At 53.2% G+C, this 53,048-nt stretch carries 70 protein-coding genes, 1 pseudogene and 1 riboswitch (1 of these 72 running past the window's edge); of the genes and pseudogenes, 4 read left to right on the top strand and 67 right to left on the bottom strand.

Translation table 11 applies throughout. From position 1 onward, the window contains the following. The 4 genes from B5E84_RS06990 to B5E84_RS06975 all read right to left on the bottom strand — a co-directional run. Positions 1–511: the 5' portion of a phage replisome organizer N-terminal domain-containing protein gene (locus B5E84_RS06990; protein WP_072854084.1), read on the bottom strand. The gene continues 248 nt to the left of window position 1, outside the view; 511 of the gene's 759 nt are visible here — the first part of the coding sequence; its start codon is at positions 509–511; its stop codon lies beyond the left edge, outside the window. A gap of 112 nt (positions 512–623) precedes the next feature. Next, entirely contained in the window at positions 624–1,010 is a 387-nt protein-coding gene (locus B5E84_RS06985) for a cysteine-rich VLP domain-containing protein (protein WP_087221211.1), read from the bottom strand. Next, positions 1,000–2,616 carry a relaxase/mobilization nuclease domain-containing protein gene (locus B5E84_RS06980; protein WP_087221296.1) on the bottom strand — a complete coding sequence of 539 codons (1,617 nt, stop codon included), beginning with the start codon at positions 2,614–2,616 and terminating at the stop codon, positions 1,000–1,002. Before B5E84_RS06980 ends, B5E84_RS06985 begins: the two co-directional genes overlap by 11 nt. Continuing rightward, positions 2,588–2,986, bottom strand: a complete 399-nt coding sequence (locus B5E84_RS06975) for a plasmid mobilization protein (protein ID WP_087221209.1) — start codon at positions 2,984–2,986, stop codon at positions 2,588–2,590. Before B5E84_RS06975 ends, B5E84_RS06980 begins: the two co-directional genes overlap by 29 nt. 287 nt (positions 2,987–3,273) lie before the next feature. On the opposite strand from B5E84_RS06975, the gene B5E84_RS06970 reads away from it, so the two are divergent. Continuing rightward, a complete protein-coding gene (locus B5E84_RS06970; RefSeq protein ID WP_087221206.1) occupies positions 3,274–3,645 on the top strand; it encodes a hypothetical protein in 372 nt (123 codons plus the stop codon). Between the two features lie 27 nt (positions 3,646–3,672). On the opposite strand, the gene B5E84_RS06965 is transcribed toward B5E84_RS06970, so the two are convergent. The 4 genes from B5E84_RS06965 to B5E84_RS06950 form a co-directional block, all read right to left on the bottom strand. Continuing rightward, entirely contained in the window at positions 3,673–4,380 is a 708-nt protein-coding gene (locus B5E84_RS06965) for a hypothetical protein (RefSeq protein WP_087221203.1), read from the bottom strand. Between the two features lie 161 nt (positions 4,381–4,541). Next, positions 4,542–5,060, bottom strand: coding sequence for a hypothetical protein (locus tag B5E84_RS06960; protein WP_087221200.1), 519 nt, complete (start codon positions 5,058–5,060; stop codon positions 4,542–4,544). A gap of 39 nt (positions 5,061–5,099) precedes the next feature. Next, positions 5,100–5,756, bottom strand: coding sequence for an ankyrin repeat domain-containing protein (locus B5E84_RS06955; RefSeq protein WP_087221197.1), 657 nt, complete (start codon positions 5,754–5,756; stop codon positions 5,100–5,102). A 138-nt stretch (positions 5,757–5,894) separates the two neighbouring features. Next, positions 5,895–6,035 carry a Maff2 family mobile element protein gene (locus B5E84_RS06950; protein ID WP_087173337.1) on the bottom strand — a complete coding sequence of 47 codons (141 nt, stop codon included), beginning with the start codon at positions 6,033–6,035 and terminating at the stop codon, positions 5,895–5,897. Positions 6,036–6,506: 471 nt separating this feature from the next. Here B5E84_RS06950 and B5E84_RS06945 point away from each other — a divergent pair, with 471 nt between their 5' ends. After that, a complete protein-coding gene (locus tag B5E84_RS06945) occupies positions 6,507–7,715 on the top strand; it encodes an IS110-like element ISEnfa110 family transposase (RefSeq protein WP_002382856.1) in 1,209 nt (402 codons plus the stop codon). Positions 7,716–7,861: 146 nt separating this feature from the next. Here B5E84_RS06945 and B5E84_RS06940 read toward each other — a convergent pair whose 3' ends face one another. The 49 genes and pseudogenes from B5E84_RS06940 to B5E84_RS06700 all read right to left on the bottom strand — a co-directional run bounded on the left by B5E84_RS06940 (position 7,862) and on the right by B5E84_RS06700 (position 39,363). Continuing rightward, positions 7,862–9,691, bottom strand: coding sequence for a VirD4-like conjugal transfer protein, CD1115 family (locus tag B5E84_RS06940; RefSeq protein ID WP_026649524.1), 1,830 nt, complete (start codon positions 9,689–9,691; stop codon positions 7,862–7,864). Positions 9,692–9,693: 2 nt separating this feature from the next. Further along, a complete protein-coding gene (locus tag B5E84_RS06935) occupies positions 9,694–10,194 on the bottom strand; it encodes a PcfB family protein (RefSeq protein ID WP_002576352.1) in 501 nt (166 codons plus the stop codon). 101 nt (positions 10,195–10,295) lie between these two features. After that, entirely contained in the window at positions 10,296–10,607 is a 312-nt protein-coding gene (locus B5E84_RS06930; protein WP_002576353.1) for a DUF5720 family protein, read from the bottom strand. Continuing rightward, positions 10,600–10,962 (bottom strand): DUF7768 domain-containing protein, encoded by a 363-nt coding sequence (locus B5E84_RS06925; RefSeq protein ID WP_002578791.1) that lies wholly within the window; start codon positions 10,960–10,962, stop codon positions 10,600–10,602. Before B5E84_RS06925 ends, B5E84_RS06930 begins: the two co-directional genes overlap by 8 nt. A 48-nt stretch (positions 10,963–11,010) precedes the next feature. Continuing rightward, a complete protein-coding gene (locus tag B5E84_RS06920) occupies positions 11,011–11,904 on the bottom strand; it encodes a DUF6017 domain-containing protein (RefSeq protein ID WP_002576355.1) in 894 nt (297 codons plus the stop codon). Positions 11,905–11,973: 69 nt separating this feature from the next. Next, complete coding sequence (locus B5E84_RS06915) at positions 11,974–12,159, bottom strand: hypothetical protein (RefSeq protein WP_038270780.1); 186 nt, start codon at positions 12,157–12,159, stop codon at positions 11,974–11,976. Between the two features lie 33 nt (positions 12,160–12,192). Next, the gene (locus B5E84_RS06910; RefSeq protein WP_002576357.1) at positions 12,193–12,468 is read right to left on the bottom strand and encodes a DUF5720 family protein; all 276 of its coding nucleotides are present in this window, start codon (positions 12,466–12,468) and stop codon (positions 12,193–12,195) included. 12 nt (positions 12,469–12,480) lie between these two features. After that, positions 12,481–13,407 carry a ParB/RepB/Spo0J family partition protein gene (locus B5E84_RS06905; RefSeq protein ID WP_002576358.1) on the bottom strand — a complete coding sequence of 309 codons (927 nt, stop codon included), beginning with the start codon at positions 13,405–13,407 and terminating at the stop codon, positions 12,481–12,483. Beyond that, the gene (locus B5E84_RS06900) at positions 13,364–14,185 is read right to left on the bottom strand and encodes a ParA family protein (protein ID WP_087221194.1); all 822 of its coding nucleotides are present in this window, start codon (positions 14,183–14,185) and stop codon (positions 13,364–13,366) included. Before B5E84_RS06900 ends, B5E84_RS06905 begins: the two co-directional genes overlap by 44 nt. Positions 14,186–14,628: 443 nt before the next feature. Next, positions 14,629–15,021 (bottom strand): 30S ribosomal protein S9, encoded by a 393-nt coding sequence (gene rpsI / locus B5E84_RS06895; RefSeq protein ID WP_087221191.1) that lies wholly within the window; start codon positions 15,019–15,021, stop codon positions 14,629–14,631. Positions 15,022–15,048: 27 nt separating this feature from the next. Beyond that, positions 15,049–15,477, bottom strand: a complete 429-nt coding sequence (rplM, locus tag B5E84_RS06890; RefSeq protein WP_087221188.1) for a 50S ribosomal protein L13 — start codon at positions 15,475–15,477, stop codon at positions 15,049–15,051. 492 nt (positions 15,478–15,969) lie between these two features. After that, positions 15,970–16,707 (bottom strand): annotated as a pseudogene (gene truA, locus B5E84_RS06885) (tRNA pseudouridine(38-40) synthase TruA); the annotation flags it as partial. After that, positions 16,704–17,504, bottom strand: coding sequence for an energy-coupling factor transporter transmembrane component T family protein (locus B5E84_RS06880; RefSeq protein ID WP_087221182.1), 801 nt, complete (start codon positions 17,502–17,504; stop codon positions 16,704–16,706). The gene B5E84_RS06880 and the pseudogene truA, both read right to left, overlap by 4 nt. Further along, positions 17,498–18,376 (bottom strand): energy-coupling factor transporter ATPase, encoded by an 879-nt coding sequence (locus B5E84_RS06875; RefSeq protein ID WP_087221179.1) that lies wholly within the window; start codon positions 18,374–18,376, stop codon positions 17,498–17,500. The genes B5E84_RS06880 and B5E84_RS06875 overlap by 7 nt, the downstream gene beginning before the upstream one ends. After that, positions 18,367–19,239 carry an energy-coupling factor transporter ATPase gene (locus B5E84_RS06870; protein WP_087221177.1) on the bottom strand — a complete coding sequence of 291 codons (873 nt, stop codon included), beginning with the start codon at positions 19,237–19,239 and terminating at the stop codon, positions 18,367–18,369. Before B5E84_RS06870 ends, B5E84_RS06875 begins: the two co-directional genes overlap by 10 nt. 262 nt (positions 19,240–19,501) lie before the next feature. Next, positions 19,502–20,794 carry an N-acetylmuramoyl-L-alanine amidase family protein gene (locus B5E84_RS06865; protein ID WP_087221174.1) on the bottom strand — a complete coding sequence of 431 codons (1,293 nt, stop codon included), beginning with the start codon at positions 20,792–20,794 and terminating at the stop codon, positions 19,502–19,504. A 346-nt stretch (positions 20,795–21,140) separates the two neighbouring features. Continuing rightward, a complete protein-coding gene (locus B5E84_RS06860; protein WP_087221171.1) occupies positions 21,141–21,677 on the bottom strand; it encodes a bL17 family ribosomal protein in 537 nt (178 codons plus the stop codon). A 98-nt stretch (positions 21,678–21,775) separates the two neighbouring features. Continuing rightward, entirely contained in the window at positions 21,776–22,738 is a 963-nt protein-coding gene (locus tag B5E84_RS06855) for a DNA-directed RNA polymerase subunit alpha (protein ID WP_087221169.1), read from the bottom strand. A gap of 94 nt (positions 22,739–22,832) precedes the next feature. Beyond that, positions 22,833–23,426 (bottom strand): 30S ribosomal protein S4, encoded by a 594-nt coding sequence (gene rpsD / locus B5E84_RS06850; RefSeq protein ID WP_087221167.1) that lies wholly within the window; start codon positions 23,424–23,426, stop codon positions 22,833–22,835. Between the two features lie 15 nt (positions 23,427–23,441). Continuing rightward, the gene (gene rpsK / locus B5E84_RS06845; RefSeq protein ID WP_087221165.1) at positions 23,442–23,843 is read right to left on the bottom strand and encodes a 30S ribosomal protein S11; all 402 of its coding nucleotides are present in this window, start codon (positions 23,841–23,843) and stop codon (positions 23,442–23,444) included. Between the two features lie 90 nt (positions 23,844–23,933). Continuing rightward, entirely contained in the window at positions 23,934–24,302 is a 369-nt protein-coding gene (gene rpsM, locus B5E84_RS06840) for a 30S ribosomal protein S13 (RefSeq protein ID WP_087221163.1), read from the bottom strand. A 26-nt stretch (positions 24,303–24,328) separates the two neighbouring features. Continuing rightward, on the bottom strand, positions 24,329–24,442 hold the full coding sequence (gene rpmJ / locus B5E84_RS06835) for a 50S ribosomal protein L36 (protein ID WP_087221160.1): 114 nt from the start codon (positions 24,440–24,442) through the stop codon (positions 24,329–24,331). 221 nt (positions 24,443–24,663) lie between these two features. Further along, positions 24,664–24,882, bottom strand: a complete 219-nt coding sequence (gene infA, locus B5E84_RS06830) for a translation initiation factor IF-1 (protein ID WP_087221159.1) — start codon at positions 24,880–24,882, stop codon at positions 24,664–24,666. An 11-nt stretch (positions 24,883–24,893) separates the two neighbouring features. Next, on the bottom strand, positions 24,894–25,142 hold the full coding sequence (locus tag B5E84_RS06825) for a KOW domain-containing RNA-binding protein (RefSeq protein ID WP_087221156.1): 249 nt from the start codon (positions 25,140–25,142) through the stop codon (positions 24,894–24,896). A gap of 9 nt (positions 25,143–25,151) precedes the next feature. After that, positions 25,152–25,907 carry a type I methionyl aminopeptidase gene (gene map / locus B5E84_RS06820; protein WP_087221153.1) on the bottom strand — a complete coding sequence of 252 codons (756 nt, stop codon included), beginning with the start codon at positions 25,905–25,907 and terminating at the stop codon, positions 25,152–25,154. Between the two features lie 3 nt (positions 25,908–25,910). Beyond that, positions 25,911–26,555: an adenylate kinase gene (locus B5E84_RS06815; protein ID WP_087221150.1), complete on the bottom strand. Its 645-nt coding sequence runs from the start codon at positions 26,553–26,555 to the stop codon at positions 25,911–25,913. 85 nt (positions 26,556–26,640) lie between these two features. Then, on the bottom strand, positions 26,641–27,966 hold the full coding sequence (gene secY, locus B5E84_RS06810; RefSeq protein ID WP_087221147.1) for a preprotein translocase subunit SecY: 1,326 nt from the start codon (positions 27,964–27,966) through the stop codon (positions 26,641–26,643). 1 nt (position 27,967) lies between these two features. Beyond that, a complete protein-coding gene (gene rplO, locus B5E84_RS06805) occupies positions 27,968–28,408 on the bottom strand; it encodes a 50S ribosomal protein L15 (protein WP_087221144.1) in 441 nt (146 codons plus the stop codon). Between the two features lie 24 nt (positions 28,409–28,432). Continuing rightward, positions 28,433–28,615 (bottom strand): 50S ribosomal protein L30, encoded by a 183-nt coding sequence (gene rpmD / locus B5E84_RS06800; protein ID WP_087221141.1) that lies wholly within the window; start codon positions 28,613–28,615, stop codon positions 28,433–28,435. 14 nt (positions 28,616–28,629) lie between these two features. Beyond that, complete coding sequence (gene rpsE, locus B5E84_RS06795; RefSeq protein ID WP_087221138.1) at positions 28,630–29,139, bottom strand: 30S ribosomal protein S5; 510 nt, start codon at positions 29,137–29,139, stop codon at positions 28,630–28,632. A gap of 20 nt (positions 29,140–29,159) precedes the next feature. After that, positions 29,160–29,528 carry a 50S ribosomal protein L18 gene (gene rplR / locus B5E84_RS06790; RefSeq protein ID WP_087221135.1) on the bottom strand — a complete coding sequence of 123 codons (369 nt, stop codon included), beginning with the start codon at positions 29,526–29,528 and terminating at the stop codon, positions 29,160–29,162. A gap of 17 nt (positions 29,529–29,545) precedes the next feature. Then, complete coding sequence (gene rplF / locus B5E84_RS06785) at positions 29,546–30,088, bottom strand: 50S ribosomal protein L6 (RefSeq protein WP_087221132.1); 543 nt, start codon at positions 30,086–30,088, stop codon at positions 29,546–29,548. Positions 30,089–30,205: 117 nt separating this feature from the next. After that, a complete protein-coding gene (gene rpsH / locus B5E84_RS06780) occupies positions 30,206–30,607 on the bottom strand; it encodes a 30S ribosomal protein S8 (protein WP_087221129.1) in 402 nt (133 codons plus the stop codon). A gap of 80 nt (positions 30,608–30,687) precedes the next feature. Beyond that, the gene (locus tag B5E84_RS06775; RefSeq protein WP_087221126.1) at positions 30,688–30,873 is read right to left on the bottom strand and encodes a type Z 30S ribosomal protein S14; all 186 of its coding nucleotides are present in this window, start codon (positions 30,871–30,873) and stop codon (positions 30,688–30,690) included. A gap of 15 nt (positions 30,874–30,888) precedes the next feature. Beyond that, complete coding sequence (gene rplE / locus B5E84_RS06770; protein ID WP_087221122.1) at positions 30,889–31,428, bottom strand: 50S ribosomal protein L5; 540 nt, start codon at positions 31,426–31,428, stop codon at positions 30,889–30,891. A gap of 23 nt (positions 31,429–31,451) precedes the next feature. Continuing rightward, positions 31,452–31,757 carry a 50S ribosomal protein L24 gene (rplX, locus tag B5E84_RS06765; RefSeq protein ID WP_087221119.1) on the bottom strand — a complete coding sequence of 102 codons (306 nt, stop codon included), beginning with the start codon at positions 31,755–31,757 and terminating at the stop codon, positions 31,452–31,454. 13 nt (positions 31,758–31,770) lie between these two features. Next, positions 31,771–32,139, bottom strand: coding sequence for a 50S ribosomal protein L14 (gene rplN, locus B5E84_RS06760; RefSeq protein ID WP_087221116.1), 369 nt, complete (start codon positions 32,137–32,139; stop codon positions 31,771–31,773). Positions 32,140–32,163: 24 nt separating this feature from the next. Next, on the bottom strand, positions 32,164–32,418 hold the full coding sequence (gene rpsQ / locus B5E84_RS06755) for a 30S ribosomal protein S17 (protein ID WP_087221112.1): 255 nt from the start codon (positions 32,416–32,418) through the stop codon (positions 32,164–32,166). A gap of 40 nt (positions 32,419–32,458) precedes the next feature. Then, a complete protein-coding gene (rpmC, locus tag B5E84_RS06750; RefSeq protein WP_087221109.1) occupies positions 32,459–32,665 on the bottom strand; it encodes a 50S ribosomal protein L29 in 207 nt (68 codons plus the stop codon). Then, on the bottom strand, positions 32,655–33,092 hold the full coding sequence (rplP, locus tag B5E84_RS06745) for a 50S ribosomal protein L16 (RefSeq protein WP_087221106.1): 438 nt from the start codon (positions 33,090–33,092) through the stop codon (positions 32,655–32,657). The genes rpmC and rplP overlap by 11 nt, the downstream gene beginning before the upstream one ends. After that, complete coding sequence (gene rpsC, locus B5E84_RS06740; protein WP_087221103.1) at positions 33,092–33,748, bottom strand: 30S ribosomal protein S3; 657 nt, start codon at positions 33,746–33,748, stop codon at positions 33,092–33,094. Before rpsC ends, rplP begins: the two co-directional genes overlap by 1 nt. A 9-nt stretch (positions 33,749–33,757) precedes the next feature. Beyond that, on the bottom strand, positions 33,758–34,144 hold the full coding sequence (gene rplV / locus B5E84_RS06735; RefSeq protein WP_087221100.1) for a 50S ribosomal protein L22: 387 nt from the start codon (positions 34,142–34,144) through the stop codon (positions 33,758–33,760). 30 nt (positions 34,145–34,174) lie between these two features. Continuing rightward, positions 34,175–34,456, bottom strand: a complete 282-nt coding sequence (rpsS, locus tag B5E84_RS06730) for a 30S ribosomal protein S19 (protein WP_087221097.1) — start codon at positions 34,454–34,456, stop codon at positions 34,175–34,177. Between the two features lie 19 nt (positions 34,457–34,475). Further along, positions 34,476–35,321, bottom strand: coding sequence for a 50S ribosomal protein L2 (rplB, locus tag B5E84_RS06725; RefSeq protein WP_087221094.1), 846 nt, complete (start codon positions 35,319–35,321; stop codon positions 34,476–34,478). Between the two features lie 103 nt (positions 35,322–35,424). Continuing rightward, positions 35,425–35,724, bottom strand: a complete 300-nt coding sequence (gene rplW, locus B5E84_RS06720) for a 50S ribosomal protein L23 (RefSeq protein ID WP_087221091.1) — start codon at positions 35,722–35,724, stop codon at positions 35,425–35,427. Beyond that, complete coding sequence (gene rplD, locus B5E84_RS06715) at positions 35,724–36,344, bottom strand: 50S ribosomal protein L4 (protein WP_087221088.1); 621 nt, start codon at positions 36,342–36,344, stop codon at positions 35,724–35,726. Before rplD ends, rplW begins: the two co-directional genes overlap by 1 nt. A gap of 28 nt (positions 36,345–36,372) precedes the next feature. Next, positions 36,373–37,008, bottom strand: coding sequence for a 50S ribosomal protein L3 (rplC, locus tag B5E84_RS06710; protein WP_087221085.1), 636 nt, complete (start codon positions 37,006–37,008; stop codon positions 36,373–36,375). 141 nt (positions 37,009–37,149) lie between these two features. Further along, on the bottom strand, positions 37,150–37,461 hold the full coding sequence (gene rpsJ, locus B5E84_RS06705; RefSeq protein WP_087221082.1) for a 30S ribosomal protein S10: 312 nt from the start codon (positions 37,459–37,461) through the stop codon (positions 37,150–37,152). A gap of 516 nt (positions 37,462–37,977) precedes the next feature. Further along, entirely contained in the window at positions 37,978–39,363 is a 1,386-nt protein-coding gene (locus B5E84_RS06700) for a PspC-like choline-binding domain-containing protein (RefSeq protein ID WP_087221079.1), read from the bottom strand. A gap of 276 nt (positions 39,364–39,639) precedes the next feature. On the opposite strand from B5E84_RS06700, the gene B5E84_RS06695 reads away from it, so the two are divergent. Next, positions 39,640–40,500, top strand: coding sequence for a class I SAM-dependent methyltransferase (locus B5E84_RS06695; protein ID WP_087221076.1), 861 nt, complete (start codon positions 39,640–39,642; stop codon positions 40,498–40,500). A gap of 94 nt (positions 40,501–40,594) precedes the next feature. Here B5E84_RS06695 and B5E84_RS06690 read toward each other — a convergent pair whose 3' ends face one another. From B5E84_RS06690 to B5E84_RS06645, 10 genes are all read right to left on the bottom strand, one after another. Then, on the bottom strand, positions 40,595–41,206 hold the full coding sequence (locus B5E84_RS06690; protein ID WP_087221293.1) for an HAD family hydrolase: 612 nt from the start codon (positions 41,204–41,206) through the stop codon (positions 40,595–40,597). Between the two features lie 104 nt (positions 41,207–41,310). After that, the gene (gene thiD, locus B5E84_RS06685) at positions 41,311–42,099 is read right to left on the bottom strand and encodes a bifunctional hydroxymethylpyrimidine kinase/phosphomethylpyrimidine kinase (protein WP_087221073.1); all 789 of its coding nucleotides are present in this window, start codon (positions 42,097–42,099) and stop codon (positions 41,311–41,313) included. Beyond that, positions 42,096–42,749 (bottom strand): thiamine phosphate synthase, encoded by a 654-nt coding sequence (thiE, locus tag B5E84_RS06680; RefSeq protein WP_087221070.1) that lies wholly within the window; start codon positions 42,747–42,749, stop codon positions 42,096–42,098. The genes thiD and thiE overlap by 4 nt, the downstream gene beginning before the upstream one ends. After that, a complete protein-coding gene (gene thiM / locus B5E84_RS06675) occupies positions 42,730–43,623 on the bottom strand; it encodes a hydroxyethylthiazole kinase (protein ID WP_087221067.1) in 894 nt (297 codons plus the stop codon). Before thiM ends, thiE begins: the two co-directional genes overlap by 20 nt. Beyond that, positions 43,620–44,138: an energy coupling factor transporter S component ThiW gene (gene thiW, locus B5E84_RS06670; RefSeq protein WP_087221064.1), complete on the bottom strand. Its 519-nt coding sequence runs from the start codon at positions 44,136–44,138 to the stop codon at positions 43,620–43,622. The genes thiM and thiW overlap by 4 nt, the downstream gene beginning before the upstream one ends. 147 nt (positions 44,139–44,285) lie before the next feature. Further along, a riboswitch (TPP riboswitch) is annotated at positions 44,286–44,394 on the bottom strand. A gap of 151 nt (positions 44,395–44,545) precedes the next feature. Then, entirely contained in the window at positions 44,546–45,925 is a 1,380-nt protein-coding gene (locus tag B5E84_RS06665; protein ID WP_087221060.1) for a S1C family serine protease, read from the bottom strand. Between the two features lie 121 nt (positions 45,926–46,046). After that, complete coding sequence (gene leuB / locus B5E84_RS06660; RefSeq protein WP_087221057.1) at positions 46,047–47,117, bottom strand: 3-isopropylmalate dehydrogenase; 1,071 nt, start codon at positions 47,115–47,117, stop codon at positions 46,047–46,049. Positions 47,118–47,130: 13 nt separating this feature from the next. Next, positions 47,131–47,613 (bottom strand): 3-isopropylmalate dehydratase small subunit, encoded by a 483-nt coding sequence (gene leuD, locus B5E84_RS06655; protein WP_087221054.1) that lies wholly within the window; start codon positions 47,611–47,613, stop codon positions 47,131–47,133. Between the two features lie 37 nt (positions 47,614–47,650). Beyond that, positions 47,651–48,910 (bottom strand): 3-isopropylmalate dehydratase large subunit, encoded by a 1,260-nt coding sequence (gene leuC, locus B5E84_RS06650; RefSeq protein WP_087221051.1) that lies wholly within the window; start codon positions 48,908–48,910, stop codon positions 47,651–47,653. A 26-nt stretch (positions 48,911–48,936) separates the two neighbouring features. Then, positions 48,937–50,592, bottom strand: coding sequence for a 2-isopropylmalate synthase (locus tag B5E84_RS06645; protein ID WP_087221048.1), 1,656 nt, complete (start codon positions 50,590–50,592; stop codon positions 48,937–48,939). Between the two features lie 615 nt (positions 50,593–51,207). Between B5E84_RS06645 and B5E84_RS06640 the strand changes: the two genes are divergently transcribed. Continuing rightward, complete coding sequence (locus tag B5E84_RS06640) at positions 51,208–52,491, top strand: helix-turn-helix domain-containing protein (protein WP_087221046.1); 1,284 nt, start codon at positions 51,208–51,210, stop codon at positions 52,489–52,491. Positions 52,492–53,048: the final 557 nt, after the last annotated feature.

The following is a 53,048-nucleotide window of genomic DNA, read 5'->3' as shown; positions in this document are numbered from 1 at the left end:
CGGGTTGTCCCGTATCTAACTCTCGCTCTCTCTCTTTTTCTATCTCTATCTCTTTCTCTATCTCTATCTCTGGTGGACAAATGTCCGCTTGATATGGTGGACATTTGTCCGCCCCGGCCTTTGGCAAGGCTTTCTGCTCCTGCAAAGCCAGCCTTGCCCGCCGTTTCCGCTCCCCCTCGGTAGAGGATTGGCCGATCAGCAGTTCAATGTTGCTCATATACAGCGCGCCGTTCTGTAACGGCTCCACAAGCCCCAGCTTCATAAAAATCTGCAAGGCTCGCTCTACGGTGCCGACCTGCTGACGGGTAATGGTGGCAATCATCTGTGCGGTGTAGGGGATATTTTCATCAAGCTGCAACTTCCCGCCGTTTTTCAGCGATTTCAGGTACAGTTTCAAGAGAATGTTGGAATAGAGGATACCGTCCTGCATACTTTCCAGCAGCACGATAGCGTCCTCGTCAAAGTAATTCTCTTTCAGCTTGAGGTAGTAGTATTTTCGGTTGTCTGACATGGTTCCTCCTTTGGGTGGATTTGGGGCGTTTGTACGCATTTAGAACGCTGTTTCCGGGGGAAAAGGATAAATGTATCGCACACCCTTTGACACCCACGAAAAAAGCCTTGATTTATGCGGGTTTGAAAGGCTCTAAAGCGTGACATTTATGCCTTTGTTTCCGCTTTCGTTCGGCGGCCTTGAGTTTCTTCATGCGCCCGGCGCAGTCGGGGCAGTATTTCCCCCGGTTGGATTTGGGGACAAAGGCCGCGCCGCAGACGGCGCACCGTTTCCGGCTCCCCCGGTACAAGAGGGCTGCGGCCAGTTCCTCGTCAAGGGGCAGAACAGCCACACGGAACCAGCGGCACATGAGGGAAAAGGAAATGCTCTGGACGCACACGCAAGGCTCCCCGTCGTCTAACAGCAGGCAGTTCCCCTCGTCGTAGTTACAGCACTCATGCACCAGCCGCCGCGCCCGCCGGTGCTGGCGGTAGTCCATGCGGGGCAGCTTATCGCTCATGGCTCTGCTCCTTTCTGCGGCGGGGTTCCTCCCGGCGCAAAATCTGGTCGATATTCCGCTTGACGGTCTGCAACTCCGTGTACCGCTGTTTCTGTTCGTGGTAGGTGTTATACAGGCCGGATTTCTTGGAAACAAGCTGCTCGATCTCGTCCTGCAACGCTTTTCGGGCGGGCAGCTTGGTAATGCCATGCTCCCGGAAGTACCGGGCGGCTGCGTCGGCTATAATAAAGTCGCTCTCATGCGCCTGCCGGTATGCGGCGCGGGCTTTCTCGGATTTCTGCGCTTTCAGCCCGTCGCGGGCGGGCTTGGTCTTGGCGTAAGCAAGTACCTGTTGCTGCAACTCCTTTTTCCCTTGCAGCTTGGTTTCCAGTGCTTTCAGTTCGCTGCTGGTCTGGCGCATTTCCTGATAGGCGGTATCAACGGCGGCTTCTAACTGCTCCGGGGAAGTGAAGCCGTATTCCTGATACACATTCAGCGTCGCGGCCATTTGTTTGAGGTTGTGCATGGTCGCCCAGCGTTCATAGCCCCGGCCTTTGCCCTCGGCTTTCTTCTGCTCAATGTCCACAAGCCGCTGTACATTCGGAGCGGTTTGAGGGGCTTTTGTGGGCTGTATGTCGGTTTTCCCATGCCGGGGATATTCGGGTATAGCCGCGGCCTTTTCTGCGGCTCTGGCGGCGTTCCGCTCCAAAACGGCAAGGACAGCGGCGCGGTCAAAATCGTCGCCCAGCTTGCGGGCGGTAATGGGCTTTGTCCTGTCCGGCGTGAGATAGGATAGCCGCCCCCGGCTCTCCTTAACGGTCACACCCTCCCGCAGCAGCAGAGAAGAAAACTCGTCAAAGCCGGTGGCGGTGGCAAGGGCTTCCCGTATGGTCTGCCGCAGCTTCTCCTTGTTCGTTTCAAACTTGGTCTGCCGGGGCGTGATACCGCCTGCAATCATGGGGGCGTTCTGCTTGTCCAGCGCGGCCTGTCCCTTTTTCTGCGCCCAATACTCCCGGTCTGTGACGCGGTTCTTGCTGCCGTTCAAGAGGTCGATTTGGTAAAGCCCCTCCCGGTGGCACATCTCCATGACTTCGGACTTGAAGTAGCGCAAGGCCGCGTCAGTACAGCGGTGCTTGCAACCGGCTTTCGTGTCGGCTGGCCTGTCCATGTAGGGCAGGAACGGCACTTCCTCTATCCGCAGGCTGTTAATGACGATATGCACATGAATGTTTCCGCTGTGGTTATGCCCGTCCGGGTGGGTGCATACAAGGGCTTGGTGGCCGGGGAAATGCTCGGCGCAAAACTTCTCGCCCAATGCCTGCGCCCGGTCTACGGTCAAGCCGTTGTCCGGGCCGTCCCGTGGGTCAAAGCTGATGATATAGTGGTGGCTTTTCACATCTTCCCGCCGCTGGTTCTTCCCGTAGCGGAGATTTGCCCGCATACACGCAACGGCAAAATCCTCCCCGCCGCAGTTCAGCGTGGACAGCCGGTAGTCCTCGCGGGGAATAAGCCTGCCGGTTTCATCAAGGACGGGCTTCATGGTAAACTCGTCATGCTCAAAAAGCAGGTATTGTTCGGCGGCTCCGTAGTCGGCATTTTTAGAGTTGATATGCTTGAGTGTTGCCAACCGCATCACCTACTTTCTGTAAGACTTCATACTTGAGGGCGGCAAGGTCGGCTATGGCGGCGCGTACCTCGCCGGACAACGCATTGTAGGGTGCGCCGTACTCGTTCAGATACCGGGCAATCTGGTTGAGGTTGCCGCCAATCCTGCCGTACTCGGCGGCCAGCTTCCCGACAGCGGAGAGCAGTTCGTCATTGACCGCCGACACATGGATAACGGGGCGTATGGCGGTGCGCCGTATCGCCTGCCGGAGAAATTCGGACTGGCTGATACCATAGGGCGCAAGCCGCGCAGTGAAGTCGGCGTATTCATCTTCGGACAGCCGGGTTTTCACAACACGGCTGCGGTGGGGCGTGTTGTATCGCTTCGGCATAGGCTATAAACCTCCTTTCACTTATCACAAAAAATAGGCTGGTCTGTTAGGTATTTCCGGGACAGTTCCCGCAAAAAAACGGCCTGCCGGACGGAAATATTTTTGCGGCGCAAGCCGCCATAGCAGGGTTTGGGGAAGGCACTCCCCAACAAGTTTCCCGCGAGGGGCAAAACCGCAGAATTGCGGATTTTGGCACCGTGGTAGAAACTTGCTCTGTAACTGCCGCAGACTGCCCCCGTCTGGTTCTTTCGCACATAGAACGGACAGGACAGGGCTTCCGACCCGCTATGGGCGGCTTTTTCCTTTCCGCTAAAGATACATTTCAAAGGCCGCCAGCTACCCGCTGGACTGGGATTTTTCAAAATTTCTTTTGCCTGAGTAATCCGGGAAACGGGATTTTGGCAACCGGCGGGGCAGAGAATTTTTCCTTTCACTCCCAACACCACCGCGTTTTGAAATTTGCCAAACGGGGCAGACAGCTTTTTTCCGGCTTCATCTACCTACTACGGGTGATTTTCGATTTTGCCAAATGGACAACAAAAAAAGCAGCAAATCTTTTCAGACTTACTGCTTTCGCTGGCCGCGCCGGTGGGCGGCTGGTATTCAGTTTTGAAAGTTCGGTTCAAGCTGGCCCGACAAATTACGGTTTTATCGCTTAGGCTTTGTAATGTTTTTAAGATATGATCTCACAAGGTAATTTCTTTCTTTAATTTCTTATATGAAGGTTTACTGGAGAAGAAATTCCTTCTGCGTTCAATCATATTGCACACCATTTTATATGCTGTTTCTTCGGATTCCAGTTCAGGACAAAGATGTTCAATACAATGATTGTACAATTCTTCATGCCATTCGATATACAGATCTCCTACATAAAAGGAGTCCTTGAGTATCTTTAAAAAACGATTAAAGTATTCTTTTCCTTCTTCAAAATCTCTTTTCAGAAAGCAAAGCATCGCCAATTCATATACTTCCCAAAAAACCCGATTTTCCGGTATGCTATTTAACTGACTTTTCATTTGTTCTTTTGCATAATCCATATTACGGAAAAGGCGGTACTCCCTCACTTTTTCCATAGCAGCCTCTGCAAAATCTTCCATCTTTTTCTCATAGGCAGCGTCATTGCCTCTATACGAAGCATATCCCGCTTTATCTACACGATAACCGATATTAAACGCCAGCGTTTCGTTTAAGCCTTTACTGGCTTCCCATAAGAAACTGATTCCGACATTCAGATATGAACCTCTGTCATATGCACTAGGCTGAAATTCTACCTGTATTACAAAATACCCATTATCATCAATCCACCTTCGTGAAGATCCCACTCTGAAAAGTCCTTCAGGGGCGAGTATTTTCTTAGCTGCTGCATTTATTATTTTATTATGCTGTTCTACCATCTTTCTCTCCCGTAATAATTCCCTCAAAAGTGGCAATTATATATAAGTTCCTTATCAAAATCCATTTAATTTGACCTCACCAATTTCAATTTGTCGTTTCATATATTCTCCCGTTTTACGGCGGATAACGTTTTCCATTCCCTGCAAGAAACCAAATTAGTTTACATTCCTTTGTGCCGTTTATAGAGCAGCAGCCCATTGACCGCAAGCCATACCAGCAGATAGGCCGCAGACACTCCGGCAATCGTCCAGTAGGTGCGCTTCTGTCGGGCTTCGTAGGTCTGCGCTGTTTCGTCTGCGTCGATGGTAATATAGTCGTCCTCGCCGGATATAGACAACACCCGCCGTTCTATCGGGTCGCCTGTTTTCAAAATATTCTGTGCGGTGCTTTCTACGGAGCCGGACTCATACTCGTATTGATAGCCGCTCCCGTCCTCTGACCGATAGCGCACGATGTAGACGGTCGTGGTGGGGTGGTTGCGCTTCTGCCGCCCGGTAGCGTGGTTCTCTCTCTGTACGGGATAAACTTCCTCCGGCACAAAAATGTGAACACCCATGTCCTCATAAGCTGACGCAGGCCGGATAGAGGACAGGTTCCGCAAGCTGAAATAAAGGCATAGCGCCGCCCCGATCAACAGCATGATCCCAACAGTAAAAGCGATAGGTTTTAGTTTTGCCATGCGCTTACCTCCGTTTCTTTTTCACTGATAAATCTTGAATTAGTGGAAGTACCCTTCAAGAACAATTCGAATAGGTTCTCTTATGTCAATATTATTTGTTCCGTACTGCTTTTCTTCAAAATAATGGACTTTATTTGATACACCCCAAAAATCTTGATCAAGCCATTCTTTCTTATCTGCACCATATTCGATAAGTAAATCAAGAATCTCTAATAATCTCTTTTGGGTTATTTCTTGTATATCTGGATACGCACTTTTGCGGCTTAAAATAAAATCTGCTTGGTTTACGGCCATACCGATTGGAAGTATTTCTGATGATGTTTTCCGATTAGGATTAGCTCCATATTCAAGCAATATTTTAATCAAATTCACATACTTTTCAGACTGCATGTATTGCTTATAACACAATGCAGAAAATGCGCCTATGATAGCATCGTGTAGGACAGGCATACAAACGCTATGAGGTGGAACAACTTCAGGGTTCTCCATGAAATCTGGGTCAGCCCCATTCTCAAGTAAAAACTCAATAATTTCGAATTCTCCACACTTAATTGCTACTTGTAGCGGTGATTGTCCAATATCTTTTTTGGGTGCTTTTCCAGTGTAGACCTCATTTACGGCTTTAATATTTTTTGATATTGTTGCCCGCACTGCGTTAAAATCGCTATGCCTTATATCCTTAAATAATTTATTCATTTTAATCTTCACCAATTCCCGTTTATTGCTTGTTATTTTATTTCATTTTAGCACTCTGAAAATAATATTTCTACCAGTCAATTATGAAATATTTTACGGAATAATGGGGTGGCTATCTGCTCTCTTGTTTGTGCTACTTTACGACACATGAGCATTCGCACCGGGGTTGTCGTTGCCGTAACCTTCCAGCAGGTTGATGACACCCCAGATGCCGAGACCAGCGCCCAGAGCGATAACGAGGGTCTGAAGAACGGTGATAGCCTGATTGAAAAATGCCATAAATTATAGTTAGCCGGAATCATTTGAAAAGTTTGATTTAGTCATTCATAGGCATACAAAAGCCGGAACAATCGGCACCCGGTTTCCGGGGCCTGATTCCGGCTGTCCTCCTTTTTTCATTATTTTTTGGTGATTGTCCGCTTTGTACGCCGATGGCCCCATCCGGGGCGGTTGAGGCGGGTAGATAAGATCACTCCTATTACAATAAATTTGGACAGGAAAGCCGGACAGCCAGTCCGGCTTTCCCTCCATCTCGTGCCTAAGCTACAATGAGAGGAGCAACTGGCTGACCAATCACTCCTTGGGCTTGTATGTCCGTGTGAAAGACTGTTAGCCATCCTCTCGTTGCAGCGTTCGATTTAAGCAGGTTGAACCACCGGATGTCGGAGAGTTCGTGTCACACAATAGATTGAATCGGCAGCGAGAAAAGATGGATTCCGGTTGCAGATTCTTTGTATTGGAGGAATGTGAATGAACTGCGTTGGCATCGATGTTTCCAAGGGTAAGAGCATGATTGCAGTCATGCGGCCCTTCGGAGAGGTAGTGGTTTCACCCTTTGAAGTACGTCACACCGCCAATGAACTGAGCGAGCTGGCAGGACTGCTCAAAAGCCTGGACGGCGAGACCCGTGTGGTGATGGAATCCACGGGTAATTACCATGCTCCGGTGGCCTGGCTGCTCCACGACGCGGGCCTTTATGTCTCGGTAGTCAATGCAATGCTGGTGCATGACTACGGAAACAACAGTTTAAGACGGGCCAAAACCGACAAAAAGGATGCCGTAAAGCTGGCCAACTACGGTCTTGACCACTGGCTCACATTGCCGAGATATATCCCGGAGGAGGATACCCGACTCATGCTGAAAATCTGCTACCGGCAGTACCAACAGTATTCCAAAGTTCAGACCATGCTGAAGAATAACCTGATCTCCCTGCTGGACACCACCTTCCCAGACGCAAATCGCTTGTTTACCAGTCCGCCCCGCGCCGATGGCAGCGAGAAGTGGGTGGACTTTGTCGCTACTTTTTGGCATTGCGAGTGCGTTTGTGGCCGGTCTGAGAAGGCCTTTACTACCCAATACCAGAAGTGGTGCAGAAAGCACGGCTACAATTTCAGCGAGGATAAGGCGCTGGATATTTATGCCTCTGCTTGCAGACACTTCGGTGTCATACCGAAAACGGATACGGCAAAACTTTTGGTAGAACAGGCCATTTCTCAACTCCAGACAACTTCTTCCGCGTTAGCTGCTCTCAAACAGGAGATGCAATCCCTGGCAGCTTCTCTGCCGGAGTATCCTGTAGTGATGGGGATGTTTGGTGTTGGCCCAACCCTCGGCCCTCAACTCCTGGCTGAAATTGGCGATGTACGCCGTTTTCATTCCAAAAAAGCGTTGGTTGCCTTTGCGGGTATTGACGCCCCGCCCTACCAATCCGGTCAAATAGATGTCCGTAGCCGTAGCATTTCCAAGCGAGGATCTGCCTCACTGCGCAGGACGCTCTTTCTGGTGATGAGCGTCATCCTGCAATGTGCTCCAATAGACGAGCCGGTGTACCAGTTCATGGACAAGAAACGCTCTGAAGGCAAGCCATATCGTGTCTACATGATGGCCTCTGCCAACAAGTTCCTGCGCATCTACTACGCTTCTGTGAAAGCCTACTTGGAATCCCTGGAGCACGACTGATTTTTACACTCTATACCATCTGGCTGGCCGCCGTTTTAATTTTGAGATGCTCAGCGGCTTGATTTTGTATTGCATTTTTTCGCCTCCCTAAAAATCTGAAATTTCTACTTGACTTTTATTAGCAGGTCTTTCACAGCGGAACAGATTTACACGCCCTCTGCGTCTACTTCATACACATCGTAGACCTCGTTGGGCTTGAGCTTGAGCCGGGTGGACAGGAACGCCTCGATGTCAAAGGCGTTCTTGGGGTCCGCGTCGGCGGTGTACGGGTAATTGGGGTGCTTGGTGATGTCGTACTTGTCCGAGAGGAAAGGCCGCACACCGCGCAGCTGGAGGATACACTTGCCGCCGTCCATGACGGCCAGTTCATCCTGGCTCATAAGCTCTTTGCCGAGCTTTTGGTAGTTAAGAGAATGGGATGTCTCGCGGCCCCGGCTCTCGCCGGTGTTGTAGGTGTCGATGGTCTCCTTGCCCAGCACGGCGGCCAGCTCCTTGAGGGTTGTCGGCTCTTTGCCGCCCAGGAAGATGGAGGTATCCATGTTGCCGATGATGGTATCGGCGTTGTCCTTGTAGATAGCTTTGAGCTGGGACTGTGCTTGCAGCACCAGGCAGGCGGAAATCTCACGGCTTCGGATGGTGGCAACCAGCTTTTCCAGCCGAGGGATCTGTCCAATATTGGCGGCCTCGTCAATGAGGCACCGCACATGGACCGGCAGCCGCCCGCCGTACACATCGTCCGCTTTTTCGCAGAGCAGATTGAACAGCTGGGTGTAGCACATGGAGATCAGGAAGTTAAAGCTATCGTCCGTGTCGCTCATAATCAAGAACAAGGCGGTTTTCCGGTCTCCCAGGGTATCCAGCTCCAGCTCGTCGTAGGCCGTGACCTCCCGCAGCTCCGCGATGTCGAACACGGCAAGGCGCGCACCGCAGGAAATCAGGATGGATTTTGCGGTTTTGCCCGCAGCCAGCTTGTACTTTTTGTACTGACGGACGGCGAAGTGGTTGGGCTTCTCTGCCTCCAGCGCGTCAAACATCAGGTCCACGGGGTTCTTGAACTCCTCGTCATCCTCCCGGACCTCCATCGCGTTGATGAACTCGATGAGGGTGGAGAAATTCTGTTCCTCCACCGGGGCCTCGTAGTGGATATACCCAATGAGGGCGCAGTACAAAAGCGTCTCGGCCTTAACCCAAAAATCGTCCCCGGCCTTGCCCTCGCCCTTGGTGTTGGCGATCAGCGTCGTGACCAGTTTCAAGATGTCCTTTTCGGAGTGGATGTAGGCAAAGGGATTATAGTGCATGGACTTCTTGAAGTTGATGGTATTGAGGACTTTGATCCGATAAGGCTCATAGATGTCCTTGCCGTGCTTATCCTTCATGGGCTTGCCGTCCTTGCCCAGCTTGGGTGTGCCGCGCTGAAGCATTTTGCCGCACTCCACCAGGATGGTGCCTTTTGGGTCTGTCACCACATAGGAGCTGTGCATCTGCATCAGGTTCGGTTTCAGCCAGAAGCGGGTCTTGCCGGAACCGGAGCCACCGATCACCAGCACATTTTTGTTTCTGGCGGTCTTGGGGTCCTTGGGGCGGCTGTTCATGGTCAGGCTCTCGGTTTTAGTCAGAATCACATTGTTCTGGAACACCGGGTCGATGTAGGGTGCGATGTCCTCATGGGTGCCCCAGCGGGCGCTGCCATACTCCATACCGTGCCGGTACTTCTTGGCGTTCTTGCTTTTGAGATACACGGCCAATCGCAGGCCAGCGCCGCAGCACAGCCCCACCAGCAGGTCCAAAGGGTGCAGGCTGGGCCACCAGCTGGCCAGCGCCACCGGCAGCGTGGAGAAGAACGAAAGCATTTTTGCCGAAGCGTCCGCACCCACGGCCATCCGCCATCCTTCACCGAAGTTGGTTGCGAACAGCCCCATCAGGATATAGGGCATATTCAGCAAAAGGAGCTTTTTGATGTCAAGTTGCTTTTTCATCTTCATCGTTCCAGCTCCTTCCGCTTGTTCCGGTCCACAACGGCGTGTTTCACCAGCTCTTTGAACTGGCTCAGCTTTGCCAGCACGGACGGACGCTCTGTTTTCTGCGCCTTTCTGACCTTCTTGCCGGTGTACTCGGTAAAGGCAGCGGTCAGGGCATCCGCATCGCGGCCTTTGAAAAAGATCAGGTACTTGGGCGGGGAGCTGCTGCGGTCCTTCTTCACCGCATAGTCAACGCCGTATTTCCGGGCGATCTTTTCAAACTCCTTGATGGAGGGGTCGGTGATCTCGATGTTGGAAACGCCCTGATTCTGGCCGATCAGCTGCTTCACCGTCTGTTTGCCGTGGGGAATCACGGGGGTATCCCGGCTTTTCTGCTTTTGCAGCTTCTTTTCCTTGCGGTGGGCAAGGTACTTGGTGATGGCGGCCTTAAACAGCCGCCCGGTAAACTTTGTTCCGCTGACTACCAGCGTCAAAGTCCTGTTTTCCACTTCCTCCTGCATAGGTCATCGCCTCCTTTCCACGGATTTTGCAGGGGTGGCGCTTGATACTAAGGCGGGACCACCAGCCGCCGCAGCAGGTATTTCATCATGGCAGGCTCCTTTCAACGCAGCTGATCGGAGCGGTCATAGTACAGATGTCCCTGGCGCACCTTGGCATGGCTGAGAATCTTGATGTGGCCCTTTTCCTGGTTCTCCAGGCTTTTCTGGTATCCGGCCTCCGTCAGAAACAGGCGGGTCCGTTCGCCTTTCCAGCCCACCGGCGAATCGTGGGTCAGCACATCGAAGATAATCATGTGCCGGGTGTCCTCGGCAAACCGCTCCAAATCCATGTACTCATGGCCGTGGTAGTTCTGCGCCCCGGCCTTGAGCCGCATTTCCTCCATCAGCTGGCCCACGGTCTTACGCTCAGGCATGGCGCGCACCTCCTTTCCCGCGTCCCTGGCCTTTCACAGTCAGGATACCGTCCAGGGTGGTAGCGGTGATCCGCAGGCGCTCAGCGGTGGCGATGTCATTCTTCACGGTCTCGTCGATGCCGTGGCCGCAGACCACCAGCACATGGGACCGGCGCAGATAGTCTCGCACCATATCCAGCCCGTCCTTGTGTTCCTGGGGAATCTCGTCCTTGAGGAAGGTGGACAAGAACAGAACCGGGCAGATGGGCGAATACCCGGCGTCGTACACCTGGCGGCAGTAGGTGGCAGCGTTCTCGGCGTTCTCATACTGGTTGTTGCTCCAGGGAGCCGTAATGTAGGCAAGAGGTCGTTTCATGGCAAAATCCTTTCTCCCGGTATTGCCGGGCAACAGAAAAGCGGCTGTTTACCAGCCGCCTGTGTTCATATCGTGATTGACTTGTACGGTGTAGTGATTGCTGATCGTGGTGGGCGCGTTGAACAGCACTGCAAGCAAATACTGTTTCATATTGCGGACCTCCGTGGTGTTTTTCTGCATACCGTCCATGACAAATCGGATATGCTCGCTATCCAGCTTCAAGAACCGGGAGCGCACGACTTCATGGGGAAAGTCGCTGCCAGCGATCCGAGTGGTTTTACGTTTGGCACAAACGGTCTCCACCATCAGCTCCACAATCTCGTCCAGGTCCTCACGGTAGGTCGAAAACTCTCTGCACAGATAGTCATACTCGATGTTCTCCAGAATCAATTCCCGATAATTTTCTATCTCTGAGACAGACATCGCATCCCTTCCTTTCCGTTCCGGCAGCTGTGCTGCCGCTGTTTCCCGGAAGGGAATGGAATCGGTACTTGCTCCATGAGTATTTTGTTTTTGAGTATTTGGTTTCTCTATATTTAATTCTGCGGGCTTTTCCGTATCCGGTTTATCCAGATACGGGTTTTCCGTATCTGGTGAAGCCGTATCTGGTACAGCCGTATCCGGCCTTGGCGTTTCTGGCTGCCTGGGCTGGGGTTTCTCATAAATCACATACTCGGTGTCGCTGATCCGGCCTTGTTGGTCCCGCAGCTGGTTCCGCACGATGTAACCGGCGGTTTCCAACTCCCGCAGCGCACTGCCGATGGCATCAACGCCCTCCTTGCAGATTTTCGCAAGTCCACGGGTAGTATAGTTCCAGTCATCAGGCAGGGATAACATCATGGAAAGAAGCCCCTTTGCCTTGAGGGATAGTTCGTGGTTCCGCAGGTGATGATTGCTCATCACGGTATAATCTTTGGTCCGTTCAATGCGAAAAACGGCCATTGACTTCACTCCTTTCTAATTTTAGGGCATGAAAAAAGCCACAATCCTTCGTGAAAAAGACTGTGGCTTTCAGCTGTTTTTGTTGTTCTGCCAGGGCCGGTAAGGACGCTTGTACTTCGGCGGATGACTGAACATCGGCTCATGCTCCGAAAACGGGAGGGTCTGCAAAACCCGGTCAATGTCGGTGGATTCCATATCATACTGGGACTGGCAACTTTCCCGGATGGCATCTTTGATGCTCTGGACAGTACACATATTCATTCCTTTCCTTTCGTAGTGATAATGAGTTTACGGGTGGCGGCGGCGCTTGTCCGGTTTGAAGTCGAGCACATGGCCCTCGATCACACGGGCATACCGCTTGATTTTGATTTCCCGACGCTTCTGGCTTACGAGGGCGGCCTGATACCCGTCCTCCGTAAGAAACAGCCGCATATCATCGCCGGGGCAGCCGTAGGAACAAGGGCGCTGAACGGAAAACTCGATCATCCAGCGGGTGCTGTCCTGAAAACGCTCTACGGCCAAGATATTGTGTCCTTTCAGCTCACGGGCTGAAATATCCCTCATAGGCGGCTCCTTTCATCGTTCCTGGTCTCTCTGGCGCTTCTTCTGCCACGCCTCCAGCAGTTTGATAATGGTTTCCTGCATCCGCTGGGGCGTATAGCTTTTGGGGAAATACTTCCGCAGGGTGTCGGAGGTGAAAGTCACTTTGTCGAGATCACTTTTCTTTTCCTCACCCATGATGACGCGCATCATATCGAGGGTCAGATGTCCCTCCTGGCTGTATTTCTTGAGTCGCTGAGCCTGGGAGAGAGAGGGGGTAGCCTGTTCGCTGTCCATCGCGTCCAGCAAATCCCGCTGTTCTTCTTTTTTGAGAAAGGACAGCTCATAAGCCGGATTGAGGGCGATTTTCTTTTCATCGACCATATCCAGCAGTTCGGGAATCAGCTCCGTCAGGCGGATATAGCGCTGCACCTGGTTCCTACTCGAACCAGCCTGCTGCGCCAACAATTCATCTGCACGCAACTTCGTCCCAAGTTGGGACGAAGTTAAGTCCCCCCGTGCGCCTTGGTGTTTCATAGCCTCCAGCTTCATCTTGTAAGCAAAGGCCCTTTCGCTGGGGAGCAGGCTTTCACGTTGTAAGTTGCTGTCCACCATGATGATAGTGGCAGCATCATCGTCCAGGTCTCGGACAATGACAGGCATGGTTTCTTTCTCGGCCAGCTCACTGGCCCGGTGCCGCCTGTGACCGGCAACCAGCTCATAGCCGCCCTCCGGGTCCGGGCGGGCGATCGCCGGAACCAGAACACCATACTGCCGAACGCTGTCGGCGGTCTCCATCATGGCCTCGTCATCCTTGACTTTGAAGGGATGCCCCTTAAATGGGTGCAGCTCAGACAGCGGAATTTCCTGTATCTTCTCCAGCTTGGCATCCTGGCGGCTTTCCTCGGTGGAAAACAAATCATCGTATGGAGCCAGCTCTACTTTTTTCGCGCTGCTTTTCAAGTTTTATCACCTCCTTGGTCAGATTCTTATAGCCCTCGGCCACCTTGCCATTAGGGTCATGGGCAAAAATGCTTTTGCCCTCGGCGCTGATCTCCTTTGCCCGGACAGAATGGGGAATCTCGGTGCCGAACACCTTGATTTTGCTGCCATAGGTCTCCCGCAGCAGGGCGGCAATCTCCTTGGCGAAGTTGGTGCGGTTGTCCACCATCGTCAGCAATATGCCGTCGATCTGGAGCTTGGGGTTGATCTGCCGCTTCACCTTGTTTACGGTCTGGAGCAGCTGTTCCAGGCCCTTGGCGGGCAGGTACTCCGCCTGAACGGGGATTATGACCCTGTTGGCGGCGGCCAGGGCGTTGACCGTGAGCATACCCAGGGATGGCTGGCAGTCAATCAGGATATGGGAATACTGTCCCTTGAGCGTGTCCAGATACTGCCGCAGGATGGTCTCTCGGCTCATGGCGTTCACCAGGGAGACCTCCATGCCGGAGAGCTGGATGTCTGCGGGCATCAGGTCAACGCCCTCCGGGTGGTGCAGGATACCCTCGCCGGGGCGCAGCGGCTCGTCCATCAGGATACGGCCCATCGCGTCGGACAGGGTAAAGGGCAGCTTGTCCGGCTGGGGGTGGCCCAGGCTGATGGTCAGGCTGCCTTGCGGGTCCCCGTCGATCAGCAGCACTTTCTTTCCGGCCTGCGCCAGCCCAATCCCCAGGTTCACGCAGGTGGTTGTCTTGCCAACGCCGCCTTTCTGGTTGGCGATGGCGATGATTTGCGTGTTCAATGACTTCACCTCATTTCTGAATTGTTCTATGGCTTCTGGAAATAGAAAAAGCCGCCACTTCAAAAATTGAAAGTGACGGCCTTTTCTTATCCCGGAATGAAATTCCCCGGAAACGCAAAAAGCGCCCAGTAGAAAATACTGAGCGCTTGGCGATTAGATTTATTCTCTTTTGTTCAAATTAGGTCAAATTCAGACAAACCGTTTTCACGAAAAAGGTCTCTTGGAGATGTATAAATAAACATCCCCTTGGCATCCCAAAATCGCGTCTCGGTTGTCCTATTTTTTAACCCATAAGCCCTCTTTTTGGGGTGGTTGTCCACCATTTAACCCATAGAAAACGGGTTAAAAGAGGCTTCGTTCTGTCAAATTGCGTCAAACCATTTGAAAAGGAAAAACCCCGGAAACCGCGTAGTTCCGGGGTTTTTGACCACTTTTGATAAAGTTTAGCGCTTGCTGAACTGCGGAGCGCGACGGGCAGCCTTGAGGCCGTACTTCTTTCTCTCTTTCATTCTCGGATCTCTGGTTAAGAAACCAGCTTTCTTGAGAACCGGTCTGTAGTCAGCGTCTGCCTGCAGCAGAGCTCTGGAAATACCGTGACGGATCGCACCAGCCTGGCCGGTGAAACCACCACCGCGTACGTTTACCAGAACGTCGAACTTGTCAACGGTCTCCGTAGCCACCAGGGGCTGACGAACAACCAGCTTTAAGGTCTCCAGTCCAAGATACTCATCAATATCTCTCTTGTTGATGGTGATCTTGCCGGTACCGGGTACCAGGTATACTCTAGCGATAGATTTTTTTCTTCTTCCAGTTCCATAGAATTTTGCGTTAGCCATTACGATTTCCTCCTTTCAAGACCTCAATTAAAATGTTAAAACTTCCGGTTTCTGCGCTGCGTGCTCATGCTCCGGTCCTGCGTAAACGTGAAGTTTTCCCATCATGCTTCTTCCTAAAGGTCCCTTCGGAAGCATTCCCTTAACTGCTAACTCGATTACCTTCTCCGGCTTTTTGGCCATCATCTCTCTGAGAGTGGTCTCTTTCATGCCGCCTACGTAATCAGAATGTCTGTAGTAGATCTTCTGATCCAGTTTCTTTCCAGTAACCTGGATCTTGTCAGCGTTTACTACGATCACGTAGTCGCCGCAATCCATGTGGGGCGTGAAGATCGGCTTATTCTTACCTCTTAAAACTGCGGCAACCTCGGAAGCTAAACGTCCCAGGGTGCATCCTGCAGCATCAACTACATACCATTTTCTATCAATCGTCGCTGGACTAGCCATAAAGCTTTTCATTGGTCATCCTCCTGTTATATTCCAATGTGATTAACTGTTTTACTTATATCAAAATGCTTATTCCGGGGCAGGGCTAAGCATTTTTTTCATAATGTCACATTTACGTATTATATAATATCCCCCCGGCGCTGTCAAGCTGTTTTTCCTCAAAAATACGGGAAAATGCAAGAAAAATCAAGGGTTTCCGGCACTTGAGAACGTGTCCCGTGCCACGAGCCGCCAGGGCGCATTGTCCGGGCCTTCCGCCGTCTCCAAAACGTAGCGGCCGTAGCTCTGTCCCGCCGCCAGCCATCCCTGCCGGTCTGCCACAAAAACGCGGGCCGCGCCGTTTCGCGACGCCTGGTGGATCACCCTGCTGAGCAGGGAGTATAAATATTCCTCCCGGCACCTCTCCACCGTCAAATAGGCGTTTCCAAGCTCTGCCGCCTGGCTCTGGTCCAGCACGTACTCCCAGTCCTCGTTGCTGCCGCGAATCTCCGGCCGCAGTTCCTTCTCATACTCCATGCCCACCAGGGTCAGCCCCTTAGCCGGCGCCGTAGGCCCGGCTGCCTGCCGGTCTCTGGCCGCCAGAATCGCCGGCATCTCCTCCGGGGCGCACATCCCCATTCCTACCTTCATCAGTGTCCCGGCGATGATCCGCACCATATTGTAGAGAAAACCGCTCCCGCTGATCCGGATGGTGATCACATCGTCCGGCGTCCGGTCCACCGTCAGGCTGTAAACCGTCCGCACCGTGTCCTCGTCCTGCTTTCTCAGCGTGCAAAAGCTGCGAAAATCATGTTCGCCCACCAGGTAGGCCGCCGCCTCCCGCATTTTCCCCTCATCCAGCTCAAAGTAGCAGAAATGCGTGTAAAGCCGCAGGGTGGGCACGTTGATTTTCCGGTTTAAAATGCGGTATTCATATGTTTTCACACAGTTTTGTTTCCGCGGATGCCAGCGGGCCGGCACCTCCTCCGAGGACTGGACTCTCACGTCCTCCGGCAGGCGCTGGTTTAAGGCAAAGCAGATCTTGTCCGCCGGCATCCTGTTTTCCGTGTCAAATACCGCCACATTTCCCAGGGAGTGAACGCCGGAGTCCGTGCGGCTGGCTCCGATCACCGCCACCGGCTCCTTCAAAAGCTCCGTGAGCGCTTTATTTAAAACCTCCTCGATGGTCACCCCGTTTGGCTGGAGCTGCCAGCCGCAGTAATTGGTGCCGTCGTAGGCCACCGTCAGTTTCACCCGCTTCATCTCACAAACCTCGTTCCGATCACAGCCGCCAGATAGATCACCAGCACCAGCTGGGCGATCCGGTCCCGTTTTTCATAGTGCAGAGGTTTCATCTTCGTTCTGCCTTCCCCGCCGCGGTAGCATCTGGCCTCCATGGCCATGGCCAGATCCGTGGCCCTACGGAAGGCGGAAATGAACAGAGGCACCAAGAGCGGCACCATGCTTTTCGCCCTCTGAATCAGGTTGCCGGACTCAAAATCGGCGCCTCTGGCCATCTGGGCCTTCATGATTTTATCCGCCTCCTCGATGAGAATGGGGATAAACCGCAGGGCAATGGACATCATCATAGCCACCTCGTGCACCGGCACCCCGACCTTATTTAAAAAGCCCAGGCCCTTTTCCAGGCCGTCCGTCAGCTCGTTGGGGGTGGTGGTCAGGGTCATCACAGAAGACCCAAGCACCAGAAAAATCAGCCGCAGCGCCATAAAGGCCGCCGTTCTCACGCCTTCCAGAGTGATCTTTAAAAAGCCCAGCCGGACAAGCACCTCTCCGTCGGTGAGAAACAGGTTAAAGCTGACGCTGATCAGCAGCAGTACCAGGATCGCCTTTAAGCCCCGCACCATAAATTTAAACGGCACCTTCGACAGCCGGATCACCGCCGCCAGAAACAGAACTGACACGCCATAGCCGAAAAAGCTGTCCGCGCAGAACAGGGAAATGATAAACAGCAGCGTTCCCATCAGCTTTGTCCGCGGATCCATGCGGTGCAGCACGGAATCCACCGGGTAATATTGTCCCAATGTAATTTCTCTTAACATCCTGTTTTCCCGTCCTTCCCGTTCTCCATCCCCACCATGCGCAGGATGGCGTCCCTGGCCTCCTCCACGGTGATCAGGCCGTCGTCAATGGGGATTCCTTCCTTTCGCAGCGCCTGCACCACGTAGGTCACCTGGGGGGCCGCCAGGCCGATGGCCTCCAGCTCCTTATAGTGGCGGAACACATTTCTGGGGGTGTCGTCAAACACCTTTTCCCCGTGGTTCATCACAATCAGCCGGTCCGCGTACCGGGCGATGTCCTCCATGCTGTGGGACACCAGGACTATGGTCATTCCCTTTTCCCGGTGAAGGGTCTCAATCTCCCCCAGGATCTCATCCCGGCCCTTGGGATCCAGACCGGCGGTAGGCTCGTCTAAAATCAGCACCTCCGGGTGCATGGCCAGCACGCCGGCGATGGCCACCCGCCGTTTCTGGCCGCCGGAAAGCTCAAAGGGGGACTGCCTGTAAAAGCTCTCGTCCAGTCCCACCAGAGAGAGGGCCTCTTTTGCCCGCTCCTCCACTTCCTCCTTCGGGAGCCCCTGGTTCTTCGGCCCGAAACACACATCGGAAAACACATCCACCTCAAACAGCTGATGCTCCGGATACTGGAACACCAGTCCCACCTTGCTGCGGAGCGCCTTCAAATCATAGCCGGGAGCGTAAATATTTTCCCCGTTATAGTAAAGCTCTCCTCTGGTGGCCTTCAAAAGTCCGTTCAAATGCTGGATCAGCGTGGATTTTCCCGAACCGGTATGGCCAATCAGGCCGATAAACTGGCCGTCCTCAATCTCAAAATTCACATCCTTCAGCGCGTACTGCTCAAACGCCGTCCCTTCCCCGTATACATGGGTCAGATTTACCGCTTTTATCGACATATGCTATGCTCCTTCATGTAAGGGACCAGCTGGGAAAGCAGCTCGTCCATGGTCAGCACTCCTCTGGAAATGGGAAGACCTGCCTCCGCCAGCTCGTCCGCCAGCTCCGTCACCTGAGGGACGTCCAGGCGGAAATGTTTTAATTCCCGCACTCTGGAGAAAATTTCCCGCGGCGTGCCGTCCATCACCATTTTTCCACCGTCCATCACGATCACCCGGTCAGCGTCCACCACTTCCTCCATGTAGTGGGTAATGAGCAGAACGGTGATCTTCTCCCTCCGGTTTAACTCGTGAACGGTGCGGATCACCTCCCGCCGGCCGTTGGGATCCAGCATGGCCGTAGGCTCGTCCAAAATAATGCACTGCGGTTTCATGGCCATTACACCGGCAATGGCCACCCGCTGTTTCTGGCCTCCGGAGAGCTTATTGGGCGACTTTAAACGGTAGGCTGTCATTCCCACTGCCTCCAGGCTCTCGTCCACCCGTTTCCAGATCTCCTCCGTGGGCACGCCCAGATTTTCCGGGCCAAATCCCACATCCTCCTCCACGATATTTCCGATGATCTGGTTGTCGGGATTCTGAAATACCATCCCCGCCGTCTTGCGGATGTCCCAAATGTGGCCCTCATCCCGCGTATCCATGCCAGAAATGAGCACCGTTCCCTCTGTGGGCACCAGGATGCCGTTCACCTGCTTGGCGAAGGTGGATTTTCCGGAGCCGTTGTGCCCTAAAATAGCCACAAAGCTCCCTTCCTCAATATCCAGGGAGAGCCCGTCAATGGCCCGGTCCACTCCCTCTATCTGTTCATCCTCGTCCCGTCTGATATAGTCAAAAATCAGATTGACCGCTTTTATGATTCCCATATTGAGCCTTTCTTCTATATTATAGATGCTGAGGCCCCAGAGCCAAAAAGCCCTACGCACACAAGCCTGCCTCTGCGTTCGCCTTTTGCCCCCGGTGTCTGTTATATAGATCCATTTCGTCGGTTTTTAGTTTAGTTTAAATCCCCCCAGCCGTCAAGTGGGAATTGCGCAAACGGCCGCTGCCTCCGCCGTTCCTCCGCGCAAAAAGGCCGCCGGGCCGGAAAATCACTCTCCCGTCCCAGCGGCCCTGTGACCGCGTGATCTATTTCTTCCATTTACCGTCCGCGTCCAGCTCAAACACGCCGATGGTGGTGCTGTACGCCTTTTCCCCTGTACCCGGGTGGAAATAGTAGTAGTCCTCTCCGATCTTTACCCAGCCCTCTACCATGGCGCCGGAGGCATCCAGGTAGTATTGCTTCCCGTTGACCGTCAGCCAGCCGGTGACCATGGCGCCGCCCGGCAGCTCCGGGAACATTCCCGTATTCAGGAAATACCACTTGTTATTGATATAATTCCAGCCGGTGGCCAGAGATCCCTGGGGGCCTCCCGTGTACGGTTTCAGATAGTACCATCTGCCGTCCAGATACTGCCAGCCGGTGAGCATATATCCGTTGGAATCAAACCAGTACCAGTAGTCCTGGATGGTCAGCCAGCCGTTTTTGTGGTAGCTCCCGTCCGGATAGCGGAAATACCAGCTGTTCCCGTCCTGGATCCAGCCCACCTGGTTGGCTGTGACACCGCCGCCGGAGGTGCCTGGAGAACCTCCTGGCTTGTTGTCATCCTCCTGGCCTCTGCCATCGGAAACGTGATCCTCGCTGATGTACATTTCCTCAGACTCGGTCCACTCGCTCTTTTTGCCGTATTTTTTCTCGTCTGCCGTGTATGGCACCGTGCGCACCTTAAAATAGTACGCCCCCTCCTTCGTCATGTAGGGGTAGAAATTGTAGGAGGTTCCCTTGTACTCGTTTAACCGTTTCACCTCGCTGCTGCCCCGGTAGAGCACGACCTCATAGGCCCCGCTGCTGGCCTCCTCGCTCTTTTTCCATCTGGCCTTTCCGTACCCGGAATCCGCCCAATAGGCGTCCTCCGGCGCTCCGTAGGTTCCTTTGATGGGATTGATCCGCAAAGTCACCACCAGGTCGTCTCCGTCTTTGCTGGAGGAAACGTAGCTGCCGCCGCTGATATTGATATTGCTGGAACCATAGCTCCCGCGGAAATAATAGTCTGTATCCGCGTCGCTGCCGGGGCTGATCCACACCTTCATCTTCGGCTCCTCGCCGATGGTCATGTCCTTCGACTCTGATGTGAGCCACTCCGCGTCGGAAATATCATACTTGTCGGTGGTCTCATAGATATAGACCCCGCCGCTCACTTCCCCTTCCTCCGTGCCGATGCTGATCTCTGGAAGGCGGTCGCCCACCTCCAGATCTGTAGCTTTCACCTTTATAGACACACTTTTAATCACACTGGAATCTGCGTATCCCATAACCGGCACAGACACCGTCATCGCCGCGGCCGCCAAAAGCAGCCCTGCGCCCTTCTTCCATCGTTTCATATATCATTCCTCCAATTCATATACACCTTTCTGTCTTTATTATAAGGGACAGAAAAGGAAAACGTCAACTTACAATATTCTGACGATTCTATCCTTTTTCTGTCAGCCGTGTCCGCAGCTGTTTTTTCGTGGGGAACCGGCCTGTGCCAGGGGCTTTTCGCCGTCGGGGACGCGGTTTTCTGCGAATTCAAAAGCGCGCGCGACTGTGTACTCCCGCCGGAAACCTTCATATCATATGCAATGTAGTTTCCTGTTAAATGAAAAAAGCGGAGACCGCCCCACCCGCATTTCCTGCAGGCAGAACGTCTCCGCTCTGAATCATCGCTTGAGCACATTTTACATCGAATTATACTAACTCGATCATAACCTCCATCGCGCCGTCGCCCTTTCTCTGGCCGATCTTCACGATTCTGGTGTAGCCGCCGTTGCGGGAAACGTACTTCGGTGCGATCTCGTCGAACAGCTTTGCTACCAGGTCAACCTTCTTGGTGTTCTTCTTGCGGCTAGCCAGCTCCTTCGGAACCTCGGTCACATCGTAGAGAACCTTTAACATCTGTCTTCTGGCATGAAGTCTGGAAGGATTGTCCTTCTTGATCTCCTTGTCAACCTCGTCGTAAACGGTCACTTTCTTGCCGTCCACTACCTCTTTTACCCTCTTGCCGTTGGCATCCTTGCGGGCTACCTTCGCCTTAACGGTAACGGTCTCGAAGTTGTCCTTCTCCTTGACAGCCAGGGCGATCAGGCCCTCAACCACCTTGCGGATTTCCTTAGCTCTCGCCTCGGTGGTAACGATCTTTCCGTTGTATAACAGAGCCGTCACCTGGTTTCTGATTAACGCTTTTCTCTGACTGGACGTCTTGCCCAGCTTTCTATATCCTGCCATGATTTTATTTCCTCCATTTGTGGAACACACCGTCACGCTTCTTCGGTCTTACTGGCGGTATGCTTTTTGCCCATAAATTAGTTTCCGGCGGAAACCGCTTACTGCTCCTCGCTCGGGTTCAGCTGCAGTCCCAGCTCTTTTAACTTCGCCAGCACTTCCTCTAAGGACTTGCGGCCAAGGTTGCGGACCTTCATCATATCCTCCGGAGTTCTGTTGCACAGCTCCTCCACGGTGTTGATTCCGGCGCGCTTTAAACAGTTGTAGGAACGAACGGATAACTCCAGCTCGTCGATGTTCATTTCCAGAACTTTCTCCTTCTCGTTGTCCTCCTTCTCCACCATAACCTCCGCGGTCTTGGCGTTCTCGGAAAGGTCAATGAAAAGGTTCAAGTGCTCGCTGAGCACCTTCGCGGCCAGGCTCACCGCCTCGTCGGGATCAATGGTGCCGTTGGTGTATACGTCCAATGTCAGCTTGTCATAGTCCGTAATCTGACCAACACGCGTATTTTCAACAGAAAGGTTCACTCTCTCTACAGGGGTGTAGATGGAATCCACAGCGATCACGCCGATGGGGAGATCCTCCTTCTTGTTTTTGTCGGCACTTACGTAGCCGCGGCCCTTGGTGATGGTAAGCTCCATGTAGAACTTGCTGTCTGCGCCGCCGCTTAAAGTAGCGATCACCTGGTCCGGATTCATGATCTCGATGTCGGCATCCGCCTGGATGTCGGCCGCGGTGATCACGCCCTCGCCCTCGAACTCAATGTAAGCGACCTTCGGGTCATTGCTCTCACTGTGGTTCTTGATCGCTAAGCTCTTGATGTTCATGATAATCTCAGTTACATCCTCCTTGACGCCGGGAATGGAACTGAACTCGTGCAAAACGCCGTCGATTTTCACTTGGCTGACTGCGGCACCGGGTAAAGAGGAAAGCATGATTCTTCTTAAAGAGTTTCCCAACGTGGTGCCATAGCCTCTCTCCAGAGGTTCCACCACAAACTTGCCGTATCTCTTGTCTTCTGAGATTTCCGCAATCTCAATGTTTGGTTTTTCAAAATCGAACACTATTTAGCCCCTCCTTCTGGGAATTATATCGAGGGTTTTCTTCGCAAGGGTCCATCCGGACCGCCAGATGGCGGCCAGGATGGTTGTCCCGCTATTATTTAGAATACAACTCGACGATAAGCACTTCGTTTACCGGAACATCAATCTCGTCTCTGGTCGGGTACTCCTTCACAGTCGCGCGAAGGTTCTCCTGATCAGCCTCAAGCCATGCCGGAACCATTCTGCCGGCGGTTACCTCCAGGACATCTTTGTATCTCTGGCAGGATTTGTACTTCTCTTTGATCTCGATCACATCGCCCGGTTTTACCTGGTAGGACGGGATGTTCACGCACTTGCCGTTTACCAGCACGTGCTTGTGATCTACGATCTGTCTGGTCTCTTTTCTGGTGCGGCCAAAGCCAAGACGGAACAGTACGTTGTCCAGTCTGCACTCTAAAAGGATCATCAGGTTCTCACCGCTCTGTCCGCTCATGCGGCAAGCCTTCTTGTAGTAGTTACGGAAGGGCTTTTCCAGAACGCCGTAGATGAATTTTGCTTTCTGCTTCTCTCTTAACTGAAGGCCATACTCGCTTACTTTTCTGTTAGCTCTCTTTAATTCTCTGTTTGATTTCTTGTCAATTCCTAAATAGATCGGATCAAGTCCAAGGGATCTGCATCTTTTAAGAACAGGAACTCTATCAACTGCCATTTTATTTCCTCCTAATTAGACTCTTCTACGTTTCGGCGGACGACATCCGTTATGCGGCACGGGGGTTACGTCCTTAATGCTGGTTACCTCTAATCCGCAAGCCTGCAGAGCGCGGATTGCTGCCTCACGACCGGAACCCGGTCCCTTTACCATAACGTCAACGGATTTCAAACCATGTACAAGAGCTGCCTTAGTAGCAGTTTCTGCCGCCATCTGAGCTGCATATGGAGTAGATTTCCTTGAACCTCTAAATCCCAGACCGCCCGCACTTGCCCAAGATAAGGCATTACCCTGCGTATCCGTCAAAGTAACGATGGTGTTATTGAAGGATGACTGGATGTGCGCCTGTCCGCGTTCAACGTTTTTCTTTACACGCTTTTTGGTCACTTTCTTTGCAGTGGACACTTTTTTAGCCATTTTAAACTAACCTACTTTCTTGAATACTTGAACCCAGTTTCCTGTTTTTAAAACATACAACGTGATTCATTTACTGCTTGTTACTTTCGATTATTTCTTCTTATTTGCTACAGTCTTTCTCGGACCTTTGCGGGTTCTTGCGTTGGTCTTGGTCTTCTGACCACGAACCGGAAGACTTCTTCTGTGACGGATTCCGCGATAGCAGCCGATCTCCTGAAGTCTCTTGATGTTCATAGCGATCTCTCTACGAAGATCACCCTCAACCACCTGAGTCTCAGCGATTACAGCTGAAATCTTCTTTACCTCGTCGTCAGTCAGATCCTTGACGCGGGTATCCGGATTTACGCCAGCCTCTGCAAGAATACGGTTTGCACTTGCACGGCCAATGCCGTAGATGTAAGTCAAGCCGATCTCAACACGTTTTTCCCTTGGTAAATCAACACCTGAAATACGAGCCATTTGTGTAGTACACCTCCATTAATAAATTAGCCTTGTCTTTGTTTGTGCTTCGGGTTTTCACAGATTACTCTGATACTGCCTTTACGCTTGATGATTTTGCATTTTTCGCAAATCGGTTTTACTGATGCTCTAACCTTCACAGCAATTCTCCTTTCCTCAGAACCTCCGGACAAGCCGGATCCTCAGGTATACCCCATGGAATCTATTTCCATTTGGGCAAACTTCACCCAGTATCTCAACAAAGTCGCTAGAGCATTATAGCACTAATTTTCCCATAATGCAAGCGGTTTTTTCAGATTTTCCCGGGCTTTTCCCGATTCCCTTCCCGCGGGGGTTCTCCGGCGCCTGTGCGCGCCGGTTCTTATTTGTCTCTCCAGATGATCCTGCCCTTGGAAAGATCATACGGGGATAACTCGATGGTGACACGGTCGCCGGGAAGGATTCTGATGTAGTTCATGCGCAGCTTTCCGCTGATATGAGCTAACACCTGATGGCCGTTCTCCAGCTCTACCTGGAACATGGCGTTGGGGAGTTTCTCCACAACCGTTCCCTCAATTTCAATTACATCTGCCTTAGACATCCGATTTCCTCCTATTTAAGATGATTTTCTCTCTCGTAAGCCCTGATGATGAGCCTTACGGCCTCATCCGTGGCGGGCATGGCGCCGGCGCGGCGGATAACCTGGATATGCTTCTTGTTCTTTCTCTTTGGCTTTTCCAGGGTTCGTGATGTTCCATCCGCCAGAATAACATATTCTCCGGCCTCTGCCAATATGATAAAGTGATTTCCTCTGTCATGCCCGGCCAGGGATCTGGCCAGATCTCCCACTCTGTACTCCATAGTGCTCACCTACAGACGGAGAGACAGGATTTCCGGCTCGCCCTCGGTGATGAGAACGGTGTTCTCATAGTGGGCGGAAAGAGAGCCGTCCTCCGTTTTTACTGTCCAGTCGTCATCCATCCAGATCACGTCGGGGCGTCCCGCGTTGATCATGGGCTCGATGGCCAGGGTCATGCCCGGCTCCAGCCGGATGCCCTTTCGCTTCTGGGCGAAATTCGGCACCTCCGGATCCTCGTGGAGATGGGTGCCGATGCCGTGGCCTACCAGGTCCCGCACCACCCCATAGCCGAATTTCTCCGCGTACGCCTGGATAGCGGAGGAAATATCATTTAGATGATTGCCAGCTTTTGCAAATTTAATCCCTTCAAAAAAGCACTGTCTCGTGACTTCCATGAGCTTTTCCGCCTCCGGGCTGACCGTCCCCACGGCGTGGGTCCGGGCCGCGTCGGAGTGATAGCCCTTGTAAATCACTCCCGCATCCAGGCTGACGATGTCGCCCTCCTCCAGATGCCGCCTTTTGTTAGGAATGCCGTGAACCACCTCGTCGTTCACGGACACGCAGATGGAGGCGGGATAGCCGTTGTAATTCTTGAAGGAAGGAATGCACCCGAATCCACGGATGATCTTCTCCCCAAGCCGGTCAATGTCCATGGTGGTCATGCCCGGACGGATCGCCGCCGCCAGCTCCTCATGAGTACGGGCGAGGATTTCCCCCGCCTTCCTCATGAGCTCAATTTCTCGTTCCGATTTAATCGTCACTGCCATTCCTTAAGCTCCTAAAATAGCTACGATGTCGTCAAATACCTTGTCCATGTCCTGGGTTCCGTCCACCTCGGCCAGCACACCCGCCTTCTTGTAATAATCAATCAGCGGCTGCGTCTGCTCGTGGTAAACAGCCAGTCTGTTCTGTACGGTCTCCGGCTTGTCGTCGTCCCTTAAGATCAGCTTGTCGCCGCAGGCGTCACATACGCCCTCCTGTTTCGGAGGATTGAACTCGATGTGATAGGTGGCGCCGCAGTTTACGCAGGCCCGTCTGCCGCCCATTCTGGATACGATGGCGGAATCGGGAACGTCCACATTCACCGCGTAGTCGATGGCCTCTCCCATGTCGCCTAAAGCCTTTGTCAGGCTCTCAGCCTGAGGAATGGTCCTCGGGAAACCGTCCAGCACATAACCCTTCTCACAGTCAGCCTCATGGATCCGGTCAAGCAGCATCCCGATGGTGATCTCATCCGGCACCAGCTTGCCCTGATCCATGTACTCCTTGGCCTTCATTCCCAGCTCCGTGCCCCCCTTGATATTGGCACGGAAAATGTCCCCCGTGGAAATGTGGGGAATGCCGTATTTGGCGGCAATCCTCTTGGCCTGAGTCCCTTTTCCTGCTCCTGGAGCTCCCAACATGATAATTTTCATTGCTTATACCCCCTTTTTTGGTATTTCCTTTAGTTTCCTTTATACCAGAAGAAACACGCGTAGTGTGCGTGTTTCCTCAAGTCTGTCAGTCATTCAAGAATCCCTTGTAATTGCGCACCAGCATCTGAGACTCAATAGCCTTGATGGTCTCCAGCGTTACGGACACGATAATAATGATGGACGTTCCGCCGAAGGATAAATGTCCGATGCCCGTAAGGCCGGACACGATGATCGGGAGCAGGCAGATCAGGATCAGCCCAACAGCCCCGATAAACACAAGGTAGTTCAGAATCTGGTTCAGATAGTCGGATGTGGGCTTTCCGGGACGGATGCCAGGAATAAACCCTCCGGCTTTCTTCATATTATTCGCCACTTCCAGCGGGTTGAAGGTGATGGAAGTGTAGAAATAGGCAAATACAACGATCAGCGCCACATAGATGACCACTCCGATGGAATATACCGGACGGGCCGGAACAAACCAGTTGGAGGAGTTTAACACTGCCAGAATGTGTCCGCCGATCCCTGTGGCCTGCACGCCGAGTAGCTGTGCGATCACCACCGGGAAGGACATAATGGAAGATGCGAAAATGACCGGGATCACGCCTGCGGTATTGACCTTTAACGGGATGTGAGTGGACTGGCCTCCCACCATCCGGCGTCCCTGCATTTTCTTGGAATACTGTACCGGAATCCTTCTCTCTCCGTCCTGGAGGACCACAACAAATACCACCACGCCAATGATGACCGCAATGATGATGATGGCGATCACCAGGGCAATGCCGATATTGCTGGCTGAGGCGACGAACATGGTGTACAGGGTCGTCACATCTCCAGGCAGACTGGAAATGATGTTGATCAGAAGAACGATGGAAATACCGTTTCCGATACCGTTCTGAGTGATCCGCTCACCAATCCACATTAACAGCGCGCTGCCTGCGGTCATGGCGGAAATCACGACGATCACACTCCAGAAATTGTACGTAGTCAGAAGGCCCTGGCGGCCGAAACCGATGGCCATGGCACTGGATTGAATCAGCGCCAGGGCTACGGTCACGTATCTGGTGTATTCTGCAATCTTCTTTCTCCCATCCTCTCCATCCTTCTGCATCTCCTCCAGCTTTGGAATCGCTATGGTGAGCAGCTGCATAATGATGGAAGATGTGATGTACGGGGTAATGCTCAGCGCGAACAGGGACATATTCGTAAAGGAACCGCCCGTCAGCGCGTCGAGGAAGTTAAATGCGTCTCCGGTATTAGCCAGCCTGGCGAACCAGTCCTGGATAAATGCCTTATCCACACCCGGAATGGGAAGGAGAGAGCCGAAACGGATGACCACCAGCATCATGGCGGTGTACAGCAGTTTCTTCCGCAGATCCGGGATCTTAAACGCATTCCTGAGTGTTGTCAACATATTAGATCACCTCGCAGGTTCCACCTAAAGCCTCAATCTTCTCCTTTGCTCCTTCGCTGAAAGCGTTGGCCTTCACGTTGAGCTTCTTGGTCAGCTCGCCGTTTCCAAGAATCTTCACGCCGTCGCGCGGATTCTTCACGATGCCGCACTCAATGAGAGTCTCAACGGTTACCACTGCCTCGTTGTCAAATCTCTCTAAAGCGCCTACGTTGATACCTACGATCGTCTTTGTGTTTCTATTGGTAAAGCCTCTCTTGGGAAGACGTCTGTATAAAGGCATCTGGCCGCCCTCGAAACCGGGTCTGGGAGCTCCGGAACGAGCCTTCTGGCCCTTGTGTCCCTTGCCGGCCGTCTTGCCGTTGCCTGAGCCGTGTCCACGTCCTCTTCTGAAATTATCGCTGTGCTTGGACCCTTCTGCAGGTCTTAAATTGGATAAATCCATCCCTGGCACCTCCTTGCTCTATGATTAAACTTCTTCTACTTTTACCAGGTGTCTCACACTCTGGATCATACCTCTGACAGCACTGTTGTCGGGCATCTCAACCGTCTTGTGAAGTTTCTTGAGACCAAGAGCCTCAACGGTTGCTCTCTGCTTCGGAACTGCGCCAATCGGAGACTTTACTAATGTGATTTTTAACTTCTCTGCCATTTTTATTCTCCTCCTTAGCCTAAGATTTCTTCTACAGATTTGCCGCGAAGTCTCGCAACCTCCTCCGGGGTCTTCATCTGAGTCAGGCCCTGAAGGGTAGCCAGAACTACGTTGGTCTTGTTATTGGAGCCAAGGGACTTGGTACGGATGTTCTTGATTCCAGCCAGCTCCAGCACGTTACGGGCCGGGCCGCCTGCGATGATACCGGTACCTTCCGGAGCTCTCTTAAGCAGCACGTTGGCGCTGCCGAACTTTCCGATAAAGTCGTGGGGTACGCTGTTGTTCTCATCCATCGGGATCTCGATCAGATTCTTCGTCGCTGCCTCTTTGCCCTTGCGGATTGCCTCCGGAACCTCGGCTGCCTTGCCAAGGCCGGCGCCTACGTGTCCATTGCCATCGCCTACAACTACTAAAGCAGAGAATCTCATGGTACGTCCGCCCTTAACAGTCTTAGATACGCGCTTGATGGCAACAACTTTGTCGTTTAACTCTAACTGACTTGCATCAATGATTGTACGTTTCATGCTGTGCGTTCTCCTCTCTACTAGAATTCCAGTCCAGCTTCTCTAGCAGCCTCTGCTAAAGCTTTGACCTTACCATGATAAATGAATCCGCCTCTATCAAAGACAACGGTGTTGATTCCCTTCTCCAGAGCTCTCTTTGCAACCAGGGTGCCTACGTAAGCGGCAGCCTCTACGTTGTCGGTGTGCTCTAACTCTGCTTTCACGGCCTTCTCGGTGGTAGAAGCAGCTACTAAGGTATTTCCAACTGTGTCGTCAATAATTTGAGCATACATATGATTATTGCTTCTGAACACGGCTAAACGCGGTCTCTCTGCAGTACCTGCAAAACGATTCCGTAATCTGGCGTGCTTTTTAACGCGAACTTCGCTTCTTGATTTCTTGCTAACCATTTTTACACTCTCCTTACTTATTTCTTACCAGTTTTACCAACTTTGCGTCTGATCACTTCATCAGCGTACTTGATTCCCTTGCCCTTGTACGGCTCAGGTCTTCTCTTGTCTCTGATCTCAGCAGCGTACTGGCCAACCTTCTCTTTGCTGATGCCCTTAACGGTAATCTTGTTCTGTCCGTCCAGAACGGTCTCGATGCCCTCCGGATCCTCCATCTCTACGGGATGGGAGTAACCCAGGTTCAGAACCAGCTTCTTGCCCTGCTTAGCAGCTCTGTAACCAACACCGTTTACTTCCAGAACCTTCTCATAGCCCTCAGTTACGCCGTGGATCATATTAGCGATCAGTGTTCTCGTAAGACCATGTAAGGATTTCATCTTCTTTAAATCGTTCGGTCTCGTCACCACGATATGACCATCTTCCTCTTTGATCGTCATCTCTGCAGGTAATACTCTTTCAAGTGTTCCCTTCGGACCTTTTACAGTCACCTTGTTGTCGTCTGCGATCGTTACGGTCACTCCGGCCGGGATCGCGATTGGCATTCTTCCGATACGTGACATGATGCCATTTACCTCCTACTTAGATTTTCGGAAAGGGCGTTGGCGCCCTTTCTGTTTTCAGTTTCTGTTATTTTTGTAAACAATCCTTCCACTCATCCGAGTGTTTCGTGATTGAGATTACCAAACGAATGCCAGAACCTCTCCGCCTACGCCAAGCTTTCTGGCCTCTTTATCGGTGATAACGCCCTGGTTGGTGGAAACGATAGCGATTCCCAGTCCGCCCAGAACCTTCGGCATATCCTCGCTGTTTGCGTATACACGCAGACCGGGCTTGGAAATTCTCTTGATGCCGGTGATGATTCTCTCGTTCTTGTCCTTGCCGTACTTTAATGCGATACGGATCGTCTTGAACGCGCCATCTTCCACAATGTCATATTTCTCAATGTAGCCCTCATTTACCAGGATGTCGGCAATCGCCAGCTTCATCTTGGAAGAAGGTACATCTACTGTATCATGTTTTGCAGTGTTCGCATTACGGATTCTTGTAAGCATATCTGCAATCGGATCGCTCATGGTCATTTTGATTTGCCTCCTTATACTCTCTCATCATCATTTCGTACACCGGGCCCGGCGAAAACCGCCTGCCAGGTGTCCAATGCTTACCAGCTTGCCTTCTTAACTCCGGGGATCTGGCCCTTGTATGCTAACTCACGGAAGCAAATTCTGCAAATTCCGTATTTTCTTAAATAAGCGTGGGGACGGCCACAAATTCTGCAGCGGTTGTACTCTCTGGTGGAGAATTTCGGATCGCGCTGCTGTTTGATTTTCATTGAAGTCTTAGCCATTGATACATCCTCCTATTATTTAGCAAATGGCATATTGAATAATTTCAAAAGTTCACGAGCTTCCTCATCGGTCTTAGCCGTGGTAACGAAGATCACGTCCATACCTCTTACCTTGTCAACTTTATCGTATTCAATCTCCGGGAAGATTAACTGCTCTTTGATACCAAGGGCATAGTTACCTCTGCCGTCGAACGCGTTCGGGTTTACGCCGCGGAAGTCACGCACGCGGGGGAGAGCCAGGTTGATCAGACGATCAGCGAACTCATACATTCTCTCGCCGCGGAGAGTTACCTTACAGCCGATGGCCATACCCTCTCTGATCTTGAAGTTCGCAACGGACTTCTTAGCCTTCGTAACAACGGCCTTCTGTCCGGAGATGATCTCCAAATCTCTTACAGCAGAGTCCAGGACCTTCGCGTTGTCTTTCGCCTCGCCAACACCCATGTTGATGACGATCTTGTCTAACTTCGGCACTTCCATGATGTTCTTATAACCGAATTTCTTAATCATAGCGTCTACGATTTCGCTCTGATACATTTCTTTTAATCTAGCCAACTTTCTGTTCCTCCTCTCTGTAATTAGTCAATCACCTTGCCGGTAGCCTTGGCTACGCGCACCTTCTTGCCGTCCTTAACCTCAAAGCCGACTCTGGTAGCCTTGCCGTCCACAACCAGCATTACGTTGGAAATATCGATCGGAGCTTCCTTGTGGGTGATTCCACCCTGGGGATTTCCTGCGCTGGGCTTCGCGTGTTTCGTAACCATGTTGCAGCCCTCAACCAGGACCTTGTTGTTCTTCGTGTCTACGTGAAGAACCTTGCCCTGCTTATCTTTATCCTTACCTGCGATTACTTTGACTAAATCGTCTCTCTTAATTTTATGCACAGTGGGTACCTCCTTACAGTACTTCCGGAGCCAGGGAAACAATCTTCATGAACTGTTTCTCTCTTAACTCTCTGGCTACCGGCCCAAAGATACGGGTTCCTCTGGGAGTCTTATCGTCCTTGATAATCACCGCGGCGTTCTCATCAAACTTGATGTAGGAGCCGTCTTTACGGCGAGCGCCCTTAACCGTACGAACCACTACAGCCTTTACAACATCGCCCTTCTTTACAACACCGCCTGGTGTTGCATCTTTAACGGAAGCAACGATTATATCACCAATATTAGCATATCTTCTGGTAGAACCGCCCATTACACGAATGCAAAGAAGCTCTTTCGCACCGGTATTGTCGGCAACCTTAAGTCTGGTTTCCTGCTGAATCATGCCTATACTCCTTCCTGGACTAAATTATCTTGCCTTCTCGATAATCTCAACAAGTCTCCATCTCTTGTCCTTGGACAGCGGTCTTGTCTCCATTACTCTTACGGTATCACCGATGCCGCACTCGTTCTTCTCGTCGTGCGCCTTTAATTTATAAGTTTTCTTAACGATCTTTCCGATTACCGGGTGCTTCACATGGTTCTCGATAGCTACTACGATGGTTTTGTCCATCTTGTTGCTCACTACCTTGCCAGTACGCACTTTTCTTAAATTTCTCTCCACGGTAGTTATCTCCTTTCAAATGTTCTGTTCTGAAGAAGTCCTACGCTAACTTGGATTTCTCAGTGATAACAGTCTGGATGCGGGCGATGTTCTTGCGAACCTCTTTGATTCTGCTGGTGTTATCTAACTGATTGGTAGCGTTCTGGAATCTTAAATTGAAAAGCTCTTTCTTAGCAGCTACTAATTCTTCGTTCAACTCTGCAGCTGATTTTGCCTTTAAACCTTCTACATACTTATTAATTTTCACTGTTATCACCGCCTTCTAAATCTGCTTTAGAAACAATCTTACATTTGCAGGGTAACTTGTGCATAGCAAGACGCAGAGCCTCGCGAGCAGTCTCCTCCGGAACGCCGGCAATCTCAAACATTACACGGCCCGGCTTTACAACTGCTACCCAGTACTCCAGAGCGCCCTTTCCGGATCCCATTCGGGTCTCAGCCGGCTTTGCAGTCACAGGCTTATCCGGGAAAATCTTAATCCAAACTTTACCGCCACGCTTGATGTAACGGGTCATGGCAATACGGGCTGCCTCGATCTGATTGGATCTGATCCAGCACGGCTCCATAGCCACCAGACCGAACTCACCGTTAGAAATCTTATTTCCTCTAAGCGCCTTTCCTGCCATGGAACCACGGAACTGTTTGCGGCGCTTTACTCTCTTAGGCATTAACATTATTTATCGCTCCCTTCCTTGTTTCCTTTAGTAGGAAGAACCTCGCCCTTGTAGATCCAAACCTTAACGCCTAACTTTCCGTAGGTCGTCTTGGCCTCGGCGAAACCATAGTCAATATCAGCTCTTAACGTCTGCAGCGGGATGGTTCCCTCGCTGTAGAACTCCGTACGGGCAATATCAGCTCCGCCCAGACGGCCTGCAACAGCGGTCTTGATGCCCTTCACGCCAGCCTTCATGGATCTGGACATGGTGGACTTCATAGCACGGCGGAAGGAAACACGGTTCTCCAGCTGCTGAGCGATGGACTCTGCAACCAGCTGAGCGTCACGGTCCGGTCTTTTCACCTCTCTGATGTCGATGAACAGCTTCTTGTCCGTAAGCTTCTGAACCTCTACCTTCAGTTTCTCGATCTCTGCGCCGCCCTTACCGATAACAACGCCCGGCTTTGCGGTGTAGATGATCACTCTTACTCTATCGGATGCGCGCTCGATCTCAATCTTGGAGATGCCGGCGCCGTACAGTTTCTTCTTCAGGAATGTTCTGATGTTATAGTCCTCAACTAAGCAGTCTGCGAAGTCAGCCTCAGCATACCACTTGGAGTCCCAGTCTTTAATAACACCGACTCTAAGGCCGTGTGGATTCACTTTCTGTCCCATAATTGCCTCCTATCTCTCATTAAGCACGATTGTGATGTGGCTCATTCTCTTTTCGATCCTGTAAGCTCTGCCCTGTGCTCTGGGTTTCACTCTCTTCATGGTCGGTCCCTTGTTCGCGTAGCACTCCTCTACGTACAGGTTCTCGGCGCTCATGTTATTATTGTTCTCAGCGTTCGCGATTGCTGACTCCAATAATTTCTTAATCAAAGTAGAAGCATATCTGGGATTGTAGGTTACAATACCAAGTGCGGTCTGCACATCTTTGCCTCTGATGGCATCTAATACAAAGCACGCTTTCTGAACAGACACTCTGGCGTAAGATAACTTGGCGCTGGGTCTGGTATCTTTCTGTGCGTTTCTTTCTCTCTTAATCTGGGCTCTATGTCCTTTAGCCATTGTTAAAAACCTCCTTTCAAAGTGTCTTTATTACTTACGTCCGGACTTCTTCTCGTCTTTTCCGTGGCCTCTGTAGGTTCTGGTGGCAACGAACTCGCCCAGCTTGTGTCCTACCATATCTTCGGTCACATATACCGGAACGTGCTTTCTGCCGTCATGAACTGCGATTGTATGTCCAACCATCTGCGGGAAAATCGTGGAGCGGCGGGACCAGGTCTTAATAACCTGCTTCTGTCCTGCCTCGTTCATAGCGTCCACTTTTTTCAGTAAGTGCGCGTCTGCAAATGGTCCTTTTTTTAATGAACGTGCCATAGCTTTAAGCCTCCTTCAATTATTTAATGGTCTTTCCGTCGCGTCTTCTCACGATCAGCTTGTTAGACTGCTTGTTTTTCTTTCTGGTCTTTAAGCCAAGAGCGGGCTTGCCCCAAGGTGTGCAGGGACCCGGACGTCCGATACCGGTCTTACCCTCACCACCACCGTGCGGGTGATCATTCGGGTTCATAACGGAACCGCGAACCGTAGGTCTGATGCCCATGTGACGCTTTCTACCAGCTTTACCGATGTTGATCAGGTTGTGCTCGCCGTTTCCTACCACACCGATGGTCGCGCGGCAGATGATCGGAACCATTCTCATCTCGCCTGAAGGAAGTCTTAAGGTTGCGTACTTGCCCTCTTTTGCCATTAACTGAGCAGCGTTTCCGGCGGAACGAACCAGCTGGCCGCCGCGGCCCGGATACAGCTCGATGTTATGAACCTGAGCACCTACCGGAATCTCAGACAGCGGTAAGCAGTTTCCTACCTTCGCCTCTGCGGTCGCGCCGCTCATAACCTTCATGCCTACAGTTAAACCTGCCGGAGCAAGGATATATGCTTTCTCGCCGTCTGCGTAGCAGATCAGAGCGATGTTAGCCGTTCTGTTCGGATCGTACTCAATTCCGATTACGGTAGCCGGAATGCCGTCCTTTTTATTTCTCTTGAAATCAATGATTCTGTATTTTCTTCTGGAGCCGCCGCCGTGGTGTCTCACAGTGATCTTACCCTGGTTGTTGCGTCCTGCGTTCTTCTTTAAGGAAGTGAGCAGGGATTTCTCCGGAACCGTCTTGGTGATCTCGCTGAAATCGGAACCGGTCATATGCCTTCTGGAAGGTGTATATGGGTTATATGTTTTGATTCCCATTGTTGTCTCCTTTCATGCCCTGCGGTTCTGCGCCGCCTGGCCGTTTCTTGTTTATTCGTCACGGCTCAAGATGCCGTATAGTGGGGCCACAATTCCTCTGGGATTACAGGCCCTGGAAGATCTCGATGTCCTTGCTGTCCTCAGTCAGCTTTACGATGGCCTTCTTGGTCTTCGCGGTCTTGCCGAAGGTCATTCCTCTCCTCTTGGTCTTCCCATCCATGTTCATGGTGTTTACGGATGCTACCTTCGTACCGGGGAACATCTTCTCAACAGCCTCTTTGATCATGGACTTGTTTGCTTCCGGATGAACCAGGAATGTGTATTTCTTCTCGGACATGGCGTTCATGCTTTTCTCGGTAACTACCGGTTTGAGGATTACGTCAAAGTACTGTACATTTGCCATTATGCGTACACCTCCTCGATTGCTGCAACAGCGGCCTTGGTGGCTACTACTGTGTTATATTTTAAGATGTCATATACGTTGATGGTGTTTACGAGAGCGGTCTTTACGTCAGCAACATTTTTCGCGGACTTCACTACGTTCTCGTTGTTCTCGCCAAGAACTACCAGAGCCTTCGCTACGTTTAAGTTCTTCATCACGTTCACGAAGTTCTTCGTCTTGATCTCGTTTAAGCTCAGCTCGTCCAGGACGATGAACTTGTTCTCCTGAACCCGGCTGGTCAGAGCGGACTTAAGAGCCAGTCTCTTTTCCTTCTTGTTCAGTCTGATGGTGTAATCTCTGGGGGTGGGAGCGAATACTACGCCGCCGCCGGTCCACTGGGGAGCTCTCGTGGATCCCTGTCTAGCGTGACCGGTTCCCTTCTGTCTCCACGGTTTTCTGCCGCCGCCGGATACCTCAGAACGGGTTTTTGCCTTCTGGGTTCCCTGACGTTTATTTGCAAGCTGGGCAACCACCGCCATGTGTACCAGGTGCTCGTTTACTTCCACACCGAATACCGCATCGTTCAGCTCCATGGTGCCAACTTCTTTGCCTTCCATATTAAAAACGGATACGTTTGCCATTACTAAAGTTCCTCCTTTCCTGTAAAGCTTACTTGCCGGACTTTACAGTCTCTTTGATTGTTACTAAGCACTTCTTCGGTCCCGGCACAGCGCCCTTTACAAGGATCAGGTTGTTCTCAGCGTCAACTCTAACCACTGCAAGGTTCTGAACAGTTACCTTCTCATGTCCCATGTGACCCGGCATTCCCTTGCCCTTGAATACGCGGCCGGGAGTGGTTGCGGAACCATTGGAACCCTGATGGCGGTGGAACTTGGAGCCGTGAGCCATCGGTCCTCTGTGCTGGCCGTGTCTCTTGATCGCGCCCTGGAATCCCTTACCTTTGGAGATTGCGGTCGCGTCGATCTTATCGCCGGCTGCGAAGATGTCTGCCTTGATCTCATCCTTTACGGAGTACTCCTCAGCATTCTCAAATCTGAACTCTCTTACATATCTCTTGTAAGAAACGCCAGCCTTGTCAAAATGTCCCTTCTGGGGCTTGTTGGCGTGTTTCTCTTTCTTGTCAACAAAGCCAACCTGTACGGCTTTGTAGCCATCGTTCTCCTCGGTCTTGACCTGCGTAACTACGCACGGGCCAGCCTGAAGAACCGTTACCGGAACGAGCACACCTTCGTCGTTGAAGATCTGTGTCATTCCAACTTTCGTCGCTAAAATCGCTTTCTTCATTGTTTGACCTCCTGTCTTTTTCTACAGCGGAACGCTCTCGCGTTCATCCTAGAACAGTCCAGAAATCTATCTAAACCCTTCAGGATCTTGCTTACTTAAAAATTATGATTAAAATGAAATGTCAGCCGTCTGGGGCTTTTATTATTTCATCTTAATGTTGATGTAAACGCCTGCCGGCATTTCCAGTCTGGACAGTGCATCTACCGTCTTCTGGCTGGGGGTAATGATGTCGATCAGTCTCTTGTGTGTTCTCTGCTCGAACTGCTCTCTGGAATCTTTGTACTTGTGGGTAGCTCTTAAGATGGTAACTACCTCTTTCTTGGTGGGTAACGGCACCGGTCCGCTCACCTGGGATCCCGTTTTCTTTACCGTCTCGATGATTTTTGCAGCGGACTGATCTACTAACTGATGATCGTACGCCTTCAGTGTGATTCTCATTACTTGACTTGCCATAAAAAAAGTCGCCTCCTTTTCGCACTTTTGCAGTACGACAAGCGGTGACTGTACACGTTTCCGTGTGTGTCGCAGGGACTACACACATATGGCCTGCTACCATGTTGCAGAACTTAGAAATCTTAATTTGTACAGTGACTTGTCGCCAGTTTCTAAACTTGACATTCGCTCCACGGAAAACCCGCCTCTTTCCGGCGGCAACCTCGCGCTTCATTGCTATCATGCCACAGCGTTATGAGTGTATCATATTTCTTTTTTATTTGCAAGCACTTTTTTCACGATTTTTCCTGTATTTATCAGGGTTTGTCTGTGCAGTTCCACAATATGGAAGGAGCGCGCCGGCAGCTGTCTTCCTCCACAGAGGACGCGCATCCGCCGGAGGCTCATGTGTCGCAGGGGACAGCGTTTCCTATGGCGTATTATAACATTTCCCATGGCATATATAATAGGAAAGAACAGGGCGTCCGTCTCCAGCCGCCCTGTTCCATATCCGCTTTTATCTGCTCTTTATACCGGTCAGTCGTAGTAATTCGGCTCTACCGGATCCCCGTAATGGCCTTTTCCTGCCGTCTCCTCGTCGATCTCCGTGAGGATTCCGCTGCTGTTGGTCTTGTATTTGATGCCGTCGGCGTTCTTCACGGTGGTGGAACGCATCACCTTGCCGCTGCTGGACACCACGTAGTTTTCGTATTTGTCCGTCCCGCTGGGGATGGAAACCACGTCGTACTTCATGCCGCTGTCCAGTTTCTGGAGCTTGCCACGGTAGTAGAGGTAGCCATTCTTCACGCCGGAGTAGCCCTGGCCGCTGTCAGAGAAATAGAACTCCGATACGGTGCCGTCCGCCTCCTCCAGTTTCACGCGGCCCTTCGTCATCACGCAGTCGCCCCGGTTGGTGCCAAAGGCGTAGGTGGTGTAATTCTCCCCGCTGCTGCCCAGGTATACCTTCTGGATGCCGTAGACGGGATTTCCCATATCGTTAAACAGGTAATTCTGTCCGTCGATCTTTACAAAGTCGGAGGTCGTGGCCTCGCCTTCCTTGGGGCCGATTTCCGGCTCGCCGTCCTTGGAGAAGTAGAACCATTCCACCACTCCGTCATATCCGGAAAGGGAATCCGGCGGATAGAGGGCCAGCCAGCCCTTTCTCGCCCGGCCGTCGGGGCCGAAATAGCGGAAATCCCCGATGCCGTCGGGAAGATTGTTCTCCCCCTTCATGTTCACCCAGCCGGTCTGCATCTCTCCGTCCGCGTTAAAACAGTAGTAGTCGTCCCCCACCTTGTGAACGTCGCACTCGTCGCCGCTCACGTCCGGGGTGTATTTCTTGCCGTTGGCGGAGAAATAGTACCATACCAGATCGTCGTCGTCCTCGTCGCCGGGACGGACCTTTCCGTCGTCATACTCTGACGCGTCCGGAGGAAGGAGTTTCTGCCAGCCGGTGAGCATCCGTCCATTGGCGTCGCAGTAGTAGATGTCGTCGTCCACCCAGCCGGTCTGCATCACGCCGTCGTCGTCAAAATAGTACCAGGAGCCGTCGATCTTCTTCCAGTCGTCCGTCTCCACCTTTCCGGAGCTGTTAAAGTAGTACCAGAGATAGCCGTTTACCGCCTCGTCCTCATCGCTGGCGATGCGCAGCCATTTATTGGCGATCATCAGGCCGTCGCCGTCTACGTAGTACGTGTCGTCCACCCATTCATTGATAGCCATCTCGCCGGCTCCGTTTAAGTAGCGCCACTGGTTGTCCGCTCCCTTTTTCCACTCGTCCCGGACCAGATAGCCCTGGGAATCATAGTAAACCCATACATTGTTCTGCTTGCTCCACCCCTCCGCGGCAAGGGAGGTGATGGTGGCGGCGCCCACGGTCATTACGGCGGCCAGGGCAAATACCGTCAGCCCTCTATTCTTCATACTGTAATTTCCTCCATTTATGTGATGAGGGTTCCCCCTATCTCTCAAATTAATATTCGCTATCTTACATTCTAGCAATTAATGGGAAAATATTCAACCATCAACGCCCGGAAATATCTTTCGATTTCTTTACAATTTCTGTTTTTTCTTATATACTACTGGTACTTCTTGTAAAAAACGGATTCTGGTACTGTTTAACACGTACCCGCCGAAACGCGGCTAATCAAACGAAACTGTTATGAACCGATATTGATTTTATATGAAAAGAGGAGCATTATGTGGATTGCAGACGGCTGGAAAGATTATGAAGTGATTGACTGTTCAAAAGGGGAAAAGCTGGAGCGGTGGGGCTCGTACCTGCTGGTGCGCCCCGACCCTCAGGTGATCTGGGACACCCCGAAGAAACACAGAGGCTGGAAACGGATGAACGGCCACTACCACCGCAGCGCCAAGGGCGGCGGCGAGTGGGAGTTTTTCGATCTCCCGGAGCAGTGGACCATCGGCTACAAGGGCCTCACATTTAATCTCAAGCCCTTCAGCTTTAAGCACACCGGGCTGTTTCCGGAGCAGGCGGCAAACTGGGACTGGTTCGGGGCGAAGATCCGCCAGGCGGGACGTCCGGTGAAGGTGTTAAACCTTTTTGCCTACACCGGCGGGGCCACCCTGGCGGCCGCCCAGGCGGGAGCCGCCGTCACTCACGTGGACGCCTCCAAGGGCATGGTGGGCTGGGCCAGAGAAAACGCCCGTTCCTCCGGCCTGGAGAACGCGCCCATCCGCTGGATCGTGGATGACTGCGTAAAGTTTGTGGAGCGGGAGATCCGCCGGGGAAATCACTACGACGGCATCATCATGGATCCCCCTTCCTACGGCCGTGGGCCGAAGGGGGAGATCTGGAAAATCGAGGACGCCATTCACCCCTTAGTGAAACTGTGCGCCCAGCTGCTCTCCGATGAGCCCCTGTTTTTCCTGATCAATTCCTATACCACAGGGCTGGCGCCGGCCGTTCTCTCCTATCTGATCGGCACGGAGATCTGCCCCAAATACAAAGGGACGGTGCGCTCCGAGGAAATCGGGCTGCCGGTGACGGAGACGGGGCTGGTGCTGCCCTGCGGGGCGGCCGGACGCTGGGAGGCGTGACGGGACAAAGGTAATTTAAAGCGGACTGCCGGGTGTATTCTTCCTGTACTCCCAGCGGTCCGCTGTTCTTTATTTTTCACATTTTCACGCCCGGTCAAAGCTCCGCCAACACCTTTTTCAGCTTTTCCAGATCCATATCCTTATGGCAGTAACCTTTCATGCCGCAGGCGGCGGCGCCGTCGATGTTTAACTGTAAATCGTCCACGAAGAAACACTCCTCCGGCTTTAAGCCAAATTTCTCAAACAGCCGCTCATAGATCTCCTTCTGAGGCTTTAGCAGCTTTTCCTCCGCGGAGAACAGGATGCCGTCAAAGCAGTCCACCGCGGGGATGTAGGTGCGGTAGCAGGCGCGGAGGCGGACAGAGGCGTTGGAACAGAGATAAATGCCAAATCCCTTCTCTTTTAAGGAACGGATCATTTCCTCAGCCCCTTCCACGGTCCACATACAATACTCGTGCCAGTGGGCAAAGCACTGCTCTGCCAGCTCTTTTTCCCGGTCGGTAACCAGGCGGCGTTTCATCCGCTCCAGGCCTTCCTCCTCGCTGATCACTCCCATATCCAAAAGGATCCACTCCTGGGAACCAAACACGGCGGCGCGAACACGGCCGTACTCCTCCGTCCCTTCCTCCATAAACCGGCGGCAGACCCGGTTCTCATCGTAGGCTACCAGCACATTTCCCATGTCAAATACGATATTTTTTACCATGCTTTCCCTCCGTCCGGCCGCTCCCGGACGGAACCGGCAGCCGCCTGCAGTCATCTCTTTGTCCTCCCAGTATAGCACAAGGGCTGGAAAACGTCACCGGCTTTTTAACGGTTCCTCATGGCAAACCCGTGATCTAGGGGGCCGGAGCCGGCTCCCAGATCCAGGCCTGCCGCCAGAGCGCCGGAAATGTATTCCTTGGCGTTTCGCACCGCCTCCTTTAAGGTCAGCTCCTTTGCTAAGCCGGAGGCGATGGCACTGGACAGGGTGCAGCCGGTGCCGTGGGTGTTGGGGTTTTCGATCCGTTTTCCCTGGAACCAGGTCCGTTCTCTGCCGTCAAAAAGCAGGTCGTTGGCATCCTGGATCGAATGGCCGCCTTTGCAGAGCACGGCGCAGCCGTAGGTCTCGTAAATCCGCTCCGCCGCCCGCTCCATATCCTCCGGCGTATGGATCTCCATGCCGGACAGCACCTCCGCCTCCGGGATATTGGGGGTGATGACGGCGGCCATGGGCAGCAGGACGGAGGTCAGGGCCTCCACCGCGTCCTCCCGCAGCAGCCTGGAGCCGCTGGTGGACACCATCACCGGGTCCACCACCAGATTATCGGCCTTGTACTCCTTCAGTTTCTCGCCGATGACGCGGATCAGGGCACTGCTTCCCACCATCCCCGTCTTCACCGCGTCGGGGCGGATGTCCTGGAATACGCAGTCCAGCTGGGAGGCAAGAAACTCCGGGGATACCTCCAGAATCCCGTACACCCCTGTAGTATTCTGGGCCGTGAGAGCCGTGATAGCGCTCATGCCGTACACGCCGTTTGCCAGCATGGTCTTTAAATCCGCCTGGATACCGGCGCCTCCGCTGCAGTCGCTCCCTGCGATGGTAAGTACCGTTTTCATGTTTCCTCTCTCCTCTCTGCCAGCCTTTCCGCTGTGGCCCTTAGGCGGGCGGCGGCCTCTCTCTTATCCGCTGCCGCGAAAATGGCGCTGATCACCGCAATCCCGGCGATTCCCGTCCCCGCCAGGCTGCCGGCATTTTCTTCTGAAATCCCGCCGATGGCCACCACCGGCACGGAGACGGCGGCGCAGATGCGCTTTAGCTCCTCCATAGGCAGGCAGGATACGTTGGTTTTGGTAGCGGAGCCGAACACCGCGCCGCTGCCCAGGTAGTCCGCCCCCTGGCGCACCGCCTCCAGGGCCTCCGCCACGTTGTGGGCGCTGGCTCCTATGATCTTGTCCGGGCCGAGGAGTTTCCTGGCCTCCACCACTCCCAGATCCTCCTGGCCCACGTGGACGCCGTCCGCGTCCGCCTCCAGGGCCGCCTGCACGTCGTCATTGATGATCAGAGGCACGCCGTAGGAGGCGCAGACCGGTTTCAGCCTGCGGGCCAGCTCCACCATCCCCTGGTGGGAGATCTCCTTTTCCCGGAGCTGTACCATGGTAGCTCCCCCTTTTAACGCCTCCTCCACCACCGTTTCCAGGCTGTCCTCTCCCAGCCAGGAGCGGTCTGTGACGGCGTAAAGCAGCAGTTTATCCCTTGATAAATTCAATGTTTTCCCTCCATTCTTCCGTAAGCCAGGCCGCGTCGAACAGCCTGACGTGAAACGTCCCGGGCCCGCCTCCCGTCCGCCTCGTCTCCTCCCAGGCAGCCTCTCCGCAGGCCTTCCAAAAGGAGGCGGCGGCGGAAAGAGCCAGAAAGGGATCCTTCTCCACGGCGCAGAACGCCCCGGCCAGGGCGGACAGCATACAGCCAGTGCCGGTCACCCGCCCCATGGCGGAGGTGCCTCCTCTGATGACGGCGGTGCGGCTGCCGTGGGAGACGATGTCTTCCTCACCGCTTATGAGTACGGCGCAGCCGCGGCGGGCCGCCAGCCGCTCTGCCGCTTCCTTCCGCGCCGGAAACGGGGCTTTGGCGCTGTCCACCCCGTGAAACTCCGCCGTTTCTCCCAAAAGGGTCAAAGCCTCGGAGAAGTTGCAGTGGATGGCGGAAAACGGCACATCCCTCAATATAGCCAGGGTATTTTCCCGGCGCCAGGGGCTGGCCCCGGCTCCCACCGGATCCGCCACCAGGGGAACTCCGGCCGCCGCTGCCGCCGTCCCCGCCCGGCGGATGGCCTCAAATTTTTCTTCGTCCGGGGTGCCGAAATTTAACACTACGGCATCGCAGGCCGCGGCGATCTCCCCCGCCTCCTCCTTTGCCTGGGCCAGAATGGGCTTTGCCCCGGCCGCCAGCAGGATATTGGCCACATCCGGGGCCACCGCCAAGTTTTCAATGCAGTGGACGCGTGGAGAACGGTCCCGCAGGCGGCGCAGCAGAGCGGCTGCCGGAGAACCACAAAGGCCGGAATCTCCCGTCCCGCCGGAACCGGAAAAACCGGCTCTGTCCCAGCCGCCAGGTTCCCGTTCTGACAGTTTGCCGCTCATCGGTCCACAGCCTCCTTCATCACCGCAAAACCGCCGCTGCGCTTTAACACGGCGATCACGGCGCAGGCGATGGCCGTTCCGCCCACAGTGGACACCAAAAAGGGCAGGACGTAGGCGAACAGGGCCGCCTCCTTATTTCCCATAATCCACACTGCCACCGGCCAGGCCGCTAAGCCGCCTAAAATGCCGGTGCCAAAAATTTCCGCCCCGTAGGTGAGCCACAGCTTTCCCGTGCGGGAAAATACCAGGCCGCAGAGCAGCGCCCCGCACATACTGCCGGGAAAGGCTAACAGGCTGCCGGTGCCCATAATATTGCGGATCAGGCTGGTGACAAAGGCCATTCCCACGCCGTACCACGGCCCCAGGAATACGGCCGCCAGCACGTTCACCATATGCTGTACCGGAAAGCAGCGGGAGGCTCCCACAGGAATGCTGAACGGGGAACAGGCCACCGCCACTGCCGCCATCAGGCCGGCGGCCGCCAGTTTTTTCGTGTTTGTGTGTTGTGTTTTCATAACATTTCAACCCCTTTTCTCCGGAAAGCCCCCGAAAACGCCTGTTTTCTCTGCGCGGAGTGCGCTTCCCGCCGGAGGCTTTTGTGTCATAGGAGACGCAATTTCCTGTGATACAAAAACAGGACATACCTACGTATGTCCCTCAGCAGTCCAGGCCGGATCAGTCCCTACGTTGGCATTACCCAAATCAGGTCGGCGGGTCGAGGCGGTACAGCCTCCTCTCAGCCTGTTTCCACAAGCTCCCCGGTTGTATTTTGTTCTATTGTACCACCGTCAGGCGGCAGTGACAAGAAAAATCTTGGCCGGAAAAGTCCTGGCAGCGCGGCGTGAAAAGCCCCCGGACGGGCGGCAGCTTTTCCTGCCATTCCCGCCGGGGGCCTGTTATATTCTCATATTCTCGTAACCGTTTACCACCGCGGCATCAGAAAGGTTCTTTCCTCCGTGGCAGAATTTCCTTCCACCGCGTCGTCCGCCGGCTTGTAGTCCAGGGTGATCTCCACCTGCCGCTCCACGTACTCCCCATTTTCCAGGGACTGAACCGTCAGGGTTACGGTCTCGCCGCCTTCATAGTAGGTGAGCAGTTTCTGCAGCTCCTCCATGCTGGAGACACTGGAGCCGTCCAGCTTGGTGATGATGTCCTTCTCCCGCAGATCCGACTTGGAAGCCGCTCCGCCTTCGGTGATCTTGTACACGTAAACGCCCTTGGGCATTCCGAAGGTGCTGGAATACTGCTGGTCGATGGTCAGGGCCTGGATTCCCAGATAGCCCTGTTTCTCCGTGGCCACTTCCGTCCTGGTCTTGGTGTTCATCAGGTCGTTGATAATGTCCTTCACCGCGGAAATGGGGATGGCGTAGCCCATGCCTTCCACGTCCGTGTCCGTATACTTGGCGGAGTTGATGCCGATGACCTCACCGCTCATGTTTAACAGGGCGCCGCCGCTGTTTCCGGGGTTGATGGCCGCGTCGGTCTGGAGCAGGTGTCTGGTGATGTTGTCCTCACTGGTTTTCACCTCTCTGTCCAGGGCGCTCACATAGCCCACGGTCACGGACTGGCCGTAGCCCAGGGCATTTCCGATGGCCACCACGCCCTGGCCCACCTTCAGGCTGTCGGAATCCCCCATGGAGGCGATGGCGATCTTGCTCATGGTGTCCGCGGAAATCTCGGACAGGGGCACCGCGATCACCGCCAGGTCGTTCTCCGCGTCCGTTCCCTTAATGTTTGCCCCTACGGACTGGTCGTCGATAAATACCACCTTCAGATCCTCGGAGTTTTCCACCACATGGTTGTTGGTGACGATCAAAAGCTCCGTGTCGTTCTGACCGATGATAATGCCGGATCCGGCGCTGGGAACCTCATAGGTCTGAGTGCCGAAGAACCAGTCATTGCTCTCCATGAGCATTTTGTTATTGATGGCGACGATGGAGGGCATGGCCTTCTCTACGATGGAGGACACGTCCAGGGTGGCGGTCACCGGAGTACCGCTTGCCACCGGGCTGGAGGTCTCCTGGCTGTCTGCCGGGACGGTGGTCAGCTCCGTCCGGGCCGGGTTCTGAATCCGGTTGTAGTGGTCCGCCACCATATTGATTCCCACCATGGTGCCGCCGGAAACGGTTCCAAACAGCAGGGCCGCCGCCGTGATCAGGGCCGCCTTCTTGGCCAGGCCGCCCCGTTTTTTCTTCCTGGGGGCCTTCGGCTCCTCCGGAATGAATCCGCTGGGCAGCTCCGGCCTTCTGTTTTCTTCATTGTCGCTATGATAAATGTCTGAGTTATTGTAATCCTCGTACATAAGTCCTGTCTCCTTTCACTTTTCCATCTCTTTCATTTCATGGCCTTAGTTTAGCAATGAATTGTGTCCGAATTGTGATAAATTGTTAATAAAAATGTGAATGGAAGGACTTACGCGCCTCCTACAGATTCTTTAAAATGGCGTCTCCCATCTCGGAACAGCTCACCAGGGCGCAGCCGTCCGCCATCATATCGGCGGTGCGAAGGCCCGCGTCCAGAACCTTGTTCACAGCGGCCTCCACGGCGGCGGCCTCCTCGTCTAAGTCAAAGCTGTACTTTAACATCATGGCCGCGGAGAGAATGGTTCCCACCGGGTTGGCCTTGTTCTGGCCGGCGATGTCCGGGGCGGAGCCGTGGATCGGCTCGTAAAGGCCTCTGCTGCCCTCTCCCAGGCTGGAGGAAGGGATCATGCCGATGGAGCCGGTGATCATGCTGGCCTCGTCGGAGAGAATGTCACCAAACATATTTTCCGTCACCACCACGTCAAACTGGCTGGGATCCTTGGCGATCTGCATGGCGGCGTTGTCCACCAGCATATCGGCGTACTCCACATCCGGGTACTCCTCCGCCAGGCGGTGCATCACCGCTCTCCATAAGCGGCTGGTGTCCAGCACGTTTGCCTTGTCGATGCTGGTGACTTTGTGCCGTCTCTTTCTCGCCGTCTCAAAGGCGATGCGGCCGATGCGCTCGATCTCATGCTCAGAGTAGCTCATCACGTCCGTGGCCTTCTTCTCCCCGCCGCACTCCTCCGTGCGGTGCTCGCCGAAGTACACGCCGCCGATCAGCTCCCGGACCACGATAAAATCAATGCCCTTGGCCACGATCTCCGGCTTTAAGGGGCTGGCGTCCGCCAGCTGGGGCCAGAGCTTTGCCGGCCGGTTGTTGGCGTAGAGGCCCATGCCGGAGCGCAGGGCCAAAAGCCCTTTCTCCGGCCGCTTGTCTCCCGGCATCCCGTCCCACTTGGGGCCGCCCACGGCGCCTAAGAGGACGCTGTCGGATGCCAGGCATTTCTCCAGCATTTCCTTCGGCAGGGCCTCGCCCCAGCGGTCGATGGCGATTCCGCCCATATCCACATCCACATATTTGAAAACATGGCCGTACTTTTCCGCGACGGCGTCCAGCACCCGAATGGCCTGGTCCACGATTTCCGGGCCGATTCCGTCTCCCCGGATCACTGCGATCTGCTTTTCCATCTCATTCCCCTCCTTATTTGCTGATGCTGTTCATCAGGCCGCCGGCCTTGATGATGTTCTGAATAAAGGGAGGGAAGGGCTGGGCCTGGAACGTCTCCCCGGTGGTCTCGTCGGTGATCACGCCGGTGTCAAAATCCACCTTTACCTTGTCTCCCGCCTGGATGGCGGCGCTGGCCGCCGGGCACTCCAGAATGGGGAGTCCGATGTTGATGGAGTTGCGGTAGAAGATTCTGGCGAAGGTAGCGGCGATGACACAGGAAACGCCTGCCGTCTTGATGGCCAGGGGGGCGTGCTCACGGCTGGAGCCGCAGCCGAAGTTGGCTCCGCCGACGATGATGTCCCCTTCCTTTACCTTATTTACGAATTCCGGGTCGATGTCCTCCATGCAGTGAGCGGCCAGCTCCTTGGCGTTGGGGGTGTTTAAGTAGCGGGCGGGGATGATGACATCCGTGTCCACGTTGTCCGGGTATTTATGTACAAATCCGATTGCTTCCATGATCGTTTTCCTGCCTTTCTCTATTTGTGGCGGCGCTTTAGACCGTCCGCGGGTCGGTGATGTAGCCTGTGAGGGCGCTGGCTGCCGCCGTCGCCGGGCTGGCCAGGTAGACCTCGCTCTTTACGTGGCCCATGCGGCCCACAAAGTTGCGGTTGGTGGTGGAGACGCAGCGCTCTCCCTCCGCCAGGATTCCCATGTAGCCGCCCAGGCACGGGCCGCAGGTGGGGGTGGAAACCACGCAACCGGCGTCCACAAAGTCCGTGGTCCAGCCTCTCACCAGGCACTCTCTGTAGATGGCCATGGTGGCGGGAATGATGATGACGCGCACGCCGGGAGCGGTATGCTTGCCCTTTAAGATCTTCCAGGCGGCTTCCATGTCCTCCAGACGGCCGTTGGTACAGCTGCCGATGACAACCTGGTCGATCTTGACCTCTTTGCCGGCAGACGCCGGTTTCGTGTTCTCCGGAAGGTGAGGCCAGGAAACGGTGGGCTCCAGCTCATCTAAATTGATCTCGATGGTCTGCTCGTAGCAGGCGTCCTCGTCCGCCTCGTATACCGTCCAGGGCCTCTGGCTCCGTCCCGTAAGGTAGGCGATGGTGGTCTCATCCACTGGGAAAATGCCGTTCTTGGCGCCGGCCTCGATGGCCATATTGCAGACGCTTAAGCGGTCATCCATGGTGAGGGACGCCACTCCGGGGCCGGTAAACTCCATGCTCTTATAGAGAGCCCCGTCCACGCCGATCTTTCCGATGATGTGAAGAATCAGGTCTTTTCCGCTGACGGTGGGCTGCAGGGCGCCGGTAAGGACGATCCGGATGGCCGCCGGCACTTTAAACCAGCACTGGCCCGTAGCCATTCCCGCTGCCATGTCCGTGCTGCCTACGCCGGTGGAAAACGCTCCCACAGCTCCGTAGGTGCAGGTATGGCTGTCTGCGCCGATGATGCAGTCGCCGGCGGTGACGATGCCTTTTTCCGGAAGCAGGGCGTGCTCAATGCCCATCTCTCCCACGTCGAAGAAGTTTACGATGCCGTATTTGTTCGCGAAGTCACGGCACTGTTTGGACTGCTGGGCGGCCTTAATGTCCTTGTTGGGCACGAAATGGTCCAGCACGATGTTGATGCGGGTATTGTCAAACACGCTGTCAAAGCCTGCTTTCTCAAACTCGTTGATGGCGACCGGGGTGGTGATGTCATTTCCCAGCACCTCGTCCAGGCGGGCGTTGATTAACTGTCCTGCCTCTACTTTCTCCAGCCCCGCGTGGGCGGCCAGAATTTTCTGTGTCATTGTCATTCCCATAGCTTTTTGTCCCCTCTGTCTTTTCTTTATTTGTTGTTCACCGCGCTGATCATTGCCTTGATACCGGCACGGATAATATCGGTGTCAGTGCCTGCGCCCCAGGTCACAGTGCCGTCGCCCCACTGCAGGCCTACGTAAGAGGCCGCCTCACTGGTGGAGCCGTGCTCTAAGCTGTGCTCAGAGTAGTTCATGATGGTGAAGTCTTTGCCGGTGGCGGTGCGCACAGCGTTGCAAACCGCGTCCAGACGTCCGTTTCCATGAGCGGAAACCTCCATGTGCATTCCATCCTCCGTCTGTACCGTCGCGGTAACCGTGATTCTGCCGTTCTGCACAAAATGCGTCTTGATCACGTCCACCGGAGCGAACTTGTTCAGGTAGGTGCTGCGGAATACCTCCAGAACCTCCTCCGGCTGCAGCTCCTTGTGGGCGTGGTCGGAAACGGATTTGACCGCATATCCGAAATCCTCCCGCATCTTCGGCGGCAGTACAAACCCAAACTTCTGCTCCAGCAGGAATCCGATTCCGCCTTTTCCGCTCTGGCTGTTGATGCGGATGACGTCGGCGTCGTAGGTGCGTCCGATGTCCGTGGGATCAATCGGGATGTAAGGAACATTCCACTGGTGGAGTCCGCGCTCCTTTCTCCAGATCATGCCCTTGGCGATGGCATCCTGATGGCTGCCGCTGAAGGCCGCAAATACCAGCTGTCCGGCGTAAGGCGTTCTCTCATATACGTGCATTCTGGTCACCCGCTCGTACAGATCCACAATGGAGGGCATATCGCTGAAATCCAGGTGGGGATCCACGCCGTGGGTGTACATATTGAGAGCCAGGGTGATCACGTCCACGTTTCCGGTGCGCTCGCCGTTTCCAAAGAGGGTTCCCTCCACACGGTCCGCTCCCGCCAGCAGGGCTAACTCCGTGTCCGCCACGCCGCAGCCCCGGTCATTGTGGGGATGGACGCTGAGCACTACGCTGTCGCGGCATTTTAAGTTATCGCTCATGTACTCGATCTGGTTGGCGTAAATGTGGCTCATACTCATGGATACGGTCACCGGCAGGTTGATGATCATGGGTTTCTCCGGGGTGGGCTCCATGATGTCGATCACGGCGTTGCACACCTCCAGGGCGTATTCCGGCTCCGTGCCGGTAAAGCTCTCCGGGCTGTACTCAAACCGGAAGTTGCCGGGGTACTCCGCCGCCAGCTTTTTCACCAGGGTCGCTCCGTCCGTAGCGATCTTTTTGATCTCCTCTTTGCTCTTTTTAAACACCTGCTCCCTCTGGGCCACGCTGGTGGAATTGTAGAAATGGATCACGGCGCTGGGCGCTCCCTGGACGGCCTCAAAGGTCTTGCGGATGATGTGGTCGCGGCACTGGGTGAGCACCTGCACGGTCACGTCCTCCGGAATCATGTTTTTCTCAATCAGGGTGCGGAGGAACTCATACTCCGTCTCGCTGGCCGCCGGGAAACCTACTTCAATCTCCTTAAAGCCGATCTTTACCAGGAGCTTGAAAAACTCCAGCTTTTCCTCTAAACTCATGGGAACTACCAGGCTCTGGTTTCCGTCCCTCAAATCCACGCTGCACCATGCCGGCGCCTTCTCGATATGATCCTTTTTTACCCAACGGTACTCGGTTTTCGGCGGGTTGTAGTAGCCAATCTGATACTTGCTGACATCCATCATCGTCTTATTCCTCCTGTTTTTTGGTTTTCGTCCGGGGCATCCCGATGGAGGCTTTTGTGTCATGGGAACACCGTTTCCTGTGACACAAAAAGGCCCCCGTCCCTCAAGGGATTTGCCCCTTGAGAGACGAGAGCCACAGTTTCTTTTTTCATGCTCCCGCGGTACCACTCTCCTTGCTGTGTGACAGCCGCTCTGTACGGTCAGTAAACTTACGAACCGCGTCCCGGATAACGGTGGGATTCCGCTCCAGCCTACTGATCCCCGTCCCAAAGGAACGCTCCGGATGTTCAGCCGAGTGCTCAGGGGCCAGTATACATATTCCGCGCCGCTGCCTCGCACCAAACGGCAACTCTCTGAAGGTCGCTGTGGGATATGCTTTTTCCCCGTCATCGCGCATATGAATTTCTTGAAATTTTACCGCAGACTGATAAAATTGTCAAGAGTTTTTTGCAGAGGACACACGACAAACGCATGAATACTGAAATGAAAAATTTATTTCCACTTTGAATACCGGAAAGTAGATTTTAGTCTTTCACTCATTTCCTCTTCCACAAATGTTGCTTTTAGTCTTACACTTATCCTGTCTGACAGCTGCCGGAAAGGCTGGTATAACCTATGAGAAACTCTAATTCTTTTACTCATTTGACCCTGAAGGAACGACGCATCATCCTTGCCGGCATTACCAACGGTTCTACCAAAACCGCAATCGCCCAGACCATCGGAAAGAACAAGTCCACGGTCGGCAAAGAAATCAAGCTCCGCCGGAAACTCACTCATAAGTGTAAAATGCCACTGGAATGCAACAACTACCGCAAATGCGTCTTTGGACGCCAGTGCATCCCGGACTGCCCCAACTACAGCCCCTTCCGCTGTTCCCGGCGTGACCGTTCCCCTGGCGCCTGCAACGGCTGTTCCTGCTGGTCCCACTGCCGTTTTGACAAATACCAGTACATCCCGGAGGACGCCCATCTCGACTACCGCTCCCTCCTTGTTGACTCCAGACAGGGCGTTAACCTGACCGTACAGCAGGCAAAGGTCATGGCCGCCATCATCGCTCCCCTGCTCAAACAGGGCCACTCCCCATACCAGATCGTTACCTCACATCCGGAACTGGGCATTTCCGAGAAGACCCTTTATAACTACATCGAGCAGGATGTGTTCCATGAAGTCGCTGGCATTACCGTCATGGACCTGCGCCGACAGGTATCCCGCAAGCTCCCCAAAAAGAAAGCTGCTGGATATAAAAAACGGGCTGACAGGAAATATCTGGCTGGAAGGACTTATAAAGACTATCTCGCATTCCTTTCCGATCATCCGGATGCTTTTGTCGTCCAGATGGACACGGTCTATAACGATGAGACCAACGGACCCTTTATCCAGACTTTTAAGTTCGTAAAGTCCGGTCTCCTTTTTGCCGTTTACCACACAGAGAAAACCTCCTTCTCCATGCTGAAAGGGGTGAATCTGCTGGAAACCATCCTTGGAGGGACTCTGTTTCGAAAATACGTCCAGGTCCTCCTCACGGACAGAGGCTCTGAATTTTCAGCTGCTGATGCCATGGAAAACGGCTCTGACGGTACCAGAAGAACACGGGTATACTATTGCGATCCCATGCAGTCCGGGCAGAAAGGAACTTTGGAGAATAAGCATATCGAACTGCGTTACATCCTTCCAAAAGGCACGGATCTAAAAGCATTGGGCCTGACAGGGCAAGACGCCTTGAACCTGGCTCTCAGCCATGTGGATTCTGCTCCAGAGGAATCTTTAGGCGGCAGGAGCCCGCTCGAGCTTACAGAGTTCCTGTACCCGGACCTTTATGAAAAGCTGTGTGCCTTTGGGATCCGGTTGATCCCCAAGGATCAGGTAGTCTTAAAACCATACCTGTTAAAAAGTAAGTAACTAAACGGAAAGAAAAACAACAGGCGGCTGTCCGGCCCCATATCGACATTGCAAGTGGAAGTTAGTCCTACCCTTTTTTAAACCACGACTAAAATCCGCTTTTTTGCTGTGCCCGGAAATAACCCTTCAAAGCCATGAACCTGTTGTTTTCTTTATGTATTGTAACACTGAATTCCACTAAAAGAAACAAAAAAGCAGCAATTACCCAATTTTGTAAGAGTAATTGCTACTTTTATTTTCGACATTTTCAAAGTGGAAATAAACTTTGCACTTCAGCCAAACGCATGAATGTGTTCTTCAACCAAACCCCGTTTTTATCCCCAATTTTACAGATTTATGATCTGCTCCAAATGTTTTTCGGGGTTTGTTCCGATTGCATACCGTTTCTTTTTCATGCTTAATGGTTTATTCCCGACCTCTATCATTTTTAAGATACTTATCCTAAATTATTCACGGAACAGTATCTGAATTGATAACAGTACCATGAATCTGAAAATTGATCCATGCAGCCATAACATCACTCAATTAACCCGTCAAAAGGGTATAAAATCCCTGTG

It is taken from the genome of Lachnoclostridium sp. An14 (assembly GCF_002160755.1).
Classification (GTDB): domain Bacteria; phylum Bacillota; class Clostridia; order Lachnospirales; family Lachnospiraceae; genus Lachnoclostridium_A.
This window is presented reverse-complemented; position numbering and strand designations above follow the sequence as displayed.

What these genes read in the sequence shown, in the direction of transcription:
- B5E84_RS06825 (WP_087221156.1), bottom strand. Translation starts at nt 25,142, where the DNA reads ATGGAGTACAGAGTGGGAGATCTGGCCAGATCCCTGGCCGGGCATGAC.
- rpsC (WP_087221103.1), bottom strand. Translation starts at nt 33,748, where the DNA reads ATGGGACAGAAAGTGAATCCACACGGCCTTAGAGTCGGTGTTATTAAA.
- infA (WP_087221159.1), bottom strand. Translation starts at nt 24,882, where the DNA reads ATGTCTAAGGCAGATGTAATTGAAATTGAGGGAACGGTTGTGGAGAAA.
- B5E84_RS06930 (WP_002576353.1), bottom strand. Translation starts at nt 10,607, where the DNA reads ATGCCTGAGCGTAAGACCGTGGGCCAGCTGATGGAGGAAATGCGGCTC.
- B5E84_RS06965 (WP_087221203.1), bottom strand. Translation starts at nt 4,380, where the DNA reads ATGGTAGAACAGCATAATAAAATAATAAATGCAGCAGCTAAGAAAATA.
- B5E84_RS06865 (WP_087221174.1), bottom strand. Translation starts at nt 20,794, where the DNA reads ATGAAACGATGGAAGAAGGGCGCAGGGCTGCTTTTGGCGGCCGCGGCG.
- thiD (WP_087221073.1), bottom strand. Translation starts at nt 42,099, where the DNA reads ATGAAAACGGTACTTACCATCGCAGGGAGCGACTGCAGCGGAGGCGCC.
- rplC (WP_087221085.1), bottom strand. Translation starts at nt 37,008, where the DNA reads ATGAAGAAAGCGATTTTAGCGACGAAAGTTGGAATGACACAGATCTTC.
- rpsJ (WP_087221082.1), bottom strand. Translation starts at nt 37,461, where the DNA reads ATGGCAAGTCAAGTAATGAGAATCACACTGAAGGCGTACGATCATCAG.
- B5E84_RS06880 (WP_087221182.1), bottom strand. Translation starts at nt 17,504, where the DNA reads ATGTTAAGAGAAATTACATTGGGACAATATTACCCGGTGGATTCCGTG.
- B5E84_RS06910 (WP_002576357.1), bottom strand. Translation starts at nt 12,468, where the DNA reads ATGAGGGATATTTCAGCCCGTGAGCTGAAAGGACACAATATCTTGGCC.
- B5E84_RS06695 (WP_087221076.1), top strand. Translation starts at nt 39,640, where the DNA reads ATGTGGATTGCAGACGGCTGGAAAGATTATGAAGTGATTGACTGTTCA.
- rplW (WP_087221091.1), bottom strand. Translation starts at nt 35,724, where the DNA reads ATGGCAAATGTACAGTACTTTGACGTAATCCTCAAACCGGTAGTTACC.
- B5E84_RS06975 (WP_087221209.1), bottom strand. Translation starts at nt 2,986, where the DNA reads ATGCCGAAGCGATACAACACGCCCCACCGCAGCCGTGTTGTGAAAACC.
- B5E84_RS06860 (WP_087221171.1), bottom strand. Translation starts at nt 21,677, where the DNA reads ATGGCAGGATATAGAAAGCTGGGCAAGACGTCCAGTCAGAGAAAAGCG.
- rpsS (WP_087221097.1), bottom strand. Translation starts at nt 34,456, where the DNA reads ATGGCACGTTCATTAAAAAAAGGACCATTTGCAGACGCGCACTTACTG.
- map (WP_087221153.1), bottom strand. Translation starts at nt 25,907, where the DNA reads ATGGCAGTGACGATTAAATCGGAACGAGAAATTGAGCTCATGAGGAAG.
- rpsK (WP_087221165.1), bottom strand. Translation starts at nt 23,843, where the DNA reads ATGGCTAAAAAAGTGTCCACTGCAAAGAAAGTGACCAAAAAGCGTGTA.
- rplN (WP_087221116.1), bottom strand. Translation starts at nt 32,139, where the DNA reads ATGATTCAGCAGGAAACCAGACTTAAGGTTGCCGACAATACCGGTGCG.
- B5E84_RS06920 (WP_002576355.1), bottom strand. Translation starts at nt 11,904, where the DNA reads ATGGCCGTTTTTCGCATTGAACGGACCAAAGATTATACCGTGATGAGC.
- rpsE (WP_087221138.1), bottom strand. Translation starts at nt 29,139, where the DNA reads ATGAAACGTACAATCATTGATGCAAGTCAGTTAGAGTTAAACGACAAA.
- rpmD (WP_087221141.1), bottom strand. Translation starts at nt 28,615, where the DNA reads ATGGCAGAGAAGTTAAAAATCACATTAGTAAAGTCTCCGATTGGCGCA.
- B5E84_RS06915 (WP_038270780.1), bottom strand. Translation starts at nt 12,159, where the DNA reads ATGTGTACTGTCCAGAGCATCAAAGATGCCATCCGGGAAAGTTGCCAG.
- thiM (WP_087221067.1), bottom strand. Translation starts at nt 43,623, where the DNA reads ATGAGCGGCAAACTGTCAGAACGGGAACCTGGCGGCTGGGACAGAGCC.
- B5E84_RS06700 (WP_087221079.1), bottom strand. Translation starts at nt 39,363, where the DNA reads ATGAAGAATAGAGGGCTGACGGTATTTGCCCTGGCCGCCGTAATGACC.
- B5E84_RS06935 (WP_002576352.1), bottom strand. Translation starts at nt 10,194, where the DNA reads ATGCAGGAGGAAGTGGAAAACAGGACTTTGACGCTGGTAGTCAGCGGA.
- B5E84_RS06875 (WP_087221179.1), bottom strand. Translation starts at nt 18,376, where the DNA reads ATGTCGATAAAAGCGGTAAATCTGACCCATGTATACGGGGAAGGGACG.
- rplV (WP_087221100.1), bottom strand. Translation starts at nt 34,144, where the DNA reads ATGGCTAAAGGACATAGAGCCCAGATTAAGAGAGAAAGAAACGCACAG.
- B5E84_RS06955 (WP_087221197.1), bottom strand. Translation starts at nt 5,756, where the DNA reads ATGAATAAATTATTTAAGGATATAAGGCATAGCGATTTTAACGCAGTG.
- B5E84_RS06775 (WP_087221126.1), bottom strand. Translation starts at nt 30,873, where the DNA reads ATGGCTAAGACTTCAATGAAAATCAAACAGCAGCGCGATCCGAAATTC.
- leuD (WP_087221054.1), bottom strand. Translation starts at nt 47,613, where the DNA reads ATGGAAGCAATCGGATTTGTACATAAATACCCGGACAACGTGGACACG.
- thiW (WP_087221064.1), bottom strand. Translation starts at nt 44,138, where the DNA reads ATGAAAACACAACACACAAACACGAAAAAACTGGCGGCCGCCGGCCTG.
- rpsM (WP_087221163.1), bottom strand. Translation starts at nt 24,302, where the DNA reads ATGGCTCGTATTTCAGGTGTTGATTTACCAAGGGAAAAACGTGTTGAG.
- B5E84_RS06665 (WP_087221060.1), bottom strand. Translation starts at nt 45,925, where the DNA reads ATGTACGAGGATTACAATAACTCAGACATTTATCATAGCGACAATGAA.
- B5E84_RS06950 (WP_087173337.1), bottom strand. Translation starts at nt 6,035, where the DNA reads ATGGCATTTTTCAATCAGGCTATCACCGTTCTTCAGACCCTCGTTATC.
- rpsH (WP_087221129.1), bottom strand. Translation starts at nt 30,607, where the DNA reads ATGACCATGAGCGATCCGATTGCAGATATGCTTACAAGAATCCGTAAT.
- rpsI (WP_087221191.1), bottom strand. Translation starts at nt 15,021, where the DNA reads ATGGCTAACGCAAAATTCTATGGAACTGGAAGAAGAAAAAAATCTATC.
- B5E84_RS06645 (WP_087221048.1), bottom strand. Translation starts at nt 50,592, where the DNA reads ATGATGGATGTCAGCAAGTATCAGATTGGCTACTACAACCCGCCGAAA.
- B5E84_RS06960 (WP_087221200.1), bottom strand. Translation starts at nt 5,060, where the DNA reads ATGGCAAAACTAAAACCTATCGCTTTTACTGTTGGGATCATGCTGTTG.
- rplP (WP_087221106.1), bottom strand. Translation starts at nt 33,092, where the DNA reads ATGTTAATGCCTAAGAGAGTAAAGCGCCGCAAACAGTTCCGTGGTTCC.
- B5E84_RS06985 (WP_087221211.1), bottom strand. Translation starts at nt 1,010, where the DNA reads ATGAGCGATAAGCTGCCCCGCATGGACTACCGCCAGCACCGGCGGGCG.
- leuC (WP_087221051.1), bottom strand. Translation starts at nt 48,910, where the DNA reads ATGGGAATGACAATGACACAGAAAATTCTGGCCGCCCACGCGGGGCTG.
- rplB (WP_087221094.1), bottom strand. Translation starts at nt 35,321, where the DNA reads ATGGGAATCAAAACATATAACCCATATACACCTTCCAGAAGGCATATG.
- B5E84_RS06640 (WP_087221046.1), top strand. Translation starts at nt 51,208, where the DNA reads ATGAGAAACTCTAATTCTTTTACTCATTTGACCCTGAAGGAACGACGC.
- rplO (WP_087221144.1), bottom strand. Translation starts at nt 28,408, where the DNA reads ATGGATTTATCCAATTTAAGACCTGCAGAAGGGTCCAAGCACAGCGAT.
- B5E84_RS06925 (WP_002578791.1), bottom strand. Translation starts at nt 10,962, where the DNA reads ATGAAACGACCTCTTGCCTACATTACGGCTCCCTGGAGCAACAACCAG.
- secY (WP_087221147.1), bottom strand. Translation starts at nt 27,966, where the DNA reads ATGTTGACAACACTCAGGAATGCGTTTAAGATCCCGGATCTGCGGAAG.
- B5E84_RS06815 (WP_087221150.1), bottom strand. Translation starts at nt 26,555, where the DNA reads ATGAAAATTATCATGTTGGGAGCTCCAGGAGCAGGAAAAGGGACTCAG.
- rplF (WP_087221132.1), bottom strand. Translation starts at nt 30,088, where the DNA reads ATGTCACGTATCGGAAGAATGCCAATCGCGATCCCGGCCGGAGTGACC.
- B5E84_RS06945 (WP_002382856.1), top strand. Translation starts at nt 6,507, where the DNA reads ATGAACTGCGTTGGCATCGATGTTTCCAAGGGTAAGAGCATGATTGCA.
- B5E84_RS06940 (WP_026649524.1), bottom strand. Translation starts at nt 9,691, where the DNA reads ATGAAAAAGCAACTTGACATCAAAAAGCTCCTTTTGCTGAATATGCCC.
- rplM (WP_087221188.1), bottom strand. Translation starts at nt 15,477, where the DNA reads ATGAAAAGCTTTATGGCTAGTCCAGCGACGATTGATAGAAAATGGTAT.
- rplD (WP_087221088.1), bottom strand. Translation starts at nt 36,344, where the DNA reads ATGGCAAACGTATCCGTTTTTAATATGGAAGGCAAAGAAGTTGGCACC.
- leuB (WP_087221057.1), bottom strand. Translation starts at nt 47,117, where the DNA reads ATGGAAAAGCAGATCGCAGTGATCCGGGGAGACGGAATCGGCCCGGAA.
- B5E84_RS06870 (WP_087221177.1), bottom strand. Translation starts at nt 19,239, where the DNA reads ATGGGAATCATAAAAGCGGTCAATCTGATTTTTGACTATATCAGACGG.
- rplR (WP_087221135.1), bottom strand. Translation starts at nt 29,528, where the DNA reads ATGGTTAGCAAGAAATCAAGAAGCGAAGTTCGCGTTAAAAAGCACGCC.
- B5E84_RS06970 (WP_087221206.1), top strand. Translation starts at nt 3,274, where the DNA reads ATGGGCGGCTTTTTCCTTTCCGCTAAAGATACATTTCAAAGGCCGCCA.
- B5E84_RS06690 (WP_087221293.1), bottom strand. Translation starts at nt 41,206, where the DNA reads ATGGTAAAAAATATCGTATTTGACATGGGAAATGTGCTGGTAGCCTAC.
- rpsD (WP_087221167.1), bottom strand. Translation starts at nt 23,426, where the DNA reads ATGGCAGTTGATAGAGTTCCTGTTCTTAAAAGATGCAGATCCCTTGGA.